This window comes from Paenibacillus elgii NBRC 100335 (assembly GCF_004000865.1).
Classification (GTDB): domain Bacteria; phylum Bacillota; class Bacilli; order Paenibacillales; family NBRC-103111; genus Paenibacillus_G; species Paenibacillus_G elgii.
Window position 1 is genome coordinate 1 of sequence record NZ_BIMB01000037.1, and the last position, 57,671, is coordinate 57,671.

The window sequence follows — 57,671 nt, forward strand, 5'->3', positions numbered from 1 at the left end:
ATTAATAAGTTTTTTTAGCGCATTTAGGTTTTCGAAGTCTAAAAACACATCCGGTTCGTCCATAATCATTAAGTCAGGACGATTAAACATTTCCTTTATCACTTGAATAAGTTTGAATTCCCCGCCGCTCAGGTCGGTTACCTTAAGATCTCTTCGCTTCATGAGGTTTGCTAGACTTAGCTGCTTATGAATGTTACTTTCAAAATCATTCCCGCCCATTGCATCAAATGCGTCTAAAGCTAATTGATACTTTTCGAGTAAAGGTTCTATATCTGATGAAGTTTCCATTTCCGTGCAAATCGATTGAATTTCATTTTGGATCTTTATAAATTGTTCTCCTATATATTCAAAAACTGTTGTTTCTTTAGTGTTGTCTAGTTCCGAGAACTGACTTACATATCCAATTGTGCAATCGGGGTCTATCTCTAATTTGCCATCGAAAAGATATCTTTCTGGGTCCATCAGTATATCTATCAATGTACTTTTCCCACTACCACTTGTTCCTATAAAAGCGCAATGTTGTGCTTCATCTAACGTAAATGAAATGTTGTTATATAGTTCTTTTTGAGGAAATGAGAAGGATAAGCGTTCAACTTTTATCATAGTATTACCTTTCTTTATAACTAAAATAGTGATTATCATTAGATGTTTTGCAGAACATAGGTTTTACAACCAACTTCAATCCATTGGTATCCCCTCTGATTCCGGAATTCCCCACGTTCCATACCTGCCGGAATAGATCAATCCTACTCCAGTGTAACAGGAATCCCATACAAGTATCCCTTTGACCGTTCTAATAAAACCGTCTGGCCAAGTTGTCCAGGGAAGGCATGGTTGAACATACTCTCCAACGTGCCGCTATTTGTAGTCAACGCTGAGAGGTATCGAGAGAGCCCTTCTCTCTTACAGGCTCTGTTCGGTCACTCCCGTTACCGGATCGAAGGTCAGCATCTTGGTCCCGATCTTATCGATGAAGAAGCGATCATGGCTTACCGTAATGACCGCGCCGGGAAAATGGATCAGAGCTTGCTCCATTACCTGTATGCTCGTGAGGTCCAGATGGTTGGTCGGCTCGTCCAAGATAATAACGGCCGCACCCGAGAGAAGACACTTAGCCAGAGCCACCCGAGCCTTCTGCCCGCCGGACAGATTGCCGATCGCCTTGCTTAGATCCGCCTCCGAGAATTGCAGCATAGCTAGGAATTTGTTCACCTTTTTGCGCGGAGCGTCCAATCCCAATCCATACGTATTCACCGCGTGGCTGACGGTATCCTTAGGATCAAGTTCCTCCCACATCCGGTTGAAGTAGGCATAGTTAACGCCTTTCTCCCAGACAACCTCCCCGGAAACCGGCTTCTCCTGCCCGGAAAGCGCCTTAATGAGTGTGGACTTCCCGCTTCCGTTCGGTCCCACGATGACCAAACGATCTTCCTTCTGAATATCGAAGCTAACGTTCTCGAAGATCTGTCTACCCTCGTATGTCTGCCCGATCTTCTTCACTTCGCATAGCTTGTCCGGGAAGCGCAACCTCTCGTAGATATCGGTAATCAGCACGTTAACAGGATGCGGCTCTATCCGCTTCTTGTTATCCGCCAGCTTACGCGAGAGTCGGTCCTTGGAACCGGAATTCCGGTTCGCGCGATCGTCGATCGCCTCGGATTCCATGAGCAGCAGCTCTTCCTCCCACTCGAACTGGCGGTCCAGCTCCTTCTTGCGCATCTTCTTCTTACGGACGTAATCGGTGTAATTGCCTTCGTATTCCTGAAAATGATAGTTCTCGATCTCGATCGTACGCGTGACGACCTTGTCGATAAATTGCCGATCATGCGACACCAGAATCATGGCTCCCTTGAATCGGTACAGCCACTGCTCCAGCCATGCGATCCCTTCCATATCCAAGTAATTCGTCGGCTCGTCGAGCAGAACGACATCAGGCAGCTCGATTAGCATCTTCGCAAGCGCCGCGCGGTTACGCCATCCTCCGGATAACTCATCGATTGGCTGGTTGCGGGATCTGTCTTTAAACCCTAACTTCGTAAGGACCGTATTAATCTCGACGGAAACGTTCCAGCCATCGAGATGATCCATTTGTTCGAATAACTCCGCTTGCCTTGCTAACAGCGCATTCATCTCGCGATCATCTGTAACCATGCTCAGCTTATCTCCGACCTCTTGCAGCTCTCGTTCGATAAGGGCAACCTCCTCGAAGCACGCTTCCAGCTCTTGCTGAACGGACAGGCTTCCGCTGAGTTCCGAGAATTGCGAAAAATATCCGATTCGCACCTGAGGATCTATTTCTACTCTGCCGGACGTCGGCTCTTCCTTGCCCATGATGAGCTTAAATACCGTTGACTTACCGGCGCCGTTCCGTCCGATTAGGCCGATACGTTCCCCTTGCATAACTCGAAAATAAATGTCGCGAAAGATCATAGACTCTTCGTACTTCTTCGTGACGTTCTCCAACCGTATTACGCTCATGGCTATCACCCTTCTGATTTCAACACTCTAGAGTGATTATACCACCCTCGCCTTAAGGATACTTCACGCTCTAGAGAGATCCCATAAATGAGCTTGCATATTAACACCAATTAGTGTAATATAAGAGACCTGGCGAACGTTAAAGGTTACTATACTTTGTTATTCTATCGCGGGGTGGAGCAGCCCGGTAGCTCGTCGGGCTCATAACCCGAAGGCCGCAGGTTCAAATCCTGCCCCCGCAACCAACTTACAATTTTGTCTCGACACATATATGAGAATGCCTTTAAATCACTGATGTGGCTTAAAGGCATTTTTGCGTTATCTTATATATTTATGGATACTGTATATGCCCTGCGAGGAAACGAGCAAGTTGCTCTTATTTGTGATACGGTTCACTTATCACCAAAAAGGCGAAATCGCATGGCGCCGCAGCAAGTAGGTTTCGCCTGAATTGGGGCATCTTCTGCCTATTGAACGCAACTGCAACTTATTCTCATCAATTGAATCTCGTCAAAACCTGTGCTGATCACTTATGCATGACCTCACCAGTACGAGCGAAACCATACAGGAGTGCCTATACCGTCACCATATTCGGCGGATCTGACACCGACCCTCAGGATCACAACAGACCGGAAGTTATTATAGCATCGATCCTAGGAGTGCCGACGGAAGTGCTAATTATGACTAAATCATTTTGATTTCGAGCAGCTCATACTGAAGATTGCCCATCGGCGCGTTTACGTTAATTATATCCCCTACCTTTTTGCCCAAAAGACCCTTTCCGAGCGGGCTTTCGTAAGATATTTTGTTCTCCGCTACATTCGCTTCAGCCGGACCGACAATGCGGTATTCAATCCTCTCGGCAAATTCAATATCATTCAAGATCACATAAGAACCTACGCCGACTTCATTCAAGTCCACACTGTCCGCACTCACGACTCGTGCCCGCTTTATTATCCGCTCCAGGACCAAAATCCGGGTTTCCATGTGCGATTGATCATCCTTGGCAGAATGGTACTCACTGTTTTCTTTAAGATCGCCATAACTAATCGCCACTTTCAACCGCTCTGCCAACTCCTTACGCTTGACCGTCTTGAGCTCGTTGAGTTCTTCCTCTATCTGCTCCAAGCCCTCTTGCGTCAATATTACTTCATCTTTATTCATAGTTTCAGCCCTCATTCCCTGTAGTCTATACCATATTACCTTACTTGGAGCGCAATAGCTAAAATAGTTATTGGATATTTGGATGGCAGAAAATTGGGCGGCGCGAAATTCGGATGGACCGAGCTAAGCGTCTTATTTTTCTATCGGTTCTGTTAACTCTCTTTTCAGTAAAGCAATTTCATGTTTATACGGAGGGCTTTTATATTTAATAGGTCCTATAGATGGGGTTTCGAGCAGTTTGGGGATATTAGAAAGTTGAGGATGGTGAACAATATAGTCTAAGGCTTGCAGACCTATAAGTCCATGTCCGATATTCTCATGCCGATCTTTACGGGAGCCGCGTTCGTTCTTGGAATCATTAATGTGAAGCACCTTTAACCGATTCAGCCCAATGATGCGATCGAACTGATCAATCACGCCGTCAAAGTCATGGACAATATCGTATCCGGCATCATGAACGTGGCAAGTGTCCAAGCAAATTGAAAGACACTCATTGTTGGTTACTCCGTTTATAATGCGAGCCAGTTCCTCAAAGCGAACGCCACATTCCGTGCCTTTACCGGCCATCGTCTCTAACGAGATTTGAACTTTTTCATTCCGGGTAAGAACTTCATTAAGCCCCTTAATGATCTTGTTAAGTCCCTTGTCTACTCCTTCTCCAACGTGTGATCCGGGATGCATAACAATCTGTTCCGAACCCAATGCTTCCGTCCGTTCCATTTCATCGCGCATAAAGGCAATGCTATGACTGAATACTTGATTGTTCCTAGAATTCCCCAGATTGACCAGGAAAGGAGCGTGAACAACAATATTGCTGATTCCATGCTCTTTCATATGCGCATGCCCCTCTAGAATCTTGTAATCAGAGATCGGTTTTCTTTTAGTATTTTGTGGAGCACCGGTGTATATCAGGAATGTATTCGCTCCATAAGAAGCAGCCTCTTTGCTGGCTTTAAGTAACATCTCCTTGCCGCCCATGGATACGTGACTTCCGATTAGCATGTATTATCCCCCGAATTCCGCATTTCGTTTAACAGATTATTTTCAGCGTTTACGGGAAGAGAGGATGTTATACATCAGGCAATTAACAACTGACAAACTGAAACGACAACGTTCGACCCTAGTCCACAACACCCTATCTGGCGCTCCCCCTTAATTTTCGCCTCACTTATGATACGGTTCAGCTTAACGGGTCTATCGGCGAAAAATGCGCCTAAATGTGACGCGCGGCGGCATTCCCGGCTTCAAAAGCAACTAGAGTTTTTGCAGTTAAGCTCTGCAACGTAGAACTTACCGAACTACTGCCAAAAACCACGAGAGCCGAAGCAGCGGGGCAAGTTCTTCATAACCCCTTCCCAATCGTTCACAGGAGTCAGGTTTGTAATTAATCCCGCTCCTCCCTTATGCTTTTCTCGTATACGCACTTGTACAATATGGAGGGTGAGGATTATTGGAGTAAATATGGAAATCTCCCCGGTTAGACCCCTAACTCCGGAGAGTTGCCTGTGGAATAAACCTCTGTCGTAGTTTTACTTTGATTATTTCCGTTTTCCAATTAGTTGCTTGGCTTTGATCATTATCAATTGCTTTCATTTGAAGGCATTCAACGGTTTTGGGCCATCCAGTTCTTGACTCAGAACTTTCTTGAATCACAGCGTCGCGACTGGATGACAAACACCAATCCGCTTACGCTTGGAGATGTGGTGTACCGAATTCGGCAGGAACTTTTCGAGCAGATCATCGTCTATGTTTATCAGCAAGCTCTGAGAAGAAGCCGTTATTCGACATCCTTAAGCATCTCAAGATTCCTGCCTGAACGCTGTTTGCCACTTCACGCTACAAGTCTGCTTATTTTCGGTCCTTTGAACCATAATTCGCAACACTCAAGTAACAGAGTTAGGTTAAGTAGTCTTTCCATAATGCTACCCCACGATCAGATTCATTTTGAAAATAGCCCAAAAACTCTGATAAATTCTTAACATCTTCCTTTTTCATTAATCTCGCTCCCAATAACTACATTTCTAACTTAATGATCATTGAATTTAATTACATGTAGTTCACCCACATCTAATCCATATCCTCTCAATTCAAAATAATATAGCTTTATAATCGTTGAAATATATTGGTACAATTTCATTGCATCTTCTACAATAACCATTAATTCATATTGGGGTGCATCTACAAGAGGCATCCACCTATTTGATGAATTTATTATAGAAAAATTATGAGGGTCCTCCCTGTGGATTGCCATGTTTCGCATAGATTTTAAGTATTTGTGATGGCCTTTAGTTAAACCATCTACATACTCATAGTTAGTAGTGATATGTTCATTAATCAGCCCATACTCTTTCTTTACAAATTCAACAACCTCTTTATTTCCAATTACCTTATTAAGATTTTTATCCATAAAGTCACAATTTGATTTCTTAAATATTTTGTTGTAGTCAACCTTCTCAATCTCAACTCCTATTTCGTAAAAATGATTATACATATGTCCCAGCACGTCCCAAGCAATGAAAAGCCTGAATAGAGCATTTTCAACAAAATAAAATACTGGTTTGTATTCTTCTGTAACTCTGAATGGAGTAAACACTTGTTCACATCTATCTAATTGAGACAACGAGTTGAGCACACTATACCTAATAGAACTAAATAAGTCTGTAGCTTTACTAATCCAAGAATTTGCATCTGTAAGTCGCCTAAATATACTGAACCCAGCATACTGAGCATCCTTTGGGGCGTAAAATTGAACTACTCCGTCCTTGAAGAGTGGAAAATCCATTAGCATTGTTATCTTTCTTTTTATTTCATTGAGTTCTATGTTATGTATTTTTATGGATTCATAATATCGAAGTAAATTTTCTTGATCTTCCATAAATAACCTCCAATTAGTGGTTTCGCATGATTAATTGTTTCGAGAATTTCGCCCAACATCATGTTTACAAAATTCATGAGACTACAAATATATCCTATTTCGAAGTTAATAAGCCATATCTCTATGTGAATTATCTTTCATCACAACAGCTACGAACAGGGCGAATATATGGCGAGATAACCTGTCTCACATAAAAAATTTCGCCGTCGCTTATGGCACTATCCCCCCATTAATCTTTTCGCCCGAAAGCCGCTCCATCAACAGCAACACCCGCATCAACTGATGCGGGTATGTCATGCGACTGTGTTCGGTTGTTCATGCTTCACTGCTACAGAAATGCCTTGTCGAATCCTACTCTTACCGACCGACGGCCGTATGGCCCGATGAGTGCTACGTAAAAACGTTCTTCGCTTCTCTCTGACATTTTTTTCCCCAATTAAATTAACAATTAGCTCCAAGGTAGTGGTTTCATCCAAGCCATAAATTAGTGGTCCTTTGAAGAAAGGCTGTTCTTTATATTGACGAACAATTTCTTCTTCAATATACTCAAGCAACCACTTTGTTTCTTTTGAATCATTTGATTTACAAACATCCGATGAAGTAAGTATTTCGTATGGAGATTGGATAGCAGATACCTGTAAACGGAATGGGATTGAATTGATTGAATCAAGACCTTGGAATACTGCTTTAAGCAGAGCTATAAAGTGTTTATTGTAATGTAAAACCATAGGCTACATAGGTGACGTAAAGCGGATACCCCACCGCTTCTATCACAGTATGCCATTTATGAAGCTAATAACTTCGTCTTTAATATGTTCCAAATAAACTACGGGCATTTCTCTAACGCAATCCCCAGAAGATTCATCCCCATGAGCAAGATTATTTCATTTTTCTTTTACAGTTCTAAGGCATCAGAGGCGGTATACCTAATCCGATGCTTATCACAAAGGTTCTTAATAGCTCTCGCATCAAGATTACCGCTTATACCCAGTGCATCTTTTTTAGTGATATTGGCTGACTATCTATATTGAGGATACCGTCCAAAGTCCAAAATTCTTCGCTTTCCTTCATCACTAAAGTAGAAAATCTTCTTGAAATTCATCTTCATGAACATATCTTTCAAGTGATTCCACAGAACCGTCCAATCCTCTGGAATTTTCAATGGTACAAGTAGGAGTGGCATGGACTCAACCACTCCATTTCATTAAATATTTTTCGCCGTTACTTATGGTACGGTTCAGCTTAACGGATCTATCGGCGAAAAATGCGAAAGGAGCTGCCGCGGCAGCTCCTTTAACACTACACACATAATATTTTCAATAATTCAAACTTAAATCGGTTTTTATCAAATACGATCAAGGCCTGCTCAAATTCGGTTGTCTTAGGTTTCCCTCAATTCAACTGATCGTCCAGCATAGCTTCGATAACTTTCAATATCTTCTTTTGCTCACTTACACTTCTGCTTCGGAGCCTATTCACAATTTCTACGAGCGTTGACTCCTTTTCTTCACCACCTACTGGCTGGACATAACTAAAAAACTCGACCATCGAAAGGTCAAGCGCATCCGTAATTTTAGCCAATATCCCAACGGAACATACTTTTTCGGCACGCTCCAGCTTGCCAATGTAAGTTTCGTGTACCCCAGCCTTATTAGCAAGCTCCTCTTGGCTTAGTCCATGTAATTTTCGAAAGTGCCGAATGCCTTCTCCCACCATTTTCATCAGATCGCTCATAGAAATCACCCTAAGCAAACCATAGACCAGCTATTTAGTTACTCCAAGAGACTATAGTGCTTATTATTATAAATTATACCCTAAAGGGATTTATTTTGTTATAATAAGACTACTTCATTTTTCAAAATGACTGATTAAGCTAATGCATCAGGCCGTTCCTCTTACAACAAGCTGTAGTATGTCCAATAACGCCTTCAACAACTCAGAACCAGGAAAGGACACTATATGGAGGTATACATACATATCCATTCGACAACCCCTAGCTTTCGACCCATGGGCATGACATTAAACCGATCTAGAGACCCCAAAAACTCCTGTAAATCAATTGGGGTTTCGATTCTATTGTTAACCCACGGTATCAGGATCAAATCATAATCATATGGCTGCTTGAAACTTCCATGATCTTAACCTATTTCAAAAAGAAAGGAATGAGTCCCATTCGAGTATTGTGCATATTCCCGGATGACTCAACAACAGATATCTACGTTTCTGAAATTGGCGAATTTCTTCGTCTTACAAAGTTAGTAAATGGAGTAACAATGGAAGGAATCAATTACTGTGTGGTCCATACGGAGCTAATAATAGAAAAAGAATATTTTTTCGTTTCAATGCTATTAAAGCATCAGCGTACACTATAAACTAACTGGCTAGGTCCTTACCTTCTGTGTTGATCCTCCATCTACGCACGTGTAAGCACCCATGAGCAAGCTGAGCAAGGGTATAGCATCGATGCCCAGCTCGACACATTACGTGGTTACTGCAAGAAGAACGGCTTGGAAGTATATGAGGAGTATATCGATGCCGGTATCAGCGGAACAAGCCTAAAGGGAAGGGTAGCCCTGCAACGATTACAGCAGGATGCCGAAAAGGGATTATTCGATGAACTTCTTGTGTGGAAAATTAATCGATTAGCTCGTAACGCCTACAATCTTCTTGGGATTTTAGACCATCTTGAACATCACAACGTATCCTTCCGCTCGTATTCCGACAATTTCGAGACGAGTACACCTATTGGGAAATTTGCTTTTCAGATGATGGGGGCTGTTGGAGAGTTAGAACGAAACACCATCGTTGAGAACGTGAAAATGGGCATGAAACAGAGAGCAAAGAAAGGAGAACACAACGGCAAGCTGCCGCTGGGGTATCGGGTTGTTCCCGACCCCGGCAACCTTTCCAAGCGTTCTAAGGCTGTTACTGTTGTGCCGGAGGAAGCTCTTATCATCCGAAAGATATTTGAGCTTTACGCTGCTGGTCGTGGATTAAAGAGTATCGCCAACGAGCTAAACCACACCGGCTACAAGACGAAGACAGGCAACACCTTCTCCACGACAGCCATAAAGGAAATCCTGAACAATCCATTTTACAGTGGCAAAGTCCGTTACAACCGCTACGATAACTGGAGCAACAAGCGTAGGCGTGGCAAGAGTGCAGAACCGATCATTGCCGATGGGAAGCATGAAGCCATTATTCACGATGTGTTATGGGAGAAAGTCCAGTTCCTGTTGCAGAAGAAGTCATTCACGCCAGCCCGCATCTTTGACGGTGAGTTCCTGCTATCCGGGCTGATTCGCTGTCCGAAATGTGGCGCGGCGATGGTCGCCAGCCGTACCCGGAGCAAGACGAAAACGGGGGAAATCGTGAATCGTCTGTATTATTCGTGTGGAGCCTTTCGGAGTAAGGGAAGCAGCGTTTGCTCAGCCAATAGCATTCGGAAGCAGGAGGCCGAAGAAGAAGTAATGAATCGGTTAGCGCGGGTACTGTCTAAAGACCGCATTCTAAAAGCCATCGTGGACAAAATCAACCACCGACTGGCGACCAGAACAATACCGCTCCAAGAGGAGCTAAAACACATTAGAAGCCAATTAGAACAGGCTGAGTCCAAAAAGCGCCTTTATCTCGATCTCATTGAGCAAAATAAACTCGATAACTCAACCGTCGCTGAGCGAATACAGGAGATACAGGCCAAATTAAATGAACTCCAAGCGAACAAGTCCCGGCTGGAGCTTGAACTAACCGAAGGCAATACGTCTCCTGTTGTTTTTGAGCAGGTGCGCGAGTTGATTCGTGGATTCCATCAGGTACTCACCGCCGCGCCGTTCGAACAGCGGAAAACGTTGCTGCACCTGTTTATCAAGCGAATCACAATGGATGCAAGCAAGAAGATCGAGACGATTGAGTTGAGCTTCGATGAAAACGTGGATTCCTACTTCTCAGATTCTACTGTCGCAGCAGCGGCGGGGGATTCCCTACAGCACAAACAAGCACGGAAGCGGGAGAAAATCGAAATCGTCATCTGAATTTGTGAAAACACTTTCATAACTGCTCACCTTAGCGATTATAGGGTGAGCTTTTCTTTTTATGGGAACAGCACATAGAAAGCACTGCGCCTTTCACACTGCCTGTACGACGCGTGTGCTGTTAAAGTTCAAAAACCTTTAATACGTACCCCAATCGTTATATTACGTTTATACAGCTTAATGATACGGGGTGAATATGATGAGCAAAAAGCAAGATCGACTCAAAGATGGAACAAACAAATTCATGCCCGGCAAGGTAGCGGCACTTGTCAAATGGAATAACAAGCCGCTTCTGGACAAGATGATTGATGACGATACACCTGTGAAAGAGTTGGTGGCATGGTGTAATGATAATGGCTTTCCGATCAGCGTTCCCACCATGTACTCCTACATGAAGCAGCGCAGGGAAGCGATTGTAAATGGGCTCACGATGGAACTTCTACAATCAAAGGAAGACACACTCAAGAAGGCGCTGGAGGATTCTACTCTGAAGAAGGCAAGAGAAAAGGGCAACGCACAGTATAAGGAGAACCGCGCTGAAGAACGTGCTAAGGTTAAGGCCTCGCTGGAGAGGGAACTGGCAGATCAAGAGTCTGCGAAGCGTATCCGACATGACATGGAGCTACTGGACGAAGTGATTCAAAAGGGCTTCGATACGTTGAGCAAGATGGACGTAATTCCCCCTGTAACGGCCATCAAGGCGATTGAGATGAAGCACAAGCTCACCAATGGCAGCGCTGGCGGCTATACGCATTATGGGCTGGAGGAAATCAAGTTGCGTGAGGCTGCGCGGGAGAACGCCATCGTAGCAATCATGTTAAACCACATCCCGCCCGAAAAGCATAATGAAGTTTTAGTTGAAATGGAAGAAGCTACTCGCGCTTACTACGAATCGTTGGGGCTTGGCGAGGCATACCGGCAGATGGAGGCCATGAATTAATTGAACCACCCAATGGAGCAATACGATCTTAGCAAGCGGGGATGACGATCACATGGAACAGATTTATGTGAGTTCGATGGTAAAGCGAATACAGAAACGCTGAGCCATAGTGATAACGGAACGACTTTCAAAGAATCAATTAAGAATGCCGTCACCATTGGAGTTGATCAGTTTATACGGCATCTTCAGTCAGGGAGAGCACAAGTGAATACGGTGTCTGACTTCGAAAAAATGGTCAAGCTTGGGCTTCTTATGTACGGGGAGCCTACCGAGCGATCAGAAGTTACGCCATGCGCGAGACGCAGTTGGGAGCAATTATGAGCATGTCAGAGTTTGAAGTAATTAAAAACAGATTAGCTGAACTAATGAATATGGAAAATGAGGAGAACTAGCAGGAACGATGGGAGAACCCCACAGCGGCGATTCTACAGTTTGTTCCAGTGGAGCAGCATGACGCTGTGATCGAGCTTATGGAAACGGTGACGCGGGAGTATTATGAATCCATCGGCTTAGGTGAGGCGTATGCGCAGCAAGTAGCACGGGAGGCAATGGAAGATCATGTGTGTCGAAAAGGAGAACGCCTGTGATGGACGTTCTCCTTTGTTCGGCGTGGTGGAGCCTGTGTGGGAAGCAATCCAGGATTATGATTAGCTTCTATTAGTTAATTATTTGACAAATAACTCTGAAAATAGCTTATCTTCATTGGGCAATTCGCCTCGCCGAATGAATGACTCACAAATCTCAAGCAAAAGAGTCCAGCAGTCCAACCATTCAACAAAATTAGAGGTGGTTTTACTTCCGTGTGCAATCTTGCTTCGTAAATCATAAAGCTTTTTTATTTTCTGAAACCTTTCAAGTTTATTTTCATCATAGAGTAATTGTGTAATATATATTGACAGTCTGAAACTAACTTCACTGTTTACTTTTGGAAATAGCGATTCAATAATTGTCCAAATAAACAAAATTGATTGGTTGTAGTTATGAATAAAAGGAATGTTGATGAATGAATCAATTACATTTCCAATATGAGGTGTGTTCTCAATTAAACGTTTTAAGGCAGTCATCTGGGCTATGCTTTTATCAAAAATCTCTTTGGTAATTGAATTGTTTTCTGTATGTATAATTTGAAACGACAACTCCATTGGGGAAATTTGTACTATGTCGTTTCCTCCAGATTTTATTCCTTCTCGCAACTCTAATGGTAGTTTTTCCCTTAGTGAATCACTATCGCGAAAATTTATACCCGCATATTGATTTATTGAGTATGTTGAAAGTAGAGGAGTAATAAATGGTGTGAACCCATTAATATATAACAAGGCTCTTAGTAATTTAAAAACATAAACTGCCTCATCCTTTGAGTTTGCTTTTACTGAAAACTCCATATTACATGTATTCAGAAATATAGATATCAATTCGTAGGAAACACCGAGCGCATGATTATTCTGTAAGGTTGCCAAATCGAAAATTGATACTTCCCATTTTCGCCTAATAAACCCATAATCCCCGTTCCTATATTCGTCAATCCCGTCAGGAGGTTTTATCATAAGTACTGTAAAGAAATATTCTTTCATACTTTCTCCTTTCCACGTTCACTTCATGAATCTACCCTCAATACCGAATTTCAATTGTATGAGACGACTCTTCGGGTAACCCTTAATTAAGGATTCAGACTTTCTATTATTAAAAGGGCTCTTCGCTCTACTTCGTGGGTAAAGTTACGTTTTCTAGGCTAATAGAGCGATTTGACATGGAGCCTCTGCGGGCATGAGTACTCGCGAAAGCCGCGAAGCATAAGGACTTCGCGATGCTAACCAGCTTATCATGCCCGCCCCTCCATATAAAATCGCGGTCTCTTTTACCCATGTCGAATAGCGAGGAAGCATTAAAAGTCTTTTATATATCGAATGTTTCTATCTTTACCTTCTAAGATGATTTTAGTGACATCTCCACATTCTTCACAATGCAAAAAAAGCGTTGTAATAATGCCCTCTTCATTTGTTTCGTCATCAATTATCTCTAACTTCTTACTTGTACAGTTTTTACATTTATACTGTGAAATTGGGTTGAAGGCTTTTTGCCTGATATTTTCGTAGACCCCTACTAATGATGTACATAAAGAAACACACGTTGAAGCTTCATAAAATGTAGCATTCTGAGAGTGTGTAATTTTATTGGAATAATCCCACGTTGATTCAGTTAATTTTTTGATTATACTTCGGTAATCACTATTATCTGAACCGGGTAAATGGAACTGGACAAAGAACTCTGCTTTCTTCTTAAAATTTGATGCTTGGGGCTGCTCGCTTTTTCCAGCCATTTCAGGAGAATAAATTAAATTTCCTAATTCAATTAATACCTCTCTACACTGAACACCAATAGCTTGAAAATCTTCAGTCTCTATTGCTGAATCAATTAGTGTAGCAATATTCTTTAACTTTCTGAATAATTGGGGTGCAATTTCGCTATCCAACGTCATTGCATTTACATAATCTTCTGGTTTGTATGAAGATGCTTTCATCCGTTGCATTATTCCCATATGAAAAGAATACACTTCATCCGTTCCAAAGTAATAAGCGTCTTGAGGATACAGGTTCATCGGTACTGTCTCACCTTCAACGACCCACCACGAACCATCCTTATCTGTTTTTACATTCCAAACTCTTACTTCAACTCCTAAATCATCAAAAGTTTTCTCCGGTTTTGCACTCAAGACCTTACACTTATTCTGACTTTGCCATTCGACATACTCAGCAACGTCTTCGTATGTTCTTTCAGCCATCTCACTGTTCCTTTCGATTAGTTGAATTTTGATCTCTGTTATGAATATTTCGCTCAGAAATAAAAAGGATTGTATGTAACCACTTTACCTTAAAGACTTTCGAGAGAACAGGAGATTGGGCTGCGATAGTATGAAGCAGTTTGTTCTATGAAAAGACGTATTTAGCGTGGTTAACGAGAGCGAAGTCATAACAACGTATTGAGGGTACCAGCCCGATGCGTGAATGCAGTGTTAGACGGGTTATTGCCTTCTTGAGTTACTCACAAAATCTATTGTTGTTATGTAGTTCATCTTCCTTATAAAATTTTCTCTAAGTTCGATATTCGAGCTTTGACTAAGGCGGTCTACATAATGCTGATATTCATTTATCAATTCGTCCTTAAATTTAATTACATCTAGACGAATTCCATTCTCAATCTCGGTAACCATTTCATCCTGGTCAAAAGTAAGCTGTGTATTCCGTTTTGTCTGCGCCTGATGAAGAATTCCATTACGAATATCTGAGTAAAAAGAACCAGCAGTTCTTCTAGTGAAGTACTGACTGAAAAAAATGCTTTTAGTCAAAAACTTTATAAACGCCTCCCTATGTCCTCTAAAAACCGTTTCATCAAGTCCATTATAAAATTGATGCAAGGTTTCTATAAACAAACAGCATAATGCCATTGAACCGAAACTATAATCAATATGTCTGTTATCGACCCTTATGTTATCCGAGTAATATTGAATTAATAACAAAAACCTCCCTTCCATTCTATCTATAAATATCTCAATTGCATTCTTCCATGCTTGATTATTACTACTTAAAGATAAATTCAGCTCTGAATAATCATCCAGACTGTATCTTGGAGAAATGTATATGACATTATGAAACATGCATTTCTTCCTTTCTGTATTAGCAATAATTCCAAATAATATTGTGTTTACGAACTTCATGATATAACCTATTCCGAAGCCTATAAGCCAATCTCTATGTAAATTATCTTTCATTACAACAGCTAGGAACAGGGTGAATATATGGCGACACGAGCTTTTTCACCCCAATTTTTCGCCGTCACTTGTGGCACTGTTCCCCCGATTAATCTAATCGCCCGATACACCTGCTCAAGCAGAGCACATGCATCAGTTGGTACGGGTACGTCTGTGGCCAAAGGAGAGCTTTTTGTCTGGCGACATATGACCCCCATAAAGAAGATCACACTGGACGACAGGAAGCGCGGCGGCAGCGTCGAGCTCGCCTTCAACGAGGAGACCGAAAAGCATTTTTTAAGCGTAGCCCCTTCCGCTGAACCAATAACTGAAGAGGCTTTTCCTTTGTCCGGAAGAGCCCCTCTGTTACATCAACAATTAAGACTTATTCTTGGAGAATCGAGAAGCTCATTTCAAACTGGGCTAGCCCCTCCAACCAATGCTTCTTAAAGCTCTTTCAATCATTTCAGCTTGTGAAACCATCCTCATTCTTCGAAGCTCAACGGCAAATAAAGGCCACGGTGGGTGAATAGCTCTATAAGGATTTGAGTCAGGGCCAGTGTACATACCTCCACCCGGACCAGTGTATAGCCCTCCACCTGGCCCCGTGTACAGTCCACCTCCAGGCCCTGTATACAATCCACCACCTGGACCGGTATAAGCCCCACCTCCAGGCCCCGTATACAGTCCACCACCTGGTCCAGTGTATGCGCCACCACCTGGGCCCGTATACATTCCTCCGCCTGGTCCAGTATAGGCTCCACCTCCAGGCCCTGTATACAGTCCGCCACCCGGCCCAGTGTATGCACCACCACCTGGGCCTGTATACATGTTACGAACCCCTAGATTAGCTTCTCCCATCCTTGAATCCCCTCTCTTAAAGAATAAGCTAGAGTAGAATACTAGCAGTACTTACAGCACTCTTCCAATTATATCACAATTCGTGGATATATCAGGAATTTCGCCGTCACTTATGGCACTGTTCCCCCGGTTAATCTAATCGCCCGAAATCCGCTCCATCAACAGCAACACCCGCATCAACTGATGCGGGTAGGTCATGCGGCCGAAGCCCCATCCACATGTCGGCGCGGAAGACAGCAAGCTAGAAAACGATATTCGTTGCAAGATGTACGGCTAATCTCGTTTTATGTGCCTGAAAACGATCAAATCGGATTCACTTCAGCCCTACCGGACCGAGGGCGAACGCCCGATGCGTGAATATGGTGTTGTTTTAAATGTAGTTCTTTCCATCTTGTGATTCTTACACATTTCATTCTATAAAATTAAGAGTGAACAAAGTGTTTGACGTGTTAGCTGCTTGCAAGCTCCGCACAAATTATTGTACCATAATATTACATTAGTAGGCTGGAGCGTGGGACATGGTCAATCAAACAAGGGAACCTAAAGCAGGAGAGGTATGGTTATGTGATTTAGGCAATAACTACAAGGTCAACTCATCAATTCAAAGAGGAACAAGACCTTGTATAGTATTAAATGTATTAGAATCAAATGATCCAGATAATATTGATGATGAGCATTTAATATATTTAATCTTACCTCTAACAAAAATAATCAAAAAACCACATTTGCCTGTCCATTATGTAATCGAGGACTGGCAGGAACAAGGGTTAAATAAACGATCCATGATTCTGGGAGAACAGCCGTTCTCTCTAAAACGGGACTACCTAATTAAACATTTAACAAGTTTAGATAATAACACCCTTGATTGCGCTAGACGAACATTGTTAAACGCCGTAGACATTACTTATGAAAAACGCTATGGCATTCAAACTGAAGAAATAAGTTAATATTACATGAGTCGGCTTAGAAAATACATTGGGTGATTCTATTTTGTTCTACGTCAAACATCTAATTTACCAAATCGGCTAGTTCAGAGGTTCCTCCTCAATCACCACAATCATTACAATAAGTTTGGAGAGCATTGCCTTATTGGGTCGCACAAAAACACCCCTAAAGTCATCTTTAGGGGCACGAAAACTTCCAAAATCTTTTTAAAGCCACTCTCCTACCAGCCTCTACATCCTTCTTGATTTTTCGCCGTCACTTATGGTAAGGTTCCCCCCGCATTATCTTAAACACCCGATACACCTGCTCCACCAGCACCAGCCGCATAAGCTGGTGCGGCAACGTCATGCGCCCGAACGACAGCTTGAGGTCGGCGTGCGCAAGCACTTCTGGGGCAAGCCCCAGCGAGCCCCCGATAACAAAAGCCACGTGGCTGCGCCCGTACGTGGCAAGGTCTTGCACCTGCCGCGCGAGCTCCTCGCTCGACAGCGGCTTCCCGTCGATGGCTAGCGCCACGACGTAAGCGTCGGTGTGCAGCTTCGCGAGAATGCGCTCGCCCTCACGCTGCTTCACCTGCACCTCCTCCGCGGCGCTCATGGATTCCGGCGCCTTCTCGTCCGGTACCTCGACAATCTGCACCTTGGCATACGGCCCCAAACGCTTGACGTACTCGGCGATCCCCTGTACCAGATAAGTTTCCTTCAATTTCCCTACTGTGATCATCTGAATATTCATCCGCTTACTCTTCCTCTCTCGTCTACCCTTTACTTGTCCTGTTCGAGGTGTCGTGGAATTTCCTTCACCTTTTCATTGTTCTCTCCAAAGAAACTTTAACTTAACAAGAAACAAATGTGATATTATGTAAATTGAACTATATTATTACTCGAAAGAAGGTAAAAGCAATGGCCCTTAACCGCATACTTGCCATTCTGGCCGCTTCTTTCGCAGCTCTAACACTCGCTGCTTCCCCAGTCACTACAGCGCCAAACTCGGGAAACGCTCCCGTCTCAAATGAACAAGTAGCCACCCCAACTGTACCTGTTATTGTCGGCAAGCCCCAAGGTCAGAATAACCTTACCATTACCTTTGTTGATCAAGCGTTAAAGGGAAATGACTCGACGCTTCTTACTCCCCAAGGCAATCTAACGGAGCGGTACGCCTATTCGACGTACTCCATTCCTTATAAAGTTATAGAAGAAGGCAACGACATTATCAGGCCAAGGGAACAAGATTCCTTCTTGTGTAGCGCTCCAAATGGCGGCACTACTACCATTGTAAATCCGGTTGAAGTTCGCGCCAACGTCCAGATTCAATCTAACGTCGGCATTGAACTAAGAAAACTCATCAATCTCGTATGGACTGGTCAGACGAACGGATCATTTAAACACACCTATTCCAAAGCAAAAGTATACTCTGCTCCGGAATCCGTTCATAACCATCGTGATTATTACGGTGCGATCCAGTATGATTTAGGGACAACCGTTGTGAATCGAACCGACATTTACTATGTATATAGCGGAGATCGAATCCTCTATACTACCTCCTATAACCACGACCAACAAAGAATCAACGTCAAAATCCCCAAAGCCGTTGAATACGCCAAAGACTTCTACTTGTAAAATCACCGCCGCTGCACCATAACCAGCTATAAAAAAGGAAGGCCGCACCATGCCAGCCCTCCGACAATCATTCTATGTTCTTCTCCATACCTGACAAACTCCTACACAACCAAGAACCGCCCCGGCTCGGCACACCGTTCACAATGCGGAGGCGGGTCCCAACCCGTAAACTTTACTTCCTCCAAGTCCACGATATCCGGCGCGTCCTCGTATTCGTCCACGAACATATCGATGGCCAGCTCCAGGTGCTCTTTACAAACTACATGCATAAGATAAGACCCCTTTTTCTTTTAACCCTTATAAAATCGCACACCGTTTCGCTCTATACAGCCTCTGCTTTCATTGTTCCCCAAAAGCGGCCGCGACTTACAGCTTTCCCTGATCCCATTAGCGATCCTTTAACTCAGCCAGCGTGACCTGAACCGTGTTCTTCTTCGCTCCCCGATAATACGTGACGGCGAGCTTTTCTCCGATCTTTTTGTGCCCATAAATGTACTTGCGCAGCGCCAGCGTGCCGTCAACCGGCTTGCCGTCCAACTCCACGATCACGTCGCTCGTTTTCAGTCCTGCGTCCTTGCCCGGACCGACGGCCTCGATCACCAGCACGCCTTTCTTGACATCCGACGGCAGCTTCAAGCTTTCGATGCCCGCATACGATTGCAAATCCTGGGTCACCACGCCGATGTAAGGACGCTTGATTTTATGATCCTTGATCAGCGTCTCAATGATCGATTTTGCCTGATTGATCGGAATCGCGAAGCCGAGGCCCTCTACGCCCATGTCTGCGACCTTAAGCGTGTTGATGCCGACGACCTTGCCGTCCAGATTCACGAGGGCGCCGCCGCTGTTCCCTTGATTGATAGCCGCATCCGTCTGGATGACCTCCATCTCCCAGTCGAACTCGCCGTCCTTCCCAAGCGATACGGGAATCGTCCGTTTGGGCCAGCTAATAATGCCCCGGGTCACCGTCGGCGCGTACCCGAGTCCGAGCGGATTGCCTACGGCTAACGCCGTCTCCCCCGGTTTGAGCGCATCCGAGTCTCCGAATTCGGCGATCTGCTTGATCCCGCTTCCGTCAATCTCCAGTACGGCCAGATCCGTAATCTGATCGCGTCCGACCAACGTCGCCTTACGACGCTCGCCGGTGATCGTAATGACGTCCAGCTGCTGGAACCCTTCCACGACGTGGTTGTTCGTCACAATGCGCACCTGATCCCCCGCCCGGGCAAAAATAACGCCCGAACCGAGGCCCACCGCGCCGCCGCGTGCGTTTTCCTTCTCTCCCTCCCGGTGGGAGCCGATAATGCTCACAATCGTCGGCGATACCTTCGCTGCCGCGCCTACCACCGAATCGCTCGTCAGCCGCTCGGTGTCGACGCCTCCGCCGGTCGCCGCTCCTGGAGCCGGCGCGGCCATTACCGAAACCGCCTGCGGCATCACATCATGCCCTGCCCCCCGATCGAACAGCATGAACAAGGCCGCCGTAACAACGGCGCCCCCAACGGCCGGAAGCAGCCACATCGGCAGCTTCACACCGGACCGACCGGGCGGCAAGCGCCAAGTCTCCCTTCGGGGTGCCTTCGTCGAATAAAAATCGTCGTCAAACAAACTCACCGCTGCCGCCCCCTGTTCCATCCCGCTCCGCCCCATCCGAGGCCGAAAAATCTGCTATATCCATTGTACCTTAAACTCTGGCAATCTCAAAAACTAAAAAAGAGGAATGATTTCCCTAAAGCTAGACTAGAATAAGAACATAACCTGCACCCAATCAAGGAAGGATGATGGAGATGTCGAACCGCCGCATATCGTCCCATCTGGATGAAGTCGCTTGGATCGCCAAGCTTGCGGACCTCAAGGAAGACCATTACCGAAACTCCCTTTTACTGGGAGCCATTCTCGAGCTGCTGCTGGAAAAAGGGCTGCTCACCGCCCAGGAATTAGCCTCCAAAATCCACACGCTGGAGGCGTCCGATCAGTCCACACTCCCGACTGGCATTGGCAACCGTCACCAGCATTAAGGCCATACGCCGCAGATCGCCGAGAAACAAGGAATTTTCCCAACACGCCATCAGCAAGCTTCACTTGAGCCGCCCTTGTGATTCGCCATGCGCCATCCTGCTCGAACCGCTTATGTACAGCACTTAATACGATCCGATCCTTACTCGCGGCTCCAAAAGCATTCTATCCCCGCTCCCATGTCCCGGGAACGGCTAATCGTCCTTCAACACGTCCCACTCCGTCGACCGGTCATGATACGTGTCCATCAGCTTGGCGCGGTGATCGTCCGGAGCGAGCCGCTCCTCTACCATACTATTCACGGTCAGCCTGGCCAAATCCATCAGGTTATGGTCCCGGCTAAGATGCGCGAGATACACCCGCTTCGTCTTCGCCGTCATCACGTCGACGAGGCCGATCCCGGCCGCTTCGTTGGACAAGTGGCCGACATCGCTCAGGATACGCCGCTTGATGTTCCACGGATACCGGCCCATCCGCAGCATCTCGATATCGTGATTGGACTCCAGAACGAGCACATCGCTATCCTGAATTTTCTCCTTCACCTTGGAGCTCATGTAGCCGAGATCCGTCGCGACGCTCAACTTTTCTTCCTCGTGATAAAAGCAGTAGCCGACCGGCTCGGCCGCATCGTGCGAAATGCCATACGATTCCACCTGCAGCGAGCCGAATTCGAGCATTTCCCCCGTCTTCATCACGCAGCGGTTCTCCTCCGCAATCTCGCCGATTTGCCGGTCAAGCTCGGCCCATGTCTTCTCATTGGCATAGACGGGCAAGTCGTACTTGCGCGCAACCGCACCCAGCCCTTTAATATGATCGGCATGCTCGTGCGTCACCACAATCGCATCCAGCTCGCTGGCCGACATGCCCCGTTCCTTCAACAGCTGATCTATCTTTTTCGCGCTGAGCCCGGCGTCGATCAGCACTTTGCCCTCCTCGGTCGCAACGACCGTGGCGTTGCCCGTCGAGCCGCTGCCCAGCACACAAAACCGTATCCCCATGTTCAAAACTCCTTAGCCGCTTACTTTTTGCTCTTCTGCGGCCCTTCCACCGCACCGTTCAAAGCATGAACGTAATACACGTCTCCGTCCGCATTCCCCAGCGACACCCGCCACGACGGCCACATATTCAACGTCTGCGAATTGTACACCTGTCCGTGATACCCGAGCCGGACGCTCGTAATGACCGCTCCCGACGGCAAGTAGTTCTCGATCAGACTCCGCAAAGCGATATAGGCGGTAATGACCTTCTGTTCCTTCTGCTGCCCGTCGGACTGCACCTCCACATAACCTTGCTGGTAGGAAGTGATTTGCCCGTTTTTCTCGAACAGCCTCAGCTGCACGTCGAACATCGGAAGCGTGCCGTACAACTGGTGAAACACATAAGTACCGCCAAGACTCGTCATCGGATCGAATTGGTACGACTCGATCTTCGGAATGCCCGTTCTCGCCAAAACGTCCCGGAACGAGCCCTTGCTGATCAACGGATCGAATTTAAACGGCGCCGCCAGCGGCACCACCTTCTCCGGATTGAAATTATCGTCGAACCGGACGACAATCTCCCGCAGCTTCGGCACATCCTTCGGAATATCCGGCGGCACCTGTATATTTTTACTTTTCGACAGCCTTTGAATCTCCTCCGCCGCTCCGATCGCGTTCGCCTCCAGATCGACAAGGTCCGCACGACTGGACCACAGCTGGATGCCGAGCACCACGTTCAGCAGCAGGAAGGACAATATCAATATCGTCTTGGCACGTCCCCATTCCACGCCGGCGTCCTCCTTAGTCCAAAAATTCGTACGAACCGTCTTGAAGCTCGGCCACCCAGGCCGGAACAAGAAGCATGGCCTGCTCCGTCACGACCATGCGGTAAGCCGGGAAGATCGTATACACCCGCGCCTTTTTGGCGAACGCGGCCAGCTTCTGCTCCAGCGGCTCTCCGCCCGCCAACTGCACTTCGGTACGGACAGAGCTTCGCAGATCGGGAGTAAGCAGCGAACGCTCGTAGCTGGCTACGATGCCTTTTTGCAGAGATATTTTCATAAAGCCCGTATTCTCGTTGCGCGTATTGATGACCGGATACGAATCGTAGTACTGCCGGAACACATACTGCTGACTGCCCGGAAGCAGCCGCTGCGGTACCTTTTGCACCCCGTACTTGCCGTTCCATCCCCCATGCTGGTTGATGAACTGTACGGCCGACAACAGACTCTCGCGCAAATCGACCTTGTTGTTCTCCGTCGCGGCCACCGGATCGGTATACGTCATCCAGTGCTGCTCGTTTCTCAGCTTCAGCCCGCGCTTTCCGTCCGTATAGATCTCTGAGCCGTCCCGCTCCGTCACATTGCGCGTCAGCGTCGGATCGACAAAAAACGTACGCTTCAATTGATCCGCCGTAAACTGCGTGTAAGTCATCTTGAAGCTCGGGATCGTCAGCGGCTTCATCGGCAAATAATAATCCCCGTTCATCGCCTTATAAGGGGTGAACGATTCGTCCGCCTGCACGAACTTCTCGATGTCCTTCACCGTAAAATCGGCTTTGATCGCTTCGTATACCGTATTCGCCGTATCCGTAAACAGAATCGCTCTGACCTCGTTCGTATCCTTGGCAAAAATCCAGATGCGCGTAATCAAGTCGTTCTCGCCCTGAAGATCGCCCTTCAGCTGCATAACCTCCTGCAGAACGTTCATCGGCAGCCCGTCGCGAAACCGGATCTCGACTCCCTGCTGCTTATTCCGCACATCGTCCCAGTTAAAGCCGAGCGAAGCGACGTTCGTCTTCCGGAACCCTTCCAAAAACCGCTGCTTCAAAATCTCCATCACTTCATTGTACTTCACGGTATTCGGGTAGAGCACCGTATGCTGCTGGTTGCCCAGATGCAGCACCAGCTGATCCGGAAACAGCATATCCTTCAATGACGCATGGGTGCCGAGGATGTCGGTTTTCACGTATTCCTCCGGCTTGACCGGGTCGTATTTCGGATAGCTGTAAGCCAGCAGGTAGCTTTGCAGCAAACTGAGCAGCACCAGCAGCGTCAGCGCGGCGGTTTTCAGTTTCTCGATCATACGGCCGCCTCCTCCTGTTGATACGGCAGCGTGAACGTTACCCGCGTCCCTTGCCCGAGCTCCGACTCCAATTGAATGGTGCCGCCGTGCGCCTTCACTATTTCCCGGGCAATCGATAAGCCGAGACCTGTCCCACCCATGCTGCGGGAACGGGCTTTATCTACCCGGTAGAAGCGTTCGAAGATCCGGCTCAAATCTTTGCGCGGAATCCCGATGCCGTTATCCTGCACGGAAATTTCCAGCACAGCGTGTTCTCTCCGGCCCGCATGAATGCGGATATGTCCGCCCTCCGGCGTATATTTGATCGCATTGGAGACCAGGTTGTCGAGCACTTGGTCGATCCGGTCGCGGTCCAGCATAATTTCGTCCACGTGCTTCTCGACGTCGATTTCGATGGCGATCATGCGCTGCTCTAGTTGAAAAGAGAAGCGGTCCGCCACTTCCTCAAGCATCTCGGTCACGTCCGTCGTTTCCTTGCTGATAATCGCCTGCTTCGAATCGAGCCTGGACAGCTGCAGCAGGTCCGTGACGAGCCGGATCATCCGCTCCGTTTCGTTTCTTGCCACATTGACGAACTTGCCCGCAAGCTGCGGCTCTTCCAGAGCTCCGTCCTCCAGCGCCTCGAGATAGCTCTTGATCGTCGTAAGCGGCGTCCGCAGCTCGTGCGATACGTTCGCTACGAATTCCCGGCGCGCTTGTTCGAGCTTCTCCTGTCCGGTGACGTCCTGCAGCACCGCAATCGTCCCGGCGGAGCCTTTGCCCTTGCTGTGAATCGTCGTATACGTCACTTTGACGAACAGCGGATCTTCCTCGGCCTCATGATACAGATGCAGCATCGTCGAATGATCCTCCGTGCCTTCCAGCACCTGCATCTTCTCCTGCTGCATCCCAAGCAGCTCGCCAAGCGGCATGCCGAGCGTCGTATCCTCGTTAACCTGCAGGATCTGCTTCGCCCGCCGGTTGATCACGATGACGCGCCCGTGGTCGTCCGTGGCGATCAGCCCGTCGTTCATGTTGGACAAGATCGAAGCGAGCTTTTCCTTCTCCTCTTCATTCAGCGATAACGCCTCGCGCAGCCGCTCCATCATGAAATTGAACGTATTGCCCAGCTGGCCGATCTCGTCCTCGCCCATCACCCGGATTTTTTCCTCGTATTCGTATCGGCCTTCAGCTACGGCCGTAGCCTGTCTCGTAATGGCCTTAATCGGATTCGTAATCGTAGACGACAAAATCACGCCGAGACCCGCCGTAAGCGCAAGCGCGATTAACGTGCCGGAGATGAAGAAGTTGTTGATCTGGGTCAGCGTTTTGTAGACATCGTCCATCGAAGCAATGATGTATACGGCACCGAGCACCTTGACGCCCGAACCGATCGGCTTGGCGATAACGATTTTGCGGACGCCGTCGAAGTCGGTGAACAGACGCTGGTTATCCTTAATGCCCTGCAGCGCCCGCGTTACTTCGGTTTGCGTATTTTTGCTGTTCACGACCGATTGGTTCATCGGCCTTGTCGTCGTAAGCACGACACCGTTCGCATCGATAATCTGGATTTCCGCTTTGCTCGTCGCGAAGAGGCTGTTTACAAAATCATTCAGATCGGCATACGATTTCTTAGTCGTCTCCGAGTTTTTGTTTTCCTGATTTTCCGTCAGGTACGTCTCCGCATACTGCGCGAGCAGCTGCGCCTGCGAGTTCCGGTTCTCGATAAACTCGTTTTTGAGCGACGTTTCCAGCGTCTTAATAAAATAAACCCCGATGAGCTGGAGTGCGACCAAAATCATCAGCAAATAAATAACAATCAGCTTGGCTTGAATCGATTGGAAGAAACGGATCGGTTTCATTGGCTCGGCCTCTGCTTAATAGCCGCCGGCGCTTGCTTTCGAATTGCGCATCATGTACCCGAGGCCGCGCCGGGTAATAATGTACTCCGGACGGCTCGGATCGTCCTCAAGCTTCTCGCGCAGTCTGCGGATCGTCACGTCGACCGTCCGCACATCGCCGAAATATTCGAAGCCCCATACCGCTTGAAGCAGATGCTCCCGCGTCATGACTTTGCCGCTGTTCTTGGCCATGTACTGCACCAGTTCGAATTCCCGGTGTGTCAAATCGAGCGGAACGTCGTCCTTATATACAACGTACATGTCCGTATCGATAAACAAGCTCTGGATACGCAGCCCTTGCCGGGCTTCTTCCTCGTTCGGCTGCGCTTGGGCTGCCGCCGGCACCGCCGACTTCGTATGACGGCGCAAATGTGCCTTCACCCGGGCCAACAGCTCGCGCGTGCCGAACGGCTTCGTCACGTAATCGTCGGCTCCAAGCTCCAAGCCGAGCACCTTGTCGATTTCGTTATCCTTCGCCGTCAGCATGATGATCGGCGTGTTCAGCTTCACCCGTACTTCCCGGCAGACGTCCATACCGTCCTTGACCGGCAGCATCAGGTCGAGCAGAATCAGGTCCGGGTTTTCGGAATAGGCAAGATCCACGGCCGCTCCACCGTCATAAGCGCAGATGACCTCGTGGCCTTCTTTTTCCAAGTTGAATTTCAATATATCGGCAATCGGCTGTTCATCGTCGACGACGAGAATTTTGGCCATGCTTTGTTCACCGCCTGTCAGAGACTGCGTTGCATCCGTACTACGCTCCTTGCTTCGCGCGGCCGAATGTCAACGATATCCTATCCATGGTAAGCTATTCTATTATTTTACCACATCCTGAAGCAAAAAGAGACACGGAAGCCCAGGTTTCCTGTGACTTCCATGCCCCTTTATCTCTCCAGCCTTTATTGGTTCAAATACTTCAGCGGATTATCCGGCGTTTCGTTCTTCTGTACCTCGAAGTGCAGATGCACGCCCGTCGAATCTCCGGTGCTGCCCATATAACCGATCTTCTCGCCCTTCTCGACGATCTTGTCGACGCTCGTATTGATCTGGTTCAAATGGCCATACAGCGTGCGGTAGCCGTTCATATGATCGATTATGATGCAGTTGCCGTACCCGCTCTTCTCGCCGGCAAATACGACTTTGCCGTTGTCCGACGCCATAATGTTGCGGTTGCCGGTCAAATCGACACCTTTATGGAACGCGCCCCAACGGGTGCCGAACGTGCTCGTAATCGTTGCCGACAGTACCGGCCAAGCGAATTTGCCCGTTCCTTCGCCTTTGATCACTTTGGTGCCTTTCTTCACGACGGCTTTGACCGGCTGTTGAACGACCTCTTCGCTTAAGACCGTCTCCGCCTCAAGCAGCCCATTTACTTTCGTAAGCTGATAGGTCATTTTCTTGAGACCATTCTTACCGGGACTCAACACCTCGGATTCGCCAAGTCGCATGTTGTCATCCTGCTTCACTTCGGTCTCGTAGGCAATCTCTTGATTTTCCACCACTTTTTCGACCGTCCGCACGGCAAGCGTCGGCTGCAGGACAGTCAAATCAAGCTGTTGGCCAACCTTGATCATATCGTCGCTGATCGTGGGATTGTTCTGATAAATAACCTGCTTCGGAATATTCAGCTTCTTTGCGATGCACGAGACACAATCGCCCTTCTCCACCGTATATTTCGTCGGCTGAGCATCGCCGGTCTCCAGCTTTTTGCGCAGGTCCTCCGGATTCACCAGTTGCTTCGGCTCAATCTTCACTTCCTGAAGATCGACTTTTTGCACGAAGTCCGCTTTTTGCAGCTCCGTTTGCGCTGGTGTACCCGCCGCGGGAGACGCCGACAAGATGCTTACGCGCCCCGACATCTTCTTCGTTTGCATCGATGCGATCGCATTGTTCTTGATTTGGTCCAGCACCGTCTTCGCCGTCGCTTCATCCTTTACGATCCCCATCGGTTTGCCGTCCACCACAAGCTGCACGCCTACGGGGTACGAGGAGAAATAGCCGCTGAGCTTATCGAGCACGGCTTGGTCATTCGCATTGTGGCTGAAAACCCTTTCAGGCGTTAATTCGAGTTTCGGTTCCGTTACGACCATCCGAAGATCGGCCTCGCTCTTGGACAGCTGTTCCCGCTTATTTTGCTTATATTCCTCGACCTTGGAAGGATCGGATACGATTCCGATCAAGTCTCCGTTCGCATATACCTGATAATAATCGTTCATATTGGCTTCGACCAATTCATGTCCGCTAACAACAACCGCCGCCATCAAGCCAAGCGCAGATACCGATTTGATGAACATCCATTTATGTAAAATGATTCGGTTTTTCATCCGTTCAAGCGCTGTCGCTCCCGGTACCTCCGACACCGCCGCTGGCTTTACGCCTTCATCCAAATTATTCGACCGATCCGCAGACCTTGGAGCGCGAAGCTTGTCCAACAGGCCCTTGAGTCGATCTGCTCCTTTGAAAAATTTCATTTTCTTCTCCTTTTAAGCCGTTTTTTGCCGCATTCGAACCTCAGCTTCCCCGGTCTTAAGACCGACGGATGCGATGCTTTTCCTGATGACACGTTTCTTTTTCTCTAAGTCTATAGTCTCATGTTGTCTGGGCGTACGTTCACAGGTTCGCTTACGATGTGCACATAAAAACACTAAAAAAAGGGACAATAACCCAATGGGTTAAAAACTACTTTATAAATTTACCACATTGACTTTGCCCATTTCAACAAAATCGTATCTTATCCCACATGAAGGCGGAGAAAGTGACAGGAGTGTGAAGACAATCGATGGAAAATTTTACGGCGACTTTCCGAAGTGAACATGACCTGCAGCAAGCCATAGATGCGCTGCGCAAGCAGGGCGTCGTCGATCTCCAGATCGAGCCGGGGGTGGAGCCGCATCAGCCGATGCCAGTATCCCTTCTGGGCGGCGGACTATCTCATTTGTCAATAGCCGAAAGTCCCGCCTGCTTGCTGCAGGTCGTTGTCGAATCATCGCGGATTCGACAAGCCGAAGACACGGTAACCCGCTTCGGGGGGTCCGTTGAATAGGGAGACTCCGAACGAGGAAAAAAATAAACGCCCTGCGCGCGTCAGGGCGTTGTAGGCTGTTGAGAATCCTTAGAAGTAAAAAACTCAGCCAAATAGAGGTGGGGTATATCCCGTAAGAGTTTACGTCCGCCTTTGAAATCCGTGAAAATACCGCTAATTCTAATCAAGTTCACGGTTTTCAAGAGCGGCTGGAGGGATATACCCCGCCGGCGTATGCAGAGAGTTTTCTATGCGAATCGGATTCCTCAACACGCTCAAACGCCCTGCTCTCGTCAGGGCGTTTCCTTTTGAATTAAATCCATCAACTGCTTATACTCGTCAGACTTCAACGATTTTTGGAGGAGCCGCTCGATTTCCTTCAGCTCACCGGCCGTAATGCCGTCCTCCATCAGCTTGGATATCGTCTGCATGTCTTCCTGCGGCACGCGCGAGACCATCAAGGAAAAGATTTTCGCCTTGTCCGCTTCGGACAACTGCTCCTTCTTCTTCGTCACTTCCTCGCTCGAGACCACGATCCTCTGTTCCTGCCCTGTGAGACTGTCCTTCTTGCTGCTTGCCTTCCCCGATTGGCGGCTCCAGACGGCGACCGCGTCCTCCGGCACCCTATAAGGGTCATCGTTCGCCTTACCGCTGCCTGGAGCCGTCGTTTTGCCGTCCATCTGCGTGCGTTCCTTCGTGCCGGTTTCCGAAGAGGAAGGCGTATTGCCTGCCGGAGGCACGGACACCGCCAAGTCTTTAGGCTTCGCGGGCACGCCGTTCCCGCCCCCCGCGCCAAGCCCCAGCTGCGCCGTGAACCGGCTCATGAAGGCGCCCCATTCGATCTTTTGCCCGGCCGGACGCGGAATATGATATTGGTCGAGCAATAAGTCCACATAGGTATTGGCAGCCGCGAACGTCAGCGCCACACAGCAAAGCGAGGTAACCGCCGCACTGACCGCCAGCTTGGCGATCCCTAACAGCCATTTCATCCCGGACATCTCCCATCTTGCCTTCTGCTACTGTATTCACAGTATTGACCTTTTTCTGGGAAACCAACCGGGGGATGCCGGGGAAAAATACAAACACGGACATGAAAAACCCCTCGCCACCGTCCTTCAAGAACGGTTCGAGGGGTTGCGTATTTCAACTTCCAAATTAATAAATCGGCTTCACCAGATTCGTCTGCTCGCGGTTGCGGCCAACCGAGAAGATCGCGATCGGAATGCCTGTCAGCTCGGACACGCGCTCGACGTAACGTCTGGCGTTCTCCGGCAGATCCTCAAGCTTGCGGACGCCGGACAAGTCTTCGCTCCAGCCCGGAAGCTCTTCGTACACCGGCTGGCACTCAGCCAGCATTTTCAGGCTTGCCGGATAATGGCTTATTGTCTCGCCACGGTACGTATAGGCGGTGCAGATTTTGACCGTTTCCAGACCGGCGAGCACGTCGAGCGAGTTCAAGGACAAGCCCGTGATGCCGCTCACCCGGCGGGCGTGACGGACGACGACGCTGTCGAACCAGCCGACGCGGCGCGGTCTGCCGGTGACTGTACCGTACTCGTTACCACGCTCGCGAATCCAGTCGCCGGTTTCGTTCATCAGCTCGGTCGGGAACGGACCGTCGCCTACGCGCGTCGTATACGATTTGGCCACACCGATGATTTGCTGAATCTTCGAAGGACCGACACCCGAACCGATGCAGACGCCGCCCGCCGAAGGGTTCGACGAGGTGACGAACGGGTATGTGCCTTGGTCGATATCGAGCATGACGCCTTGCGCCCCTTCGAACAGCACCTTCTTGCCATCGTCGATCAGGTCGTTCAAGATGACCGACGTATCGGTGACGTAAGGACGTAGCTGCTCGGCGTATCCGAGGTATTCCTGAATGATCGAGTCGGCGTCGATCCCTTTGGAGCCGTATACTTGCTCGATCAGCGTGTTCTTTTCGGCGACGAGCCGGCGCACTTTGCTCTCGAATTCTTCCGCATCCATCAGATCGGCGATCCGGATGCCGTTACGCGCCGCTTTGTCCATATAGCAAGGGCCGATCCCTTTGCGGGTCGTGCCGATTTTGTTATCGCCTTTGCGCTCTTCTTCCAAACCGTCGAGCAGCAAATGATACGGCATGATGACATGCGCGCGGTCGCTGATGCGCAGGTTCTTCGTTGTGAAGCCGTTCTCGTGAATATAGCGGATTTCTTCAAGCAACGCACCCGGATTAATAACCATCCCGTTGCCGATGACGCATACTTTATCTTCATAAAAAATGCCGGAAGGAATCATCGTCAGCTTATACTTTTTATCGTTAATGAGAATGGTGTGTCCTGCGTTGTTCCCGCCCTGATAGCGCGCGACAACCTCAGCGGACTCTGCCAGAAAGTCGGTAATCTTTCCTTTTCCTTCGTCTCCCCATTGGGTTCCGACAACCACTACCGTTGACATCTTCACTACCCCCGTGAGGTGGGAAACCACCTAATATTAGCCTTTACGGTGCAACGCACCATGACTAGTTTAGCAGTTGACTAGCGCAAAGTCAATAAAAACGAACAATTATAATCCTTCGCCCAGCATTGTTCGGAAAACATCGACAACCCCTTCTAACGCAAAAAAACGGCACTGCGCGTATTCTACCGCAGGATGCCGTCCTTTATGCTAACCTAAACCAATTTCCGCAAAAAATGTTCCCCGTGCAACAAATCGTACCAATGCTACGGTTAACGCGCCATCGCCATCTCCTGGTGCGACCGGTCGAGATTGACGAATTTGTTGTAGTTTTTGAGAAACGCCAGCTCCACCGTCCCGACTGGGCCGTTCCGCTGCTTGGCGATAATGATCTCAATGATGTTCTTCTTCTCGGATTCCTTGTCGTAGTAATCGTCCCGGTACAGGAACGCCACGATATCAGCGTCCTGCTCGATCGAACCGGATTCCCGAAGGTCGGACATCATCGGCCGCTTATCCTGCCGCTGCTCTACGCCCCGGCTGAGCTGCGACAGCGCAATGACCGGCACGTCCAGCTCACGGGCGATTTGCTTTAGCGTCCGCGAAATTTCAGATACTTCCTGCTGCCGGTTATCGCCCTTGCCGCGGCCGTGAATCAGCTGCAGGTAGTCGATCAGAATCATACCGAGGCCCTTCTCCTTCTTCAGCCTGCGGCACTTCGCCCGAATGTCCGCCACCGTAACGGACGGCGAGTCGTCGATGTAGATATTCGCCTCCGACAGCGATCCGATCGCCATCGTCAGCTTCTCCCAGTCGTCCGGCTCCAAAAAGCCCGTCCGCATCCGGCCGGCGTCCACATTCGCCTCCGCACAGATCATCCGCTGCACGAGCTGGGCCGCGCCCATCTCGAGACTGAAGATGGCCACGGTTTCCTTCTCCCGCACCCCGACGTTCTGCGCGATGTTCAGGGCGAAGGCGGTTTTCCCTACCGAAGGACGCGCCGCTACAATAATGAGGTCCGAACGCTGAAATCCGGACGTCATCTTGTCGAGATCGGCAAAGCCGGAACGGACTCCCGTCGTGCTCCCCTTCTGGTTGAAGAGGAATTCGACCTTGTCGAAAACCTCCATCAGCACGTCTTTGATGGCAATAAAGCCGGAGCCCGAACGTGCCTGCGAAATCTCCATAATCCGCTGCTCGGCGTCGCTGAGCAGCGTTCCCACTTCGTCCTCGCCGGAATACCCATTCGTGACGATCTGGGTCGCGGCGCGGATCAGGCGGCGGAGCATCGACTTCTCTTCCACGATCTGCGCGTAGTAATCGACGTTGGCTGCCGTCGGCACCGCATTGGCCAGCTCCGACAAATAGCTGATGCCGCCGACTTCCTCCAGCTGCTTCTTATCCTGCAGCCGGGCCGTTAGCGTGATCAAATCGACCGGCTCATTCGCCTCCGCAATTTCGATCATCGCTTCGAAGATGCGCTGGTGCGAGCCGCGGTAGAAGTCGTCGCTCGTCACCCGCTCCATCGACGTGACCAGCGCGTCGCCGTCAAGCAAAATAGCGCCGAGCACCGCCTGCTCGGCTTCCAAATTTTGCGGAGGGATGCGATCCATAAACAAACTCTCGTTCATCCGTTATCCTCCCCACTGGATACTGCCTTATAACGACGCAGGAGCCGGCTGCTTTTCACCGCCCGCTCCTGCACTGTCATTTCCCCAAAATACCGTATATTCATCGGTCCAGCCGATCTATTCTTCCACCACGTGAACCTTCAGCTTGCTGCTCACTTCCGGATGCAGCTTAACGACAACCTCGGTCACCCCGAGTGTACGGATCGGCTCATCCATTACGATTTTGCGCTTGTCCAGCTTGATCCCCTGCTTCTCCAGCGCTTCCGCTACCTGCTTGTTCGATACGGCACCGAACAAGCGGCCGTCCGCTCCGGATTTTGCTTTCAGCTGAACCGTCAGCTCGCCGAGCTTCTTGCCGAGCTCCTGCGCGTCCGCTTTCTCCTGCGCTTTTTTACGATCCTCGGCCTTCTTTTGCTGCTCCAGCGTCTTCATCGCCGCATCGCTGGCCGGCGCGGCCAACTGTTGTTTAAATAAGAAGTTTGTCGCATAGCCCTCGGAAACCTCTTTCACTTCGCCTTTCTTTCCTTGGCCTTTGACGTCCTTCAACAGAATGACTTTCATTCGAACAACCCCTCCTCCGCATGAATCTCGCTAAGTATTTGCTTTAACCGCTGCGTAGCTTCCGCAAGCGTGCCTTCCAATTGCGTAGCCGCATTGGTCAAGTGGCCGCCGCCGCCCATCCGCTCCATCACGACCTGGACGTTCATCTCGCCGAGCGACCGCGCGCTGATGCCGATCAAGCCGTCCGGCCGCTCGCTGATGACGAACGACGCCATAATTCCTGTCATAGTTAACAATGTATCAGCAACTTGGGCAATGAGCAACTGTGAATATTTACGTCCCGGCTCATTCACCGCAAGCGCAATATGGTCGAAGATCACGACGGCGTTCTTAACCACGTCTGCCTTCTGAATGTAATGCTCCAGATCTTCCTTCAGCAGCCGCTGGATTAACGAAGAATCGGCCCCGCTCCGCCGCAGGAACGACGCGGCTTCGAACGTCCGCGCGCCCGTGCGCAGGCTGAAGCTTCTCGTATCGACGACGATGCCGGCCAGCAGCGCCGTCGCCTCCAGCACGCCCATCGTCAGCCGCTCGTGGAAATATTGCAGCAGCTCCGTCACCAGCTCGCAGGTGGACGAAGCATACGGCTCCATATAGACGAGCGTGGCATCGTGGATGAAGTCCTCGCTGCGGCGGTGATGGTCGACCACCACTTTGCGCGGCGTGAGCTGCAGCAGCCGCGGCTCCGGTGTCATCGAGGCCCGGTGTGTATCGACAATGACCGCAAGCGTGCGCGAATTCGTAATCTGCATCGCCTGATCCGGCGTAATGAACCACCGGTTCAGCTTCTCGTCCTCGTATACCGTCTCCATCAGCTTCTGGATGGACGGGTTGACCCCCTCCAGCACGATATAGCCTTCCTTGTTGCTGACGTGCGCCATCTTGAGCACCCCGATGGCCGCGCCGATCGCATCCATGTCCGGAACCCGATGCCCCATGATCACGACCTTATCACAATCCTTGATCAAGTCCCGCAGCGCATGGGAAATGACCCGGGCCCGCACCCGCGTCCGCTTCTCGATCGCGTTCGTCCGGCCACCGTAGAACGACAGCCGCTCCCCGACCTTCACGGCCGCTTGGTCGCCACCTCGTCCAAGTGCCATATCCAAGCTCGTCTGCGCCCAATGGCCGAGCTCGGTGAGCGACGACGTGCCCGAGGCGATACCGATACTAAGCGTCATCGGCAGCTTGTTCTCAATCGTGATGTCCCGCACCTCGTCGAGAATCTCAAAGCGCGATTGCTCGAGCGCCTTCAGCCCTTTTTGGTCCATCATGACAAAATAACGGTCCGACGCCGTCCGGCGCAGGTACATTTGATGCTTTTGCGCCCATTCGGTGATCTCGCCCGTCACTTTAGCCATCATGATGCTGCGCGTCTGGTCGTCCAGCCCCTGCGTCGCCTCGTCAAGATTGTCCATCATGATGATGCCGACCGCCAGCTTCTCTTCCTCATAGCGGAGCTGCAGCGATTTCAGTGCCGTGATATCCGTAAAATAAAGCAGCCGCTCATCCGGGCGGACCTGCACTTCGTAAATCTGCTTGTCGATCGTCATCTCAAGCTTGAGCTCTTTGTCCTTGCGGGTTTTGAGCACGGGGAACATCTCGTTGACCGACTCGCCGATCAGCGAATCTTTGCCTAGCATTTTGGCGACAAACGGGTTGTGCCATTCGATGATCTTATCCTCGTTATACAAGAGAATCCCGAGCGGCAGCTCGTGGATGACCTCGCTCCCCGCCCGCTTGACCCGATGGGACAGCGTGCTGACGTATTCGTTCAAATCCTTACGGAACGCCTGTTCCGCCTGCAAGGTGTAGTACCCCAGAATGCCGCACAGAACCAGCGCGATCACGCTGATGATCCACGAGTACATGAAAAGAATAAGGATCAGCACCGTAAGCAACGCAAAAATCCATACGATATGCATTCCGTGCCAACGCTTCAACAGGAACTTCGGCATTTCATTCGCTCCTAATCCCTAAGATAAGTCATTTGCTGGTCATACGGTCACGGATCGGAAAAGCTACGTCGAAAACGCCCAGCAAGCTGAACATAAAGTAAGCCGGCGGGATGAACAGCAGAAGAAGAATGCCTACAATCGGCAGCGTTTTGTTCCATCGTTTTACATGTGCAATGAAAAATAAAAAAGCTATCGCCTGAATCGCAAACGCCGCCATCAGCAGCGGAAGCAGATTGAGAAGCACGGTGAAGACCATCGATCGCGAATCCTTCACGAACATCTCCAGGATGAGCGCAAGCAGATACAGCCATACGAACGATTTGGGCAGCATCCAATCCTTAATCGGTTTGAACGCCGGAATCGACTCGCCCGAGCGTACCAGCACCTTGCGCGCCAGCCAGTGCGATATAACGACGTAGAACAGCGAAAAGCCGATCATATACAACGGCAGCATCTGAACCATCAGCTGCACCAGCGTGTCCATATCGATAGCCATCAGGCCCTGCACCTGAGCCGGCAGCGTCTGCACGCTGTCCATCATAAATCGTTTCATGTTTCCGATCGGATTCAGGCCGAACATAGAGCAGACGACTAGGGTGAGCAACAGCTCGCCAAGCAAGGTAAGCGTTCCTGCCGTAATAACCGTACGCGCCGCAGCCCGCTTTTTGTACAGATTACCCATCTGAATGACCGGCGGCAGGAAAAAGATCGACACCGAGACGAGCAGCGCCCCGAGCCATCCGGCCAGCAGCGAGGCGACGAAATACACGACAGCCAGGCTAACGACGTAATGAACCAAAAACCGGCGGGTTCCGAGCTTCACATACATGATCAGCACCGGCACCATCAGCAGAGCGGCCGTAATCAAGCTCAGCGGCGGCAAAAAGATCGATAAAAGCAAAATGATATACGCAATGCTCCACCCGAGCATACGCGGTTTTTGGGTTCCTTCCAAGCACTTCACCTCTTACGCAAATGATCTTCCACAGCGGATATGTCGCCATACCACTCTTCCAATTGATGTCCTTCTTCGCGGTGCTTTTTCATTTTATCCAATACCGCCTCATCCAAACTGCGCGAAGAGATACCAAGCCGTCTTCCCAGGATATAGCAGCAGGCGATAAGACTGGACAGCCCGTCAACAATTTTGGCATGGCTGCCTTCCCACATCCCCTTCAGCAGATGAGCCAGCTGATCGACCAGTTCGGTTTTGAGCCATTCGATGATTTTGGCCCGTTTTGCCAAATCGACGTCACGATCCAGATTGGACATGGCCGCTTCTCCCCTTACCCAGACGCTTTCGTTAATTATAACACAATTTTACACCTTTTGTTCCGACTGCCACAGCTTGAAGCAATAATCGATGATTTCGCGGCGGCGGATAATGCCGATGAACACCTCGTTGTCGTCGAGCACCGGCACGAAGTTCTGGTTGGTAGCCAGCGTGATCAGATCCTGCATCTGCTGGTTAATTCGCACCGGATGGATCATCATATGCTGCGGCACGTCTTTGAGCTGCACCTTATGCGCATTCTCGAAGCCAATCTCCGGCGAATGCTTGAGCTTCCAGAGCAAGTCCCCTTCCGTAATTGTGCCGACATACTTGCCGTGATCGTCCACGAGCGGAACGGCCGAATACCGGTGAAATTCCATGCGCTCCAGCGCTTGACGCATCGTATGATGAGGGGAAAAATAAATGACATCGTCCTTCGGGACAAGGAAAAATGCAATATTCAACGGATCTCCCTACTTTCCTCTTACTTGACCCCCGACGCCGGGCCCCGGGTGGTCCTCCCTTCCATCATATCATGATACGAGCCCCGAAGAAAAATCGTGCCGGACCCGCCGGGGTAAGCAAAAACCACAGGCCTTGAGCCTGTGGTTAACGTCATTTACATGTAAAGCCGGTCGTAATCCTCCGGATGAAAACTGTATAATTGCTCTGCCGTTTTTCCCGAACCGGGACATAATTGCGCCGGATGATCGAACTTGAAAATGCGCTGCAGCGCTTGTTCCACGTGTTCCTCAAGCCCGCTTCGCTTAAGCAGCTGCATGTACTCGAAATCCCGAATCCCCCGCTGCAGCCATTTGTAGCGAAGCGACAGCAACGGCCGGCCCCCTTTGCCCGGATAGACGAAATTCGTGTCCCCCGCCTTCCACAGCGAAGGCCGGTAAGACAGCTTTTCGAGCGGATTGTCCGGCCAAACGGTGTAATTCCACCGCAAAAATCCGTCCATCTGCAGCCTTTCCGCCAGCCAAGGAATGACCCTCGATTCGATCGCCGGCGAGCTGAGAAATGTATTCGGCTTGTCCGGCACGCAGCAGACGTAATACATCATCCGTCCTTTCGCCTCCGACCGCACCTGCATCAGCTGCTCGAACTCGCCCGCCGCACAGTCCAGAATCGGCACATAATCGACGATACCTTGGACCCCTTTGCGAATAAATTCGCTTTGATGAATCGCCGCCTTGTATTGGAAAGCAGGCGCCATCTCCCGAAGACACGCCATCCGCTTGGCGAACAAGTCGAAATCCTCCGGCTCGTCGGCCACGACCCGAACCCGATCGATCCATCCCTTTTCGATAAAATGCCGCTCCAACGCCTGTACATAAGCCGCAAGATCGTTTTTATCGCGGATGAATCGGTAGCTTCCCGCAGCTTCGTCGTAATAACGAACACGAATAGCATCGGGGTGGTCCTGCACGATGCTTCCGAATCCTTCCTCCTTGTGCTCCCAGACGTTAATCAGGCCGAAAATCTCCAGCTCCTCGCGAATGCCATGCTTCTCCCCAAGCTCGACATACCGGTCCAACCGGGAAAAATCGTACGCGAATTCGCCAGAGCAGCGCTTCACGACGGGCACGATGCTGTATTCGTTCAAATCAGACGGTTCCGCGTCGATGAACGAGCGCTGGCCGCACCACGGCTCCTCGGAGACGATCAGGGTCAGTGCTTTTTGCCCAAGCTGGCCTAAGCTGTACAGGTAGGAGTCCAAGATCGCAAAATGCTCATCAGACCAGTACGCGACGTTGTACTTCCGGGCAATATTGCAGTTATGCTGCCACAGATCCAAGTAAAACGAATATTCCCGCGGGTCCGGCAGCACGCGGACGCCGATCGTCAAGCTGAATGTCAGCTCCCGCTCCAGCACCTCGTCCTCGAACATCGAATGCGCGTAAAACTTCACCTTCCCGCCGTACGTTCCGGCCGCGGCCGACTCCCCTGCATGCAGCTCGATCCAAAGCGGTTGAATTTTCCGTTTCTGCACGTAGGCATGCCGTTGCTCCAGCAGCACGTCAGACTTGAGCGTCCGGTCGTCGTCTTCGATCAAGCCAATCAGCTTGACCTCTACCTCACATGGCGCGTCAGTCTCTATCTCGCAGCGTACGATCTTAATTGGACCGCTTTTGCCCAGGATCGCATCCCCGCCGACCGTCAGCAGGAACTCGTCCCGGTCCGAGCTGATCAGCGCTTGAAATGCAGCGCTATCGCGCTTCTGGCAGCGAAGATTGAGATGAGAAGCTGCCGCATCCTTCGCCCCTTGATTCCACCAGTTTGCCGACCATATGTATTTGTAGAACATGTTTTGCAGGCCATAATGCATCAAGGTTCATCGCCCTCCGGTTCAGATTAGGCATGCAGGATCTGAAGAGCATCTTGAAGAAGATATAGAAAAAGACAGTCGGTAGGATACCAGCTGTCTTTTTCCAATCATTCTATTCCGTTGTATAAGGCAGCAGTGCTATTTGACGCGCGCGTTTGATCGCAACGGTCAGCATACGCTGATATTTAGCGGAAGTACCTGTCACACGACGAGGAAGAATCTTACCGCGCTCGCTGATGAACTTCTTGAGCGTTTCGATGTCTTTGTAGTCGATGTGCGTAATTTTGTTAACCGTGAAGTAGCACACTTTCCGGCGCTTGCCGCCTTTTTTGCCGCGACCGCCGAACTTTCTTTCGCCGCGCTCTTCCGGATTACGTCTCTCTCTTTGTTCCACTTGTTTTCAGTCCTTTCTACGTAGATTGTTCTTCCGCTCTATCGCTAGAACGGCAAATCATCATCGGAAATGTCGATCGGTCTGCCGTCATCCTGGAAAGGATCCTGTTGTTCGCGTCCTCCGCCGTAGCCTCCGCGGTTCCCGCCGCCACTGTTGCCACCGCCACCACCGCCGCTCATGCCCATACCGCTATCTTCACGGTTTGCGCTGTTAGCAGATTCCAAGAAACGCACATTGTCCGCAATGATCTCCGTCACATAGACGCGACGGCCTTCATTGTTGTCATAGTTACGTACTTGAATACGGCCTTCGACTGCAGCCAAACGCCCTTTGCGAAGGTAGTTTGCGCAAGTCTCTGCAAGCTGGCGCCAAGTTACGACCGGAATGAAATCCGCTTCCCGCTGCCCTTGGTTGCTTGTGAAGGGGCGGTCTACCGCAAGCGTAAACTGGGTTACAGCCACACCTGCCGGCGTATAACGTAATTCGGGATCACGTGTCAGCCTTCCGATCAGAATTACACGATTCAACATCCGCATTCCCTCCCGGATCGTTGCAACGGCCGCATCATCTGACGATGCTCGTTGTCAACAAACTCAATTACGGCACGAAGCCTTAAGCTACGTCTCTAACGATCAGGTAACGAATGATTTCGTCGGAAATCTTCATTACGCGGTCAAGCTCGCTAATGACTTCATTGGTTGCGTTGAAATGAACCAACACATAATGACCGTCACGCAGCTTGTTGATCTCATACGCAAGACGGCGCTTACCCATCAGGTCGTGTTTCGTAATTTCGCCACCGTTGTTGATGATGTTTTGGAACTTCTCCACCGTAGCCTGAACAGCTTCCTGTTCCAGGTCAGGACGGATGATGTACATCACTTCGTATTTGCGCATGTTGCCACCTCCTTTTGGACTAGCGGCCCCCGAGTCGGCTTGTACCGTCAGGAGCAAGGAGCGAGAATCGATATTATCCAAACTCGCACCATAATACTATAGCAAAATCGAGCGCGCAACGCAAGCAAAATCCGCAAGCTACGCCCTTTTTATGCGGTGTTCTGGCAATTATTAGCCCGCATGCTTCCGAAGCCTTATGGAAAATCTAACATTAGATTTAAGTACAGGAGGTGGCTTGTTGTGGGGGAATGGAGTCAGTTCCGTCCGGGAGACAAAGCGCCGAACGACGGCGAATATATGGAAGTCGGCGAGAATGCCTTTCATATGGGTATCAATAATCCGAAGATCATCAATTTGAAAAAGGGAGATCCCTTCCCGGAAACAACGAACCATAACCGCAAGTGGAAAAAGCTGTTTCGAGGCTAAAGCGGCTCGCTCCCTTCCAGATGGGTGATCGGCGGGGAGCCTGCTTCCTATGCAACTTGGACAAAGGAGGCGCAACCGATGCGCTATAAATATACGAAAATCTTGACCATTGTGGGCATTGTGCTGTGCTTTATCCATTATGTCGGACACGAGTACGATCCGGTGTATCTGCTCTTCTATTCGCTCAGCGTGCCCGCCTGGTTTTACCCGATCTTCACCTACACCAATATCAATCCTTGGCCGCTTTATCTGCTCACCGTACTTTCATGGACGATTATCGGCTATGCCGTTGACCGATTCTCCGTCTACCGACGGACGAAGGGCGGGGAATGAGTCCTCCAAATGGTACAGGAACAATTAAGTATCCTAATAATATATGACATGAAGATAAAGGAACCTTGACTTGGTTCCTTTTTAATCTCCTCTTGTATCGCTGGTCTTCTGCCGGGTCCATCCCTTAGCCCCGCATATTCAAATTGCCTTCTCTTATTTCTTTTTAACGTTAGTTTTCGTTTATTAATTTGAGATCATCCATATGGTGAATAACATGAAAATTTAAAAGCTGGTATGCACTCATACCGATCAATTTATCATGTAAATCATAAATGGTCACCTCGCCGCGGATCGTATCTCCTAATTGCATCGATACCTGACTTTCAACATAAACTCGTTCGTTTTGCGTCCGGACGGCTATCGTGTAGTGAATAGTTCCTTCAAGAATATAAAACGCGTGCGATCCATCTGGAGTCAAATAAGCATCAACCAATTCAAATGCATTTTCCCCTTGCTCAATCACCATTTTAATTCGTTTGAGCATAATCCTTCTTCCCCCTTGTTCATTAGTGTATAACACTTCTGCAGTAGTACTTATGAGGTATATAATATTACTTCTAAAGTAATACTTCAACAGTAATATTCAAAAAATTTTCCCCGCCTCGTTTAGTTACGTTATAATACAAGAAGGATGCAAACTAAGGAGCGTAACAAATGACGGAGAAAGTACGATTTAACCTTGGTAGAACTATTGAAGAGTTAGGAATTACGAGGAATAAATTGGCTGTCGAGTCAAAAACGCGGCCGGCCACAGTATTAGATTTAGTGAGCGGGGAAACAAAACGAATCGAAATTCATACATTGGTTAATTTACTTGATACATTAAATAAAATTGCGCGCGAACAAGGCATTACTCGTAAAATAACGATATCCGACATAATTGAATACATACCGGATAATAAGGAAGTAGAGACTCCGTAACACGCTAAAGCAATAAGCGTTGAGGTACTTAATTTGATGTGTAAAGCATTGGATTGCACACCCGGAGACCTGCTTGAATATGAACCTGACGAGATAACGCAAAATCCCCGTAGCAGTGACATAAAGTCCTGAATACGGGGATTTTCTTATGTAACCGGAAAAGTGGTTAAAGCGTCTTGCCGATTGGGATGCTGTCCTATCCCACTTTCCACACAAACAAAAAAACGACCCTGCGGTCGTCTCGTTTTTATAGTTATGGCGGAAAGAGTGGGATTCGAACCCACGCACGGCTTGCGCCGCCTAGCTGATTTCGAGTCAGCCCCCTTGGGCCTCTTGGGTACCTTTCCGCATTAAAGGGACAAGAAATATAATAGCATACACACCCGTATGTATGCAAGTGCTTTTTAATATTTACCAGCGATCAAGCTTCTCCCTCATCCGTGGCCGCAGAATCTTCAGCTGGCGCGGCGGAGCGAAGCACTTTTTTCAGCTTACTCTCGAACTTGGACCGGGGAACGAGCACGCTGTGCTTGCACCCGACACACTTGATGCGAATATCCATTCCCATCCGGATAATCTCCATCTCGTTCGTACCGCACGGATGCGGCTTCTTCATCTGTACGACGTCGCCTAACTGATACTGCTTCTTCTCCATCACGATTCCGCCTTTTCCGTTCTATGATAAGTGATCATCCGTGGATAAGGAATTTGAACCCCGTTGGCCTCGAACGCTTTTTTGATCTCCGCATTCAGCTTCCTTGCTACCCCGGACTGCTGGTTAGGCTTGCACTCCGCCGTAATCCGCAGTGTAACTTCCGTTGCTCCCATCGTATGAATCCCGAGCACCTCAGGCTGTTTTACCATGTCTACATTTGTATCATAAAATGTTTTAACGGTATCCTCAAGAATTTTCATCGCAAAATCGATATCCGTTTCATACGATACCGAAACATCAATGACGGCAAGCGAGTTATTGACGGAAAAGTTGGTTACCTGAACAATCGTTCCGTTCGGAATGATGTGAACTTCCCCTGTCCAGCTCTTCACCCGGGTTACCCGCAGGCCGATTTCTTCAACTGTTCCTTTATAATTGCCTACTTGAATAACGTCTCCTACCGCAAACTGGTCTTCAAAAATAATGAAAAATCCGGTGATGACGTCCTTCACCAAGCTTTGCGCACCGAAACCGATCGCCAGCCCAACGACCCCAGCGCCAGCTAAGACCGGACCAAGATTCACTTGAAATTGACTCAAAATCATCAAGATCATAATAAAGTTAACAACGTAAGTAATAATATTTCCCACGAGCTTGCCTACCGTTTTCGAACGTCTCGCATCGAACTTGATCGGCCCTTTATCCCGTGCCATCATCATATGCTGCAGCGCTTTTTCCGCAACCTTAATGATCACCCTCGCCGCGATAAAAATCAGTATGATTTTAATGACGGTGAACAGCAATCCTGTCCACAATTCAGGGTTGGATAAATAGTTAATCAGTTTTTCTTGAAATTGTCCCCATGTGGATAAACCACTTTCCTTCAGCATTTCATCCATTACGATCTCCCACCTTACAACTCTATGTTAACATAATGTCCGTCCTCTTTACTATAGAGCCCGTGGATATCTACCCGTTCTTCTTTAATAATGCGCTTAACCTCCGGAAGATCCGCCTCCTGAAATTCCAGCGATAACGCACATCCAGCCGTAATTTCTTTGGGGGTAGGACACATATCGTTTTCGATATCCGCATAATCGAGGAGCATCTCCGCCCTCAAAGCTTGCTGTGTTGAATCGAAAGCCATAAGCAGCACCTTCCCACCCCCCTTTCTATTTTTTTATGCCCCGCGTATATTTCGTTCCTAGCAACCGTATACTAGTAACAACCCATTTTCTGGCGTTTCCGATTATCACACAACCCTTTTCCGCAGGAGGCGTTCCTATGAAACTTCCCTTTCAGAGAGATGTTCACAAGTCTAAGGCCAGCGAAACTTTAAAAATTATGCACTCCGAAGCAAACAGCATCGACCTGCTTTCAGATAAGCTAAGCGCTGTTTTGCGAACGATACCGGCTCAGCAGCCCATTGTCATCGTTTGCGTAGGCACGGACCGTTCCACAGGCGATGCGCTCGGACCTCTGGTCGGGAGTCAGCTTCAAAAGCAAGGCATCGAGGGCCTCCATCTATACGGTACATTGGAGCATCCGGTTCATGCCATGAATCTAAACGAAACCTTGACGACGATTCAGCAGCATTTCAACGATCCTTTCGTCATCGCAATCGATGCCTGCCTCGGGCAACTGACCAGCGTCGGTTATATCCAAGTGGGCGACGGTCCGGTCAAGCCGGGCGCCGGCGTCAACAAAGAGCTTCCTCCTGTCGGTCACATGCACGTTACCGGTATTGTAAACGTAGGCGGATTTATGGAGTACTTCGTCCTGCAAAACACTCGATTGAGCCTGGTCATGAGCATGGCCGAGGTGATTTCCAAATCGTTCCAAACGGCTTTCAGCGGCAAACGTCAATGGTCTCCTACCTCTTTGGTACGGATCGACTAATCGCTTCTTTCTCTTCAGGGGACAAAGCATACTTGGATTGCCCCTGCTCAATCGGCTTCGCATACACATACGTTTCATCGCGGCCATGAATGCCCGAAAGCACGACTCCTGTCTGCTGTTCATCCAAGATCGCTACGGAAAAACTCAGATCGCTTCCCGTTTCCGCAAACGCATTGTACCGGTGTATCCCGATATGCGATTTCATTGTAGACATGTCCCGCCGTATCGCTTGAATTTGCTGTTCGTTTCGGCTATCGTTTTCCTGCAGAATGTTCCCTTTCTCCTGCAGCTCCATTAGGATCTGTTCCACATTCAAGCTCCCGGTCCCGTTCAGCATGCTTTTGTAATTTCGGCGGAGCTTATTTAATTTTGCCCATAGTACAATAACAAGAATTAAAAACAATAAAGATATGGCCGCTGTGATAAACAACAGCACCTCCACAGGTATTTCCAGTACGGCGTCCCCCACGCTAAAAGCCTCCTGCTCTCCTATTTAAAATGCTTGGCAATCTCACGAACCGCATAGAGCAGTTGATCCGTTTCTTGTTCTGTCGTAAAGCAGCCGACACTAGCCCTTACAGCCCCGCGTTCCAATGTCCCGACCATCTCATGAGCCAGCGGCGTACAATGGAAACCGGCTCGAACGGCAATATGAAACGATTGATCCAGAATGAAAGCGACTTCGGACGAATCGGCACCATGGATGGTAAAGGCAACAATTCCTGTTTTATTTTGCCCGATTTTCGGCCCCAAAATGGTTACTCCATCAATTTCCATCAACCCATTCATGATTCTTTGGGTGAGCTTCCATTCTTTCGCATGAATTTGCTCTACCGTTTGCTGGTGTATGTACTTCACACCTTCCACAAGCCCGGCAACCCCTACCGTATTTTGCGTTCCGGCTTCATACCGATCCGGGCGAACGTCAGGTTGTTCCGCGGCTTCGGATTGACTGCCGGTACCTCCGTGGAGCAGTGGCTCCAAATCGATCTCAGGATCGATATATAGTCCACCCGTTCCTTGCGGTCCGAGTAAACCTTTGTGTCCCGGAAAAGCAAGCATATGAATGCCCAGCTTCTGCACATCGACTTCCATCGTTCCGGCCGTTTGTGCAGCATCAACAAGCAGCTTAATATGATGCTCTCTGCACAGCTGTCCCAATTCCTCAATCGGCATAATACTACCTAACAGATTGGAGCTGTGCGTACTTACAATCAAACTTGTCTTCGATGTGATTTCCCGACGCACATCGTCCAAGCTCAGCCGTCCTTGCTCGTCGGTTTTCACATAGGTCACTTGCACGTTTTTCGTTCTCTTCAAATACTCCAGCGGCCTTCTTACGGAATTGTGTTCAACGGCCGTACAAAGAATGTGATCTCCCTCTTTGATAAACCCTTTAATTGCCAGATTCAAGGCGAAGGTCGTATTATGAGCATATGCGATATCGTTAGGATTTTTAATATTGAACAGCTTCGCCAGCTGTTTCCGTCCTTCAAACAATACACGGCTTGCTTTGACAGCTAGCTCATGACTTCCTCTCCCTGGGTTGGCAGCATACTGATCCATGCAATCATGCATCGCTTTCAATACTTCAGGCGGCTTCGGCCAGGAGGATGCCGCATGATCCAAGTAGATAACCGACATTTGTTCTCACCTCTACTGTCAATTCAGACCCGTTACACAAATATAGCATACCTAGTTTAACCTGTACTTATCAGGCATGACCCGGTATGCTATACCATCATCGTTAAGAAGTTTTCCCTTGGAGCAGCTCCAACAGACGATCCAAATCATCTTTTGAATAATACAATAACTCGATCTTCCCTTTGTTATTGCTGTGTTTGATTTTCACCGTCGTCCGGTACATTTCTCTCAAGCTTTCTTCCAACTGATTAATGTACGGGTCTTTACGTTTCGGCTTCAGCTTCATCTTTTTTGAATCCGCTTTTTCTTCCAGCTTCTTTACTTCCTCTTCAAGCTCACGAACGCTCCACTGCTCTTTTATCGCGGTATCGGCTAAGGCTTTAATGACCTTCTTATCCTTCAAACCTACGATCGCTTTAGCATGCCCCATCGATAATGTTCCACGTGAAACATATTCTTTAACTTCTTCCGGGAGCTGCAGCAGGCGAAGGAAGTTTGCAATGTGCGAACGGCTCTTCCCTACCTTTAAGGATAGCTCTTCCTGCGTCAGTTTGAACTGATCGATCAGTGCTTGATAAGCTATTGCGATTTCCAAAGCATTCAAATCTTCGCGTTGGACGTTCTCAATCAATGCAATTTCCATAACCTGCTGATCGCTAAATTTCTTCACAACTGCAGGGACCGTCGGTTTTCCGCAAACTTGAGAAGCACGGAATCTTCGCTCCCCGGCAATAATTTCATATCCTTTAAGAACGCTACGAACGATGATCGGCTGAATGACACCATGCTCTTTAATCGAATCAGCCAATTCCTGAATCGTCTCATCGTTAAAATTGCGTCTAGGCTGATATGGGTTTGGCCGAAGCTGCGCCAGTGGAATTTCTACTACTTTGTCGTCTTCGTTAATGCTTAATGCAGGCAACAGTGCATCCAGTCCTTTACCTAATCCAATTTTTTTGCTCAAAGTGCGATCACTTCCTTTGCCAACTCCAAGTATACCTCTGCCCCTTTGGATCTCGGATCATACGTAATGATCGGTTGTCCGTGACTGGGCGCCTCGCTCAATCTAATATTTCTTGGTATGATTGTCCGATACACCTTCTGTTGGAAGTACTTTTTCACTTCCTCAATGACCTGCATGCCCAAGTTCGTTCTCGCATCGAACATAGTCAACAGCACGCCTTCAATTTGCAGCGTCGTATTGAGATGTTTTTGAACCAATCGAACCGTGTTAAGTAATTGGCTCAATCCTTCCAGAGCATAATATTCACATTGAATAGGAATAATGACCGAATCCGCAGCCGTTAACGAATTGACGGTTAAAATTCCCAAGGATGGTGGACAGTCGATTAAAATATAATCGAACATATGTTTGACCAAGTGCAGCGCCTTTTTCAAACGCAATTCCCTGGAAATGGTTGGTACAAGCTCGATTTCTGCACCCGCCAATTGAATCGTAGCCGGTATAATTTTCAAATTTTCCAGGGCCGTGTCAGCCATAGCCTCATTCGGATGGATATCGTTAATAAGAACGTCGTAAATACAGTGAACGACATCTGCCTTATTAATGCCGAGCCCGCTTGTCGTATTTCCTTGCGGATCGATATCGACAAGAAGCACTTTCTTTCCCAAGGATGCCAATGATGCGCCTAAGTTGACGGATGTCGTTGTTTTGCCAACCCCACCCTTCTGGTTGGTTATGGCGATGATTTTAGCCAAAATCTGTTCACCTCAAATAATAAAAGCTAGAGTAAGTACGACACTTTCGAGGAATCGAATAGAAGACATACCATCAGCGACAGTAGCGAAAAAAAAGAATCATTGGAGAGCTTCATTCCCTCCCCAATGATCGGTTGGTAAGAAAAGCTTCGAATAGAAGCCTTTTCGAGGAAAATACGTTCGTGCCTCAGCTAAAGCTTTTCTAGTAAAGATAGAATGCTCTATCAAATTCAAACATTCCCATCACAATAGAAAAACTCAAATCGATGTCATGTCAAAGATGCCCTATATCCATTCAAATCAATTTGAAACGATAGAAACTGAATCTACACCCGTCCATATTGACACAACCATTATGTTGTGACCTTAACATTAGTCTACCACTATCAGAAATTCACAACTGCTTTTGCGAGAATATGTATTCTGACAGCTAAACAAAAGCCTCAATCGAGGCTTCAATAAATGCCTACACTCTATTTTACCGCTTTGGAATCCGAATTACAATCTCATAGTGATCTTCATGATCCTGTTCCGTCGTATTGATCGGAAGGCCGGACGAAGTCACCATATCGACCGATTGACGAATCGTATTCAGGGCTAACCGCACATCTTTGGAGAACGAGACTCGTTTCGTCTTGCTGCTTTTAATTTTTGCCGCTTCCTTCAAAAAGGCGATTCTCGCTTCCGTTTGCTTTACGTTCAGCTCTTTACTTACAATATCCTCCAGAACGCGCAGCTGCTGTTCCTCTTGATCCAAAGCAAGCAACGCCCTGGCGTGCCGTTCCGTTATTTTCCGTTCCATCAAAGCATGCTTCACCGGCTCACTTAGGTGAAGAAGCCGGATCTTGTTCGCAATCGTCGATTGACTTTTACCAAGGCGCTGAGCCAGACTTTCCTGCGTCAGACTGTGCAGATCGATCAGCTGCTGGTAAGCTATCGCTTCCTCGATCGCCGTCAAGCCTTCCCGCTGCAAGTTCTCGATCAGAGCGATAGATGCCGCTTGCGAATCGTTAAAATCGCGAATAATAGCCGGGATCGTTTCATTCCCCAGCTTCTTGACGGCGCGCCACCTGCGTTCTCCGGCAATTAATTCATAACGGTTGTTCCGAAGACGCACAACAATCGGCTGAATAACACCATGTGTCTTAATCGTTTGACACAGTTCATCAATCCGCTCATCGTCAAATATCGTTCGAGGTTGGTAGGGACTTGGAACGATGTCATTGACAGGAACATTTTTCACTTCGTCAGTCGGCGCCTTTTCAGCAAAACCAAACAATTTTGAGATTTGTTCCTTCATTACGATAACCACCCGATCTTTTCACCGATAATGAATCTCCACTCTATAAATAATTCTCCAAATATGCCCAAAATCCTGCAAAAGTATCCGAAGAAGTTTATGATTGTCTTTCAGAAAAAAAGAAGCCGCCTGCTCCAAAATGTTCCACGTGGAACACCATCAAACTAGCGGCGTTTTCAAAGGAGTTCCCGCTTTTCTGGGATACTTTTTGGGAGTTGATGCTGTCTTTTCTATATCGATAATGTGTCTAGTCGATTCTTCCAGCGGAAGCTGAAAACGATATGTATGGTTCCATTTGCCTTTTAACTCTTTAAGACTAAGCTCCGCTTCCTCTAACTCTGTTTGAACATCCTGCCCTTTCATGGCAGAAAACCTCCCACCGGGTTTAACAAAAGGAAGGCAAAATTCGTTAAGAACAGCTAATCGAGCAACAGCTCTCGCAGTGGCAAGATCGTAACGGTCCCGATGCTCGGGCATACGCGCAACGTCTTCCGCACGTCCATGAATAAATCGTACGTCCGTTAATCCAAGCGTATTTCCCAGATGCGTCAAAAACTGTATGCGTTTATTGAGTGAATCGACAATCGTGACATGTAAATGGGGATAAACAATTTTCAAAGGAATGCTCGGAAATCCGGCTCCCGATCCAATATCCGCAACGGAACGAAGGTGTTCCATCGGAATAAAAAAAGAAACAGAGAGAGAATCATAAAAATGCTTCACGTACACTTGTTCTCTCTCTGTAATCCCCGTTAAATTCATTCGCTCGTTCCATTCAACGAGCTCCCGGTAATAGAGCTCGAACTGATGAAGCTGCGCTTCCGTCAGTTCGATGCCCTTCTCTTTTAACAGTTCGGTAAATTGTTGTTGTACGGCGTCCATATTCATCCTCTGGCTGCAACGACTTTATTGTAATGCTCCAAGTGAACAAGCAAAATGGAGATGTCCGCAGGCGTAACGCCACCAATACGGGACGCTTGGCCGATGGAGATCGGGCGAATTTTCGCCAGCTTTTGCTTCGCTTCGGTGGCGATTCCGTGAATTTCATCATAAATGATATCGTCCGGAATCCGCTTTTTCTCCATCTTACGAAGCCGTTCCACTTGCGCTAGCTGCTTCTCAATATAGCCGCTGTATTTCACTTGAATTTCGACCTGCTCCTTCATGTCCTCCGTGAGCTCATAAGGAGCCGGAGAAATCCCATGAATGTGCTCGTAAGTTACTTCCGGCCGGCGAAGCAAAGACAAGAGATCGACGGAATTGTTCAGTTCGGCGCTTCCGAGCGAAGCAAGCATCCCTTGAACCTCCGGCGTCGGTTTCGTCTTCGTCGTTTTGAGCCGCTCAAGCTCAGCTTCGACAAGACGTACTTTCTCCTGATAACGCGTATACCGTTCTTCCGTTATCAACCCGATATCGTAACCGATCTGGGTCAACCGCAGATCCGCATTGTCGTGGCGGAGCAGCAAACGGTACTCGGCACGCGACGTCAACAAACGGTAAGGCTCGTTCGTCCCTTTCGTCACCAAGTCGTCGAGCATCACGCCGATATAAGCTTCGGAACGATCCAGAACAACCGGTTCCTTGCCCTGAACTTTGCGGGCCGCATTGATCCCAGCCATAATCCCTTGTCCTGCCGCCTCTTCATAGCCAGAGGTACCGTTAATTTGCCCTGCGGTAAACAGCCCGTCGATCACCTTCGTTTCAAGCGAAGGTTTCAGCTGCGTCGGGATCACGGCATCGTACTCGATAGCATACCCCGTACGCATCATTTCGACCTTCTCCAACCCGGGAATCGAGCGAAGAATTTGCAGCTGCACATCTTCAGGCATGCTCGTGGAGAGCCCTTGAACGTAGTATTCCTTCGTATTGCGGCCTTCCGGCTCCAGGAAAATTTGGTGCTTCGGCTTATCGCTGAAGCGTACGATCTTATCTTCGATGGACGGGCAATATCTCGGTCCCGTACCTTCGATCGCTCCGGAGAACATCGGAGCCCGGTGCAAATTATCATTGATGATTTGGTGCGTTTCCTCCGACGTATACGTCAGCCAGCAAGGCAGCTGATTCGGCACTTCCTCCGTCGTATCGTAGGAGAAAAATTTCACTTTCTCGTCCCCGGGCTGAATCGACGTTTTGCTAAAATCGATCGTATCCTCATGCACCCGCGGCGGCGTCCCTGTCTTAAAACGAACCAATTCCAGACCGTGCTTGCGCAGATTTTCCGACAGCTTGACGGCTGGCTGCTGGTTGTTCGGTCCGCTCTCATACATCAGCTCGCCCATAATGATCTTGCCGCGCAGATACGTGCCGGTCGTCAGCACGACCGTTTTCCCCATATATACGGCGCCGCTTTTCGTAACGACACCCTTGCACACGCCATCCTCGACGATCAGCTCTTCCACCATCCCTTGACGAAGCGTCAAGTGGTCTTGCTTCTCAATCGTTTCCTTCATCGTGTGTTGGTACAAAAATTTATCGGCTTGCGCCCGCAAGGCATGCACAGCCGGTCCTTTCCCCGTGTTCAGCATGCGCATTTGAATATACGTTTTGTCGATGTTACGGCCCATTTCCCCGCCAAGCGCATCGATTTCACGCACCACATGCCCTTTCGCCGGTCCGCCGACGGAAGGGTTACACGGCATAAAGGCGATCATATCCAGATTGATCGTAAGCAGCAGCGTCTCGCAGCCCATCCGGGCCGCCGCCAAAGCCGCTTCACTGCCGGCATGGCCGGCTCCAATAACAATGACATCATATTGACCTGCAGTGTAAGTCATTCTTCCAACCTCCTAACCCTTTCCGAGAAGTTATTTACCCAAACAAAATTGCGAAAAAATCTGATCTATTAACGATTCGCTTACCGAGTCCCCGATAATTTCCCCGAGATGCTCCCAAGCGTTGCGAATGTCGATTTGAATCATATCGATCGGCACGAAAGCCTCTGCTGCCTCGTGTGCCTCCGTCAGAGCCGATCTCGCCTGCTTTAGCAGATGAATATGACGAGCGTTGCTCACATAAGTCAGGTCACTTGATTCTACCTGACCGCTGAAAAAAATACTAGCGATAGCTTTTTCCAAGTCAGCGATGCCCTGCTGGGCAAGCAGCGACATCCGCACAACCCGGTCCTCGCCGAACGCTTCCTTCAATACCTCTTCCTCAATAAGCTGCGGAAGATCCTGCTTGTTGATAATCGCGATCACCTGGCGATCCTTCAACTGGTCAATCAGCACATACTCATCCGGCTGCAGCGGCTCCGCCCCATTGCATACGAACAGGATCAAATCCGCGTCCGACAGCGCTTGGCGCGACTTTTCCACACCGATCTGCTCGACCAGGTCCGACGTTTCCCGAATACCGGCCGTATCGAGCAGCTTAAGCGGAATGCCGTTCACATGCACGTATTCCTCTACCACATCGCGGGTTGTCCCGGCAATCTCGGTGACGATGGCCCGCTCCTCCTGCGCCAGCGTGTTGAGCAGCGACGACTTCCCGACATTCGGTCGGCCAACGATCGCCGTAACCAGACCCTCTCGCAAAATCTTGCCCTGCTGGGCCGTGGTCAGCATCCGTTCGATATCCGACAGCGCATCCGCACATTTTTCTTTGATAAAAGCGTTCGTCATCTCTTCCACATCGTGTTCCGGGTAATCGATATTAACCTCGATGTGCGCCATCAGCTCGACCAGACGGTGACGGAGCCCCTTAATCGTCTTCGATAAGCTGCCCTCCGACTGCTTGAGCGCAATGCGAAATGCCCGATCCGACTTGGCCCGGATCAGGTCGATGACCGCCTCCGCCTGGGACAAGTCGATCCGGCCGTTTAAAAAGGCACGCTTCGTGAACTCGCCCGGCTCGGCAAGCCGTGCTCCATGCTCCAGCAGCAGATCCAGCACCTTCCGCACCGAGACGAAGCCCCCGTGACAGCTAATTTCGACTACGTCTTCCTTCGTAAACGACCGCGGTGCGCGCATCACCGTCACGAGCGATTCCTCTACCCGGGCGCCGGTTTCCGGATCGCGAATATAGCCGTAATTCACCGTATGCGTCGGCATATCCGCCAGCCTCGATTTCCCTGCAAAAATTTTATCGCACACAGGTACCGCTTCATCGCCGCTGACGCGAATGACCGCGATCCCTCCTTCGCCCATCGGGGTGGCAATCGCCGCAATGGTGTCTTGATTCATGATAGCACCTCTATCTGACTTTCTTCGTAATTAAAGAAAAAGCAATGAGGTCATTACGGACATGACATCATTGCAATGTGGCAATCAACGTAAAACGATAACGATTCGGCGGTTCGGCTCGTCTCCGCGGCTGAACGTGCGAACCTTGTCATGCTGCTGCAGCCAGGCGTGAATCACCTTGCGCTCCGCAGGCGACATCGGCTCCAGCACCACTTCCTTGCGCGTCCGGACGACGCGTTCCGCCAGCCGGTCGGCCAGCTCCTGCAGCGTCTTGGTCCGGCGCTCGCGAAACTGCTCGGCGTCCAGCACGATGCGTACATGACGGTCCGAAAAGCGGTTCGCGACAATATTGACCAAGTACTGAAGCGCATCCAGCGTCTGGCCCCGGCGCCCGATCAGCATGCCGAGCTCCGAGCCGTGCAGATGAAGCTGCGTACCGTCCTTGTCCTGCTTTTGTTCGATCCGCACGTCCAGCTTCATGCTGCGAAGAACCTCCTGCAGGAACGCGACCGCTTCCTCGATCGCATCGGGCAGCAGCTCAAGCTCCACTCTGGCGTCCTTCGCGCCGATAAGGCCGAACAATCCCTTGGAGGGCTGCTCCAGCACGCTGATTTTCACCCGTTCCTCCGGCACGCCCAGCTGCCCGAGCCCGTTTTTGACGGCTTCGTCAATCGTTTTACCCGTAACCACGATTTTCTTCATATCATCGCACCCTTACTTTTTAGATCCGCCCTTTTTATTAGGTACACCATAAATAAAGTAAGATTGAACAATGGTGAACAGGTTGCTGTATACCCAGTAAAGCGGCAGCGCCGAAGCGAAATTCATCGCCATCACGAAAATAAGAATCGGGAAAATAAACATCAGGCTTTGCATTTGCGGGTTCATTTGCGACGACATCATTTTTTGCTGCAAGAACGTCGTTAGCGCAGCCAGGATCGGCAGGATATAATAAGGATCTTTCGTGCCGAGCTGCATCCACAGGAAGGAATGCTCGCCGATGTGGTGGTTACGCATGATCGCGTTATAAAGCGCAATCAAAATCGGCATCTGCACAAGCACCGGAAGACAACCGGCAAGCGGATTGACGCCTTCCTTCTGGAACAGCTTCATCGTCTCTTCCTGCTGCTTCTTCGCATCGTCTTTATATTTTTCCTTCATCTTCTGCAGTTCCGGCTGTAGCTCCTGCATACGCTTCGAGCTTTTGTATTGTTTCAACGTCAACGGCAATATAATGAGCCGGATAATAATCGTTACGACAAGAATCGATAATCCGTACTGCCCTCCGAACAGGCTGGCGAACCAGTCGAGCGTATTGGCCAGTGGCCCTACGGCATACTTGTCCCACATGCTGTTGTTCGGGTCGATGGGGGCGTTGGCGGGGCTGCATCCAGCCAGCAGCAGCAATACCGACACGAGCGGTATATATTTCAGTAATCGACGCGTCAAAAGAGTATCCTCCCAGTATCATCTTTTCCAATAATCAACTATACCATATCTTTGGACACAAAGAAACCGATCCTCACGAATCGCCTGCGCCGGAGGCAGCGAAGCATCGCGAAGCTCAGTTGGATCCCGGAGTATTTTCTTTACGCAACAGTAGCGACGCGCGTTTGAACACGTGCAGTACGCTCTTTTCCATCTCGTGATAAGACATTTCCGCAGCCGGCTTCCGCGCAATGATAATCAGATCGTACCCTCCCGGAATCCGGGCGGCGTTCAACCGCACGATCTCCTTTAAAAGGCGCCGGATCCGGTTGCGCACAACGGCGTTGCCGAGCTTCTTGCTCACCGAAACCCCAAGCCGAAACGAAGCCTGCTGCGGCTGCGCTTTATAATACAGAACGAACTGGTGATTCGCAGCGGATTTGCCGTGACGATATACCTTATCGAAATATTCTCTTTTGGTCAGTCGGTTTTTCTTTTCCACGAGGCATCGCTCCATTTGGTCAATCCTTGGGTCGCCTAGGCTTCCCTATCGTTCGCGAATACGTCCCGATTTAAACGAATGCAACAAAAAAGACCACCTGGCAGTGGTCTCTCGTCTTATGCGCTCAGTACTTTTCTTCCTTTTTGACGGCGAGCAGCCAATACTTTACGGCCGTTCTTCGTGCTCATTCTTTTACGGAAGCCATGAACTTTTTTGCGCTTTCTAACGTTCGGTTTGAAAGTCGGTCTCATCTATCGTGCACCTCCTCAAAGGATTTGGTTCCCAATCCCCAAAAATACCTTTTTACATTAAACCACTTTAGGTGTCAAAAGTCAACTTCCAGCCTACAAAAAAGTTATACACAGGCCGCGGCCAAATTCGACCATTTCTCCCCTGTGAATAAAAAAATCGCGTTTTCCACCGCCCTTGTCGAATTGTAAACAGATTATAAACAATATCTAGTGCTGTTGATAACTTATATACACAAGGTCTTGGGTATGTGGATAATCCCAAACATTCCATTGCGAACGCGGGTCTTTTTTGATATCATGAATATGTTTTCCTTTGTGGATACGGATTTTTTTCAACAATGTTATCAACAGCCTGTGGATATCTCTGTGAACAATTTTCAGTGCCTCTGTATAATGAAAATTTCGTAAACCTGCACATTGTGGATAGTTTCGACAGCATCTGATTTTTTTCTACAGGGTCGCGGCTTAAGCCATACCGGTTATTTTTTTTAAGGAGTGAATAGATTGTGGAAAGCCATCCCAACGACCAGTGGCAGCAAGTTCTTTCCATATTGCAAAAAAGGGTGAGCAAGCCAAGCTACGAGACGTGGCTGACTTCCACAAGAGCCGTGGCATTCAACGATTCCACGGTCGTCATCTGTACCCCCAACAATTTTTCCCGGGAATGGCTTGAAAACCGGTACACCAAGCATATAAAGGAAGCCGTATTCGATTACTGCGGCAAGCAGGTCGAATTAAAGTTCATCATCGAGTCCGAAGACGAAGCCGATTCGTTCAGCCGCTCTTCCTCCCCATCAACCATTCCTGCAAGCGCGCCGCGAACCGCCGTTTCCGAGGAAACGGTCAGCCACATGCTTAATCCCAAATATTTGTTCGATACGTTTGTCATCGGATCGGGCAATCGCTTCGCTCATGCCGCTTCACTCGCGGTCGCCGAAGCGCCGGCCAAAGCATACAACCCGCTGTTTTTGTACGGCGGCGTGGGACTGGGCAAAACGCACTTGATGCACGCGATCGGCCATTACGTGCTTGAGCATAATCCGAGCGCCAAGGTCGTTTACATCTCGTCCGAAAAATTTACGAACGAATTCATCAATGCGATCCGGGACAACCGGGGGGAAAGCTTCCGCAACAAGTACCGCAATATCGACGTGCTTCTTATAGATGATATTCAATTCATTGCGGGAAAAGAATCGACCCAGGAAGAATTTTTCCACACGTTTAACGCGCTTCACGAAGAGCGGAAGCAGATCATCATCTCCAGCGACCGGCCGCCGAAGGAAATTCCGACGCTCGAAGAACGGCTGCGCTCCCGGTTCGAATGGGGGCTCATCACGGACATTCAGCCTCCGGATCTGGAGACGCGGATTGCCATTTTGCGCAAAAAAGCGAGAGCCGAGAACCTGGATATTCCCAATGAAGCGATGGTCTACATAGCGAACCAGATCGATTCGAACATTCGGGAGCTCGAAGGCGCTTTGATTCGGGTGGTCGCTTACTCCTCTCTTATTAACGAAGACATTACGTCGCATCTGGCGGCCGAAGCGCTCAAGGATATTATCCCGAGCAGCCGTCCGCGGGTGATCACGATTCACGACATCCAGCAGAAGGTCGGCGAATTTTATGGCTTGAAGCTGGAGGATTTCAAAGCGAGGAAACGAACCAAAACCGTGGCTTTTCCGCGGCAAATCGCTATGTATCTGGCCCGCGAGATGACCGACTTTTCGCTGCCGAAAATCGGCGAGGCGTTCGGCGGACGCGATCATACGACCGTCATTCATGCGCACGAAAAAATATCCGAAGCGCTCAAGTCCGACCAGGAATTATACAAAATCATCCAGAATCTTACCGAAAAAGTGAAAAACGTGACGATGTAACGATTGGCGTCTATTCACAGCCCTCAATCCACAACTGAATAAAGGGGAGCCTATGCACACACTTATTCACATGTGGATAGGCTCTCTTTTTGCCTTATTAACGCAGTTATCCACATATCCCGAGGCCCTACTACTATTACTATAAAAAAACATGTAATATAGAGGTATATGTGCGACTCTCCCATTTTAGAACCCGTAGGAGTGAAATTATGAAGTTAACCGTACTGAAAGAATTTTTAAACGAGTCGATTCAGCACGTTTCCAAAGCCATTTCCAGCAAAACGACGATTCCCATTTTAAGCGGAATTAAAATAGACGCCGACTCCACCGGCATCACGCTGACGGCCAGCGATACCGATATTTCGATTCAGAGCTTCATTCCCAACGAAAAAAATGAGCTGCAAGTCATCGA

General features: G+C 49.0%; 59 protein-coding genes and 2 tRNA genes (1 of these 61 running past the window's edge). 14 read left to right on the top strand and 47 right to left on the bottom strand.

The features are described from left to right. Both PEL01S_RS23290 and PEL01S_RS23295 read right to left on the bottom strand, forming a co-directional pair. Window positions 1-603 (bottom strand): ATP-binding cassette domain-containing protein (locus PEL01S_RS23290; RefSeq protein WP_164824314.1); only part of this gene is annotated, 603 nt, incomplete at its 3' end. Window positions 604-903: 300 nt separating this feature from the next. After that, a complete protein-coding gene (locus PEL01S_RS23295; protein ID WP_063182378.1) occupies window positions 904-2,478 on the bottom strand; it encodes an ABC-F family ATP-binding cassette domain-containing protein in 1,575 nt (524 codons plus the stop codon). Window positions 2,479-2,646: 168 nt separating this feature from the next. Between PEL01S_RS23295 and PEL01S_RS23300 the strand changes: the two genes are divergently transcribed. Further along, window positions 2,647-2,723: transfer RNA gene (locus PEL01S_RS23300), tRNA-Met, on the top strand. A 439-nt stretch (window positions 2,724-3,162) separates the two neighbouring features. On the opposite strand, the gene greA is transcribed toward PEL01S_RS23300, so the two are convergent. The 4 genes from greA to PEL01S_RS23325 all read right to left on the bottom strand — a co-directional run bounded on the left by greA (window position 3,163) and on the right by PEL01S_RS23325 (window position 8,251). Then, window positions 3,163-3,642, bottom strand: a complete 480-nt coding sequence (greA, locus tag PEL01S_RS23305; RefSeq protein ID WP_010501524.1) for a transcription elongation factor GreA — start codon at window positions 3,640-3,642, stop codon at window positions 3,163-3,165. 132 nt (window positions 3,643-3,774) lie between these two features. After that, window positions 3,775-4,644 (bottom strand): deoxyribonuclease IV, encoded by an 870-nt coding sequence (locus PEL01S_RS23310; RefSeq protein WP_063182380.1) that lies wholly within the window; start codon window positions 4,642-4,644, stop codon window positions 3,775-3,777. 1,024 nt (window positions 4,645-5,668) lie between these two features. After that, window positions 5,669-6,517 carry a hypothetical protein gene (locus PEL01S_RS23315; protein WP_127462008.1) on the bottom strand — a complete coding sequence of 283 codons (849 nt, stop codon included), beginning with the start codon at window positions 6,515-6,517 and terminating at the stop codon, window positions 5,669-5,671. A 1,392-nt stretch (window positions 6,518-7,909) separates the two neighbouring features. Beyond that, window positions 7,910-8,251, bottom strand: coding sequence for a helix-turn-helix domain-containing protein (locus PEL01S_RS23325; RefSeq protein WP_127462009.1), 342 nt, complete (start codon window positions 8,249-8,251; stop codon window positions 7,910-7,912). 677 nt (window positions 8,252-8,928) lie between these two features. Between PEL01S_RS23325 and PEL01S_RS23330 the strand changes: the two genes are divergently transcribed. Both PEL01S_RS23330 and PEL01S_RS23335 read left to right on the top strand, forming a co-directional pair. Continuing rightward, window positions 8,929-10,548: a recombinase family protein gene (locus PEL01S_RS23330; protein WP_255320155.1), complete on the top strand. Its 1,620-nt coding sequence runs from the start codon at window positions 8,929-8,931 to the stop codon at window positions 10,546-10,548. A 199-nt stretch (window positions 10,549-10,747) separates the two neighbouring features. Beyond that, on the top strand, window positions 10,748-11,488 hold the full coding sequence (locus PEL01S_RS23335; RefSeq protein WP_127462011.1) for a hypothetical protein: 741 nt from the start codon (window positions 10,748-10,750) through the stop codon (window positions 11,486-11,488). 665 nt (window positions 11,489-12,153) lie between these two features. Here PEL01S_RS23335 and PEL01S_RS23340 read toward each other — a convergent pair. From PEL01S_RS23340 to PEL01S_RS23350, 3 genes are all read right to left on the bottom strand, one after another. Beyond that, the gene (locus PEL01S_RS23340; protein ID WP_127462012.1) at window positions 12,154-13,059 is read right to left on the bottom strand and encodes a HEPN domain-containing protein; all 906 of its coding nucleotides are present in this window, start codon (window positions 13,057-13,059) and stop codon (window positions 12,154-12,156) included. Window positions 13,060-13,370: 311 nt separating this feature from the next. Further along, complete coding sequence (locus PEL01S_RS23345; RefSeq protein WP_127462013.1) at window positions 13,371-14,267, bottom strand: hypothetical protein; 897 nt, start codon at window positions 14,265-14,267, stop codon at window positions 13,371-13,373. A gap of 240 nt (window positions 14,268-14,507) precedes the next feature. Next, window positions 14,508-15,140, bottom strand: a complete 633-nt coding sequence (locus PEL01S_RS23350; protein ID WP_127462014.1) for a hypothetical protein — start codon at window positions 15,138-15,140, stop codon at window positions 14,508-14,510. Window positions 15,141-16,612: 1,472 nt separating this feature from the next. Here PEL01S_RS23350 and PEL01S_RS23365 point away from each other — a divergent pair. Further along, entirely contained in the window at window positions 16,613-17,041 is a 429-nt protein-coding gene (locus PEL01S_RS23365) for a type II toxin-antitoxin system PemK/MazF family toxin (protein ID WP_127462015.1), read from the top strand. Between the two features lie 253 nt (window positions 17,042-17,294). On the opposite strand, the gene rlmH is transcribed toward PEL01S_RS23365, so the two are convergent. Continuing rightward, entirely contained in the window at window positions 17,295-17,774 is a 480-nt protein-coding gene (gene rlmH / locus PEL01S_RS23370) for a 23S rRNA (pseudouridine(1915)-N(3))-methyltransferase RlmH (protein WP_127462016.1), read from the bottom strand. 167 nt (window positions 17,775-17,941) lie between these two features. On the opposite strand from rlmH, the gene PEL01S_RS23375 reads away from it, so the two are divergent. After that, window positions 17,942-18,658, top strand: a complete 717-nt coding sequence (locus tag PEL01S_RS23375) for a hypothetical protein (RefSeq protein WP_127462017.1) — start codon at window positions 17,942-17,944, stop codon at window positions 18,656-18,658. Between the two features lie 101 nt (window positions 18,659-18,759). Here the strand turns inward: PEL01S_RS23375 and PEL01S_RS23380 are convergent, their stop codons facing one another. Together PEL01S_RS23380 and PEL01S_RS23385 are read right to left on the bottom strand one after the other, a co-directional pair. Then, the gene (locus PEL01S_RS23380) at window positions 18,760-18,927 is read right to left on the bottom strand and encodes a CxxH/CxxC protein (protein ID WP_010501530.1); all 168 of its coding nucleotides are present in this window, start codon (window positions 18,925-18,927) and stop codon (window positions 18,760-18,762) included. A gap of 118 nt (window positions 18,928-19,045) precedes the next feature. Next, window positions 19,046-20,272, bottom strand: coding sequence for a S1C family serine protease (locus PEL01S_RS23385; protein ID WP_371860725.1), 1,227 nt, complete (start codon window positions 20,270-20,272; stop codon window positions 19,046-19,048). A gap of 173 nt (window positions 20,273-20,445) precedes the next feature. On the opposite strand from PEL01S_RS23385, the gene PEL01S_RS23390 reads away from it, so the two are divergent. Then, window positions 20,446-20,676: a hypothetical protein gene (locus PEL01S_RS23390; protein WP_010501534.1), complete on the top strand. Its 231-nt coding sequence runs from the start codon at window positions 20,446-20,448 to the stop codon at window positions 20,674-20,676. Between the two features lie 192 nt (window positions 20,677-20,868). Here the strand turns inward: PEL01S_RS23390 and PEL01S_RS23395 are convergent, their stop codons facing one another. The 6 genes from PEL01S_RS23395 to PEL01S_RS23420 all read right to left on the bottom strand — a co-directional run bounded on the left by PEL01S_RS23395 (window position 20,869) and on the right by PEL01S_RS23420 (window position 28,087). After that, complete coding sequence (locus tag PEL01S_RS23395; RefSeq protein WP_108532511.1) at window positions 20,869-21,672, bottom strand: MBL fold metallo-hydrolase; 804 nt, start codon at window positions 21,670-21,672, stop codon at window positions 20,869-20,871. A gap of 20 nt (window positions 21,673-21,692) precedes the next feature. Then, entirely contained in the window at window positions 21,693-22,439 is a 747-nt protein-coding gene (gene yycI, locus PEL01S_RS23400; RefSeq protein ID WP_063182389.1) for a two-component system regulatory protein YycI, read from the bottom strand. Window positions 22,440-22,452: 13 nt separating this feature from the next. Beyond that, on the bottom strand, window positions 22,453-23,736 hold the full coding sequence (locus PEL01S_RS23405; RefSeq protein ID WP_127462019.1) for a YycH family regulatory protein: 1,284 nt from the start codon (window positions 23,734-23,736) through the stop codon (window positions 22,453-22,455). Next, window positions 23,733-25,577, bottom strand: coding sequence for a cell wall metabolism sensor histidine kinase WalK (gene walK, locus PEL01S_RS23410; protein ID WP_127462020.1), 1,845 nt, complete (start codon window positions 25,575-25,577; stop codon window positions 23,733-23,735). Before walK ends, PEL01S_RS23405 begins: the two co-directional genes overlap by 4 nt. A 15-nt stretch (window positions 25,578-25,592) precedes the next feature. After that, on the bottom strand, window positions 25,593-26,330 hold the full coding sequence (gene yycF, locus PEL01S_RS23415) for a response regulator YycF (RefSeq protein WP_127462021.1): 738 nt from the start codon (window positions 26,328-26,330) through the stop codon (window positions 25,593-25,595). A gap of 185 nt (window positions 26,331-26,515) precedes the next feature. Continuing rightward, window positions 26,516-28,087 carry a M23 family metallopeptidase gene (locus tag PEL01S_RS23420; RefSeq protein ID WP_127462022.1) on the bottom strand — a complete coding sequence of 524 codons (1,572 nt, stop codon included), beginning with the start codon at window positions 28,085-28,087 and terminating at the stop codon, window positions 26,516-26,518. A gap of 308 nt (window positions 28,088-28,395) precedes the next feature. Here PEL01S_RS23420 and PEL01S_RS23425 point away from each other — a divergent pair, with 308 nt between their 5' ends. Beyond that, the gene (locus PEL01S_RS23425; protein ID WP_063182397.1) at window positions 28,396-28,659 is read left to right on the top strand and encodes a hypothetical protein; all 264 of its coding nucleotides are present in this window, start codon (window positions 28,396-28,398) and stop codon (window positions 28,657-28,659) included. 272 nt (window positions 28,660-28,931) lie between these two features. Here PEL01S_RS23425 and PEL01S_RS23430 read toward each other — a convergent pair whose 3' ends face one another. The 12 genes from PEL01S_RS23430 to rpsF form a co-directional block, all read right to left on the bottom strand. Continuing rightward, the gene (locus PEL01S_RS23430) at window positions 28,932-29,627 is read right to left on the bottom strand and encodes a hypothetical protein (protein WP_127462023.1); all 696 of its coding nucleotides are present in this window, start codon (window positions 29,625-29,627) and stop codon (window positions 28,932-28,934) included. A 166-nt stretch (window positions 29,628-29,793) separates the two neighbouring features. Then, window positions 29,794-31,077, bottom strand: a complete 1,284-nt coding sequence (locus PEL01S_RS23435; protein ID WP_063182401.1) for an adenylosuccinate synthase — start codon at window positions 31,075-31,077, stop codon at window positions 29,794-29,796. A 272-nt stretch (window positions 31,078-31,349) separates the two neighbouring features. Further along, window positions 31,350-32,708: a replicative DNA helicase gene (dnaB, locus tag PEL01S_RS23440; RefSeq protein ID WP_036691841.1), complete on the bottom strand. Its 1,359-nt coding sequence runs from the start codon at window positions 32,706-32,708 to the stop codon at window positions 31,350-31,352. Window positions 32,709-32,825: 117 nt separating this feature from the next. Next, window positions 32,826-33,269 carry a 50S ribosomal protein L9 gene (gene rplI / locus PEL01S_RS23445; protein WP_127462024.1) on the bottom strand — a complete coding sequence of 148 codons (444 nt, stop codon included), beginning with the start codon at window positions 33,267-33,269 and terminating at the stop codon, window positions 32,826-32,828. After that, complete coding sequence (locus PEL01S_RS23450; RefSeq protein ID WP_127462025.1) at window positions 33,266-35,227, bottom strand: DHH family phosphoesterase; 1,962 nt, start codon at window positions 35,225-35,227, stop codon at window positions 33,266-33,268. The genes rplI and PEL01S_RS23450 overlap by 4 nt, the downstream gene beginning before the upstream one ends. A gap of 28 nt (window positions 35,228-35,255) precedes the next feature. Further along, the gene (locus PEL01S_RS23455) at window positions 35,256-36,191 is read right to left on the bottom strand and encodes a DUF2232 domain-containing protein (protein WP_231884755.1); all 936 of its coding nucleotides are present in this window, start codon (window positions 36,189-36,191) and stop codon (window positions 35,256-35,258) included. Continuing rightward, the gene (locus PEL01S_RS23460) at window positions 36,188-36,499 is read right to left on the bottom strand and encodes a MazG-like family protein (protein ID WP_010501566.1); all 312 of its coding nucleotides are present in this window, start codon (window positions 36,497-36,499) and stop codon (window positions 36,188-36,190) included. Before PEL01S_RS23460 ends, PEL01S_RS23455 begins: the two co-directional genes overlap by 4 nt. Before the next feature lie 48 nt (window positions 36,500-36,547). Beyond that, complete coding sequence (locus PEL01S_RS23465; protein ID WP_063182411.1) at window positions 36,548-36,964, bottom strand: CBS domain-containing protein; 417 nt, start codon at window positions 36,962-36,964, stop codon at window positions 36,548-36,550. Between the two features lie 155 nt (window positions 36,965-37,119). Beyond that, the gene (locus PEL01S_RS23470; protein WP_127462031.1) at window positions 37,120-38,832 is read right to left on the bottom strand and encodes a DUF4091 domain-containing protein; all 1,713 of its coding nucleotides are present in this window, start codon (window positions 38,830-38,832) and stop codon (window positions 37,120-37,122) included. A 112-nt stretch (window positions 38,833-38,944) separates the two neighbouring features. Further along, window positions 38,945-39,226: a 30S ribosomal protein S18 gene (gene rpsR, locus PEL01S_RS23475; RefSeq protein ID WP_127462026.1), complete on the bottom strand. Its 282-nt coding sequence runs from the start codon at window positions 39,224-39,226 to the stop codon at window positions 38,945-38,947. A 44-nt stretch (window positions 39,227-39,270) separates the two neighbouring features. Continuing rightward, window positions 39,271-39,756 (bottom strand): single-stranded DNA-binding protein, encoded by a 486-nt coding sequence (gene ssb, locus PEL01S_RS23480; protein ID WP_063182415.1) that lies wholly within the window; start codon window positions 39,754-39,756, stop codon window positions 39,271-39,273. 82 nt (window positions 39,757-39,838) lie between these two features. After that, on the bottom strand, window positions 39,839-40,123 hold the full coding sequence (gene rpsF, locus PEL01S_RS23485; RefSeq protein ID WP_036691811.1) for a 30S ribosomal protein S6: 285 nt from the start codon (window positions 40,121-40,123) through the stop codon (window positions 39,839-39,841). Between the two features lie 240 nt (window positions 40,124-40,363). Between rpsF and PEL01S_RS23490 the strand changes: the two genes are divergently transcribed. Together PEL01S_RS23490 and PEL01S_RS23495 are read left to right on the top strand one after the other, a co-directional pair. After that, window positions 40,364-40,549 (top strand): YjzC family protein, encoded by a 186-nt coding sequence (locus PEL01S_RS23490; protein WP_036691808.1) that lies wholly within the window; start codon window positions 40,364-40,366, stop codon window positions 40,547-40,549. Between the two features lie 78 nt (window positions 40,550-40,627). Beyond that, window positions 40,628-40,882, top strand: a complete 255-nt coding sequence (locus tag PEL01S_RS23495; RefSeq protein ID WP_063182422.1) for a hypothetical protein — start codon at window positions 40,628-40,630, stop codon at window positions 40,880-40,882. Window positions 40,883-41,051: 169 nt separating this feature from the next. Here the strand turns inward: PEL01S_RS23495 and PEL01S_RS23500 are convergent, their stop codons facing one another. After that, window positions 41,052-41,366 (bottom strand): hypothetical protein, encoded by a 315-nt coding sequence (locus PEL01S_RS23500; protein ID WP_127462027.1) that lies wholly within the window; start codon window positions 41,364-41,366, stop codon window positions 41,052-41,054. A 170-nt stretch (window positions 41,367-41,536) separates the two neighbouring features. On the opposite strand from PEL01S_RS23500, the gene PEL01S_RS23505 reads away from it, so the two are divergent. Together PEL01S_RS23505 and PEL01S_RS23510 are read left to right on the top strand one after the other, a co-directional pair. After that, on the top strand, window positions 41,537-41,803 hold the full coding sequence (locus PEL01S_RS23505) for a helix-turn-helix domain-containing protein (protein ID WP_063182425.1): 267 nt from the start codon (window positions 41,537-41,539) through the stop codon (window positions 41,801-41,803). Window positions 41,804-41,839: 36 nt separating this feature from the next. Beyond that, window positions 41,840-41,935 (top strand): helix-turn-helix domain-containing protein, encoded by a 96-nt coding sequence (locus tag PEL01S_RS23510; protein WP_082866975.1) that lies wholly within the window; start codon window positions 41,840-41,842, stop codon window positions 41,933-41,935. 124 nt (window positions 41,936-42,059) lie between these two features. Here PEL01S_RS23510 and PEL01S_RS23515 read toward each other — a convergent pair. The 4 genes from PEL01S_RS23515 to PEL01S_RS23530 form a co-directional block, all read right to left on the bottom strand. Further along, window positions 42,060-42,150: transfer RNA gene (locus tag PEL01S_RS23515), tRNA-Ser, on the bottom strand. Between the two features lie 74 nt (window positions 42,151-42,224). Further along, on the bottom strand, window positions 42,225-42,458 hold the full coding sequence (locus PEL01S_RS23520) for a DUF951 domain-containing protein (protein ID WP_010502202.1): 234 nt from the start codon (window positions 42,456-42,458) through the stop codon (window positions 42,225-42,227). Further along, window positions 42,458-43,357 carry a mechanosensitive ion channel family protein gene (locus PEL01S_RS23525; protein ID WP_063182426.1) on the bottom strand — a complete coding sequence of 300 codons (900 nt, stop codon included), beginning with the start codon at window positions 43,355-43,357 and terminating at the stop codon, window positions 42,458-42,460. Before PEL01S_RS23525 ends, PEL01S_RS23520 begins: the two co-directional genes overlap by 1 nt. Window positions 43,358-43,371: 14 nt before the next feature. After that, on the bottom strand, window positions 43,372-43,614 hold the full coding sequence (locus PEL01S_RS23530; protein ID WP_029192024.1) for a putative Se/S carrier protein: 243 nt from the start codon (window positions 43,612-43,614) through the stop codon (window positions 43,372-43,374). Between the two features lie 128 nt (window positions 43,615-43,742). Here PEL01S_RS23530 and yyaC point away from each other — a divergent pair, with 128 nt between their 5' ends. Beyond that, window positions 43,743-44,357 (top strand): spore protease YyaC, encoded by a 615-nt coding sequence (gene yyaC, locus PEL01S_RS23535; RefSeq protein WP_127462028.1) that lies wholly within the window; start codon window positions 43,743-43,745, stop codon window positions 44,355-44,357. Here the strand turns inward: yyaC and PEL01S_RS23540 are convergent. The 12 genes from PEL01S_RS23540 to rpmH form a co-directional block, all read right to left on the bottom strand. After that, window positions 44,332-44,826 carry a DUF4446 family protein gene (locus PEL01S_RS23540; protein ID WP_063182428.1) on the bottom strand — a complete coding sequence of 165 codons (495 nt, stop codon included), beginning with the start codon at window positions 44,824-44,826 and terminating at the stop codon, window positions 44,332-44,334. The two genes, yyaC and PEL01S_RS23540, sit on opposite strands and share 26 nt — an antisense overlap. 20 nt (window positions 44,827-44,846) lie before the next feature. Further along, window positions 44,847-46,001, bottom strand: a complete 1,155-nt coding sequence (locus tag PEL01S_RS23545) for an aminotransferase class V-fold PLP-dependent enzyme (protein ID WP_063182429.1) — start codon at window positions 45,999-46,001, stop codon at window positions 44,847-44,849. 103 nt (window positions 46,002-46,104) lie between these two features. Further along, window positions 46,105-46,965: a ParB/RepB/Spo0J family partition protein gene (locus tag PEL01S_RS23550; RefSeq protein ID WP_063182430.1), complete on the bottom strand. Its 861-nt coding sequence runs from the start codon at window positions 46,963-46,965 to the stop codon at window positions 46,105-46,107. Beyond that, window positions 46,962-47,720 carry a ParA family protein gene (locus PEL01S_RS23555; protein ID WP_063182432.1) on the bottom strand — a complete coding sequence of 253 codons (759 nt, stop codon included), beginning with the start codon at window positions 47,718-47,720 and terminating at the stop codon, window positions 46,962-46,964. The genes PEL01S_RS23550 and PEL01S_RS23555 overlap by 4 nt, the downstream gene beginning before the upstream one ends. 478 nt (window positions 47,721-48,198) lie before the next feature. Then, on the bottom strand, window positions 48,199-49,020 hold the full coding sequence (gene noc / locus PEL01S_RS23560; RefSeq protein WP_063182434.1) for a nucleoid occlusion protein: 822 nt from the start codon (window positions 49,018-49,020) through the stop codon (window positions 48,199-48,201). A 159-nt stretch (window positions 49,021-49,179) separates the two neighbouring features. Further along, window positions 49,180-49,902 (bottom strand): 16S rRNA (guanine(527)-N(7))-methyltransferase RsmG, encoded by a 723-nt coding sequence (gene rsmG / locus PEL01S_RS23565; protein WP_063182436.1) that lies wholly within the window; start codon window positions 49,900-49,902, stop codon window positions 49,180-49,182. 2 nt (window positions 49,903-49,904) lie between these two features. Continuing rightward, a complete protein-coding gene (gene mnmG / locus PEL01S_RS23570) occupies window positions 49,905-51,794 on the bottom strand; it encodes a tRNA uridine-5-carboxymethylaminomethyl(34) synthesis enzyme MnmG (protein WP_063182438.1) in 1,890 nt (629 codons plus the stop codon). 30 nt (window positions 51,795-51,824) lie between these two features. After that, window positions 51,825-53,201 (bottom strand): tRNA uridine-5-carboxymethylaminomethyl(34) synthesis GTPase MnmE, encoded by a 1,377-nt coding sequence (gene mnmE / locus PEL01S_RS23575; protein WP_063182440.1) that lies wholly within the window; start codon window positions 53,199-53,201, stop codon window positions 51,825-51,827. 84 nt (window positions 53,202-53,285) lie between these two features. Next, complete coding sequence (jag, locus tag PEL01S_RS23580) at window positions 53,286-53,903, bottom strand: RNA-binding cell elongation regulator Jag/EloR (protein WP_036691758.1); 618 nt, start codon at window positions 53,901-53,903, stop codon at window positions 53,286-53,288. A 12-nt stretch (window positions 53,904-53,915) separates the two neighbouring features. Then, the gene (gene yidC / locus PEL01S_RS23585; protein ID WP_063182442.1) at window positions 53,916-54,650 is read right to left on the bottom strand and encodes a membrane protein insertase YidC; all 735 of its coding nucleotides are present in this window, start codon (window positions 54,648-54,650) and stop codon (window positions 53,916-53,918) included. A gap of 115 nt (window positions 54,651-54,765) precedes the next feature. Beyond that, entirely contained in the window at window positions 54,766-55,131 is a 366-nt protein-coding gene (gene rnpA, locus PEL01S_RS23590) for a ribonuclease P protein component (protein WP_063182444.1), read from the bottom strand. A gap of 116 nt (window positions 55,132-55,247) precedes the next feature. After that, window positions 55,248-55,382 (bottom strand): 50S ribosomal protein L34, encoded by a 135-nt coding sequence (gene rpmH, locus PEL01S_RS23595; RefSeq protein ID WP_054975180.1) that lies wholly within the window; start codon window positions 55,380-55,382, stop codon window positions 55,248-55,250. A gap of 506 nt (window positions 55,383-55,888) precedes the next feature. On the opposite strand from rpmH, the gene dnaA reads away from it, so the two are divergent. Together dnaA and dnaN are read left to right on the top strand one after the other, a co-directional pair. After that, a complete protein-coding gene (gene dnaA, locus PEL01S_RS23600) occupies window positions 55,889-57,259 on the top strand; it encodes a chromosomal replication initiator protein DnaA (RefSeq protein ID WP_063182446.1) in 1,371 nt (456 codons plus the stop codon). A gap of 209 nt (window positions 57,260-57,468) precedes the next feature. Further along, a protein-coding gene (gene dnaN, locus PEL01S_RS23605; protein ID WP_010502234.1) for a DNA polymerase III subunit beta crosses the window boundary here: on the top strand, window positions 57,469-57,671 show its 5' portion. The gene runs 940 nt beyond the window's last position; the window shows 203 of its 1,143 coding nt (coding positions 1-203); the start codon lies at window positions 57,469-57,471; the stop codon falls past the right edge of the window.

Bases quoted from the DNA above. Each gene is read 5' to 3' on its own strand.
- PEL01S_RS23295 (WP_063182378.1), bottom strand. From the start codon at position 2,478: ATGAGCGTAATACGGTTGGAGAACGTCACGAAGAAGTACGAAGAGTCT.
- greA (WP_010501524.1), bottom strand. From the start codon at position 3,642: ATGAATAAAGATGAAGTAATATTGACGCAAGAGGGCTTGGAGCAGATA.
- PEL01S_RS23310 (WP_063182380.1), bottom strand. From the start codon at position 4,644: ATGCTAATCGGAAGTCACGTATCCATGGGCGGCAAGGAGATGTTACTT.
- PEL01S_RS23315 (WP_127462008.1), bottom strand. From the start codon at position 6,517: ATGGAAGATCAAGAAAATTTACTTCGATATTATGAATCCATAAAAATA.
- PEL01S_RS23325 (WP_127462009.1), bottom strand. From the start codon at position 8,251: ATGAGCGATCTGATGAAAATGGTGGGAGAAGGCATTCGGCACTTTCGA.
- PEL01S_RS23335 (WP_127462011.1), top strand. From the start codon at position 10,748: ATGAGCAAAAAGCAAGATCGACTCAAAGATGGAACAAACAAATTCATG.
- PEL01S_RS23340 (WP_127462012.1), bottom strand. From the start codon at position 13,059: ATGAAAGAATATTTCTTTACAGTACTTATGATAAAACCTCCTGACGGG.
- PEL01S_RS23345 (WP_127462013.1), bottom strand. From the start codon at position 14,267: ATGGCTGAAAGAACATACGAAGACGTTGCTGAGTATGTCGAATGGCAA.
- PEL01S_RS23350 (WP_127462014.1), bottom strand. From the start codon at position 15,140: ATGTTTCATAATGTCATATACATTTCTCCAAGATACAGTCTGGATGAT.
- PEL01S_RS23365 (WP_127462015.1), top strand. From the start codon at position 16,613: ATGGTCAATCAAACAAGGGAACCTAAAGCAGGAGAGGTATGGTTATGT.
- rlmH (WP_127462016.1), bottom strand. From the start codon at position 17,774: ATGAATATTCAGATGATCACAGTAGGGAAATTGAAGGAAACTTATCTG.
- PEL01S_RS23375 (WP_127462017.1), top strand. From the start codon at position 17,942: ATGGCCCTTAACCGCATACTTGCCATTCTGGCCGCTTCTTTCGCAGCT.
- PEL01S_RS23380 (WP_010501530.1), bottom strand. From the start codon at position 18,927: ATGCATGTAGTTTGTAAAGAGCACCTGGAGCTGGCCATCGATATGTTC.
- PEL01S_RS23390 (WP_010501534.1), top strand. From the start codon at position 20,446: ATGTCGAACCGCCGCATATCGTCCCATCTGGATGAAGTCGCTTGGATC.
- PEL01S_RS23395 (WP_108532511.1), bottom strand. From the start codon at position 21,672: ATGGGGATACGGTTTTGTGTGCTGGGCAGCGGCTCGACGGGCAACGCC.
- PEL01S_RS23405 (WP_127462019.1), bottom strand. From the start codon at position 23,736: ATGATCGAGAAACTGAAAACCGCCGCGCTGACGCTGCTGGTGCTGCTC.
- walK (WP_127462020.1), bottom strand. From the start codon at position 25,577: ATGAAACCGATCCGTTTCTTCCAATCGATTCAAGCCAAGCTGATTGTT.
- yycF (WP_127462021.1), bottom strand. From the start codon at position 26,330: ATGGCCAAAATTCTCGTCGTCGACGATGAACAGCCGATTGCCGATATA.
- PEL01S_RS23420 (WP_127462022.1), bottom strand. From the start codon at position 28,087: ATGAAATTTTTCAAAGGAGCAGATCGACTCAAGGGCCTGTTGGACAAG.
- PEL01S_RS23425 (WP_063182397.1), top strand. From the start codon at position 28,396: ATGGAAAATTTTACGGCGACTTTCCGAAGTGAACATGACCTGCAGCAA.
- PEL01S_RS23430 (WP_127462023.1), bottom strand. From the start codon at position 29,627: ATGAAATGGCTGTTAGGGATCGCCAAGCTGGCGGTCAGTGCGGCGGTT.
- PEL01S_RS23435 (WP_063182401.1), bottom strand. From the start codon at position 31,077: ATGTCAACGGTAGTGGTTGTCGGAACCCAATGGGGAGACGAAGGAAAA.
- dnaB (WP_036691841.1), bottom strand. From the start codon at position 32,708: ATGAACGAGAGTTTGTTTATGGATCGCATCCCTCCGCAAAATTTGGAA.
- rplI (WP_127462024.1), bottom strand. From the start codon at position 33,269: ATGAAAGTCATTCTGTTGAAGGACGTCAAAGGCCAAGGAAAGAAAGGC.
- PEL01S_RS23450 (WP_127462025.1), bottom strand. From the start codon at position 35,227: ATGCCGAAGTTCCTGTTGAAGCGTTGGCACGGAATGCATATCGTATGG.
- PEL01S_RS23460 (WP_010501566.1), bottom strand. From the start codon at position 36,499: ATGTCCAATCTGGATCGTGACGTCGATTTGGCAAAACGGGCCAAAATC.
- PEL01S_RS23470 (WP_127462031.1), bottom strand. From the start codon at position 38,832: ATGCATTATGGCCTGCAAAACATGTTCTACAAATACATATGGTCGGCA.
- ssb (WP_063182415.1), bottom strand. From the start codon at position 39,756: ATGTTGAATCGTGTAATTCTGATCGGAAGGCTGACACGTGATCCCGAA.
- rpsF (WP_036691811.1), bottom strand. From the start codon at position 40,123: ATGCGCAAATACGAAGTGATGTACATCATCCGTCCTGACCTGGAACAG.
- PEL01S_RS23495 (WP_063182422.1), top strand. From the start codon at position 40,628: ATGCGCTATAAATATACGAAAATCTTGACCATTGTGGGCATTGTGCTG.
- PEL01S_RS23500 (WP_127462027.1), bottom strand. From the start codon at position 41,366: ATGCTCAAACGAATTAAAATGGTGATTGAGCAAGGGGAAAATGCATTT.
- PEL01S_RS23505 (WP_063182425.1), top strand. From the start codon at position 41,537: ATGACGGAGAAAGTACGATTTAACCTTGGTAGAACTATTGAAGAGTTA.
- PEL01S_RS23510 (WP_082866975.1), top strand. From the start codon at position 41,840: ATGTGTAAAGCATTGGATTGCACACCCGGAGACCTGCTTGAATATGAA.
- PEL01S_RS23520 (WP_010502202.1), bottom strand. From the start codon at position 42,458: ATGGAGAAGAAGCAGTATCAGTTAGGCGACGTCGTACAGATGAAGAAG.
- PEL01S_RS23525 (WP_063182426.1), bottom strand. From the start codon at position 43,357: ATGGATGAAATGCTGAAGGAAAGTGGTTTATCCACATGGGGACAATTT.
- yyaC (WP_127462028.1), top strand. From the start codon at position 43,743: ATGAAACTTCCCTTTCAGAGAGATGTTCACAAGTCTAAGGCCAGCGAA.
- PEL01S_RS23545 (WP_063182429.1), bottom strand. From the start codon at position 46,001: ATGTCGGTTATCTACTTGGATCATGCGGCATCCTCCTGGCCGAAGCCG.
- noc (WP_063182434.1), bottom strand. From the start codon at position 49,020: ATGAAGGAACAAATCTCAAAATTGTTTGGTTTTGCTGAAAAGGCGCCG.
- rsmG (WP_063182436.1), bottom strand. From the start codon at position 49,902: ATGGACGCCGTACAACAACAATTTACCGAACTGTTAAAAGAGAAGGGC.
- mnmG (WP_063182438.1), bottom strand. From the start codon at position 51,794: ATGACTTACACTGCAGGTCAATATGATGTCATTGTTATTGGAGCCGGC.
- mnmE (WP_063182440.1), bottom strand. From the start codon at position 53,201: ATGAATCAAGACACCATTGCGGCGATTGCCACCCCGATGGGCGAAGGA.
- jag (WP_036691758.1), bottom strand. From the start codon at position 53,903: ATGAAGAAAATCGTGGTTACGGGTAAAACGATTGACGAAGCCGTCAAA.
- rpmH (WP_054975180.1), bottom strand. From the start codon at position 55,382: ATGAGACCGACTTTCAAACCGAACGTTAGAAAGCGCAAAAAAGTTCAT.